The sequence below is a fragment of the Mycolicibacterium aichiense genome, assembly GCF_010726245.1.
GTDB lineage: Bacteria > Actinomycetota > Actinomycetes > Mycobacteriales > Mycobacteriaceae > Mycobacterium > Mycobacterium aichiense.
In genome coordinates this window covers 115056-172726 of record NZ_AP022561.1, presented here as the reverse complement: position 1 = coordinate 172726, position 57671 = coordinate 115056, and the positions used below count along the sequence as shown (strand labels likewise).

General features: G+C 67.1%; 54 protein-coding genes and 1 pseudogene (1 of these 55 only partly in view). 18 read left to right on the top strand and 37 right to left on the bottom strand.

The annotated features are described in order from the left end of the window. Nucleotides 1-131: the end of an LLM class F420-dependent oxidoreductase gene (locus tag G6N32_RS00770; RefSeq protein WP_115317789.1), read on the top strand. Its footprint begins 712 nt before the window's first position; only the last 131 of its 843 coding nucleotides appear in the window; its start codon lies beyond the left edge, outside the window; its stop codon occupies nt 129-131. A 367-nt stretch (nt 132-498) separates the two neighbouring features. Here the strand turns inward: G6N32_RS00770 and G6N32_RS00765 are convergent, their stop codons facing one another. Together G6N32_RS00765 and gltB are read right to left on the bottom strand one after the other, a co-directional pair. Then, complete coding sequence (locus G6N32_RS00765) at nt 499-1968, bottom strand: glutamate synthase subunit beta (protein ID WP_115317790.1); 1470 nt, start codon at nt 1966-1968, stop codon at nt 499-501. Continuing rightward, complete coding sequence (gene gltB / locus G6N32_RS00760; protein WP_163789056.1) at nt 1961-6541, bottom strand: glutamate synthase large subunit; 4581 nt, start codon at nt 6539-6541, stop codon at nt 1961-1963. Before gltB ends, G6N32_RS00765 begins: the two co-directional genes overlap by 8 nt. A gap of 533 nt (nt 6542-7074) precedes the next feature. Here gltB and G6N32_RS00755 point away from each other — a divergent pair. Then, a complete protein-coding gene (locus tag G6N32_RS00755) occupies nt 7075-8136 on the top strand; it encodes a MinD/ParA family ATP-binding protein (protein WP_115317791.1) in 1062 nt (353 codons plus the stop codon). Then, complete coding sequence (locus G6N32_RS00750; RefSeq protein ID WP_163789041.1) at nt 8123-8872, top strand: serine/threonine protein kinase; 750 nt, start codon at nt 8123-8125, stop codon at nt 8870-8872. Before G6N32_RS00755 ends, G6N32_RS00750 begins: the two co-directional genes overlap by 14 nt. Here the strand turns inward: G6N32_RS00750 and eccA are convergent. The 16 genes from eccA to G6N32_RS00670 form a co-directional block, all read right to left on the bottom strand. Then, complete coding sequence (eccA, locus tag G6N32_RS00745) at nt 8862-10712, bottom strand: type VII secretion AAA-ATPase EccA (protein WP_115317793.1); 1851 nt, start codon at nt 10710-10712, stop codon at nt 8862-8864. The genes G6N32_RS00750 and eccA overlap by 11 nt on opposite strands. A 2-nt stretch (nt 10713-10714) precedes the next feature. After that, entirely contained in the window at nt 10715-12250 is a 1536-nt protein-coding gene (eccE, locus tag G6N32_RS00740) for a type VII secretion protein EccE (RefSeq protein ID WP_115317794.1), read from the bottom strand. Then, nucleotides 12247-13887 carry a type VII secretion-associated serine protease mycosin gene (gene mycP / locus G6N32_RS00735; RefSeq protein WP_115317795.1) on the bottom strand — a complete coding sequence of 547 codons (1641 nt, stop codon included), beginning with the start codon at nt 13885-13887 and terminating at the stop codon, nt 12247-12249. The genes eccE and mycP overlap by 4 nt, the downstream gene beginning before the upstream one ends. Continuing rightward, entirely contained in the window at nt 13884-15365 is a 1482-nt protein-coding gene (eccD, locus tag G6N32_RS00730) for a type VII secretion integral membrane protein EccD (RefSeq protein WP_115317796.1), read from the bottom strand. Before eccD ends, mycP begins: the two co-directional genes overlap by 4 nt. Then, nucleotides 15365-16396 (bottom strand): MinD/ParA family ATP-binding protein, encoded by a 1032-nt coding sequence (locus G6N32_RS00725; RefSeq protein ID WP_308213164.1) that lies wholly within the window; start codon nt 16394-16396, stop codon nt 15365-15367. Before G6N32_RS00725 ends, eccD begins: the two co-directional genes overlap by 1 nt. Beyond that, entirely contained in the window at nt 16397-17230 is an 834-nt protein-coding gene (locus G6N32_RS00720; protein WP_115317797.1) for an ESX secretion-associated protein EspG, read from the bottom strand. A 67-nt stretch (nt 17231-17297) separates the two neighbouring features. Next, nucleotides 17298-17582 carry a WXG100 family type VII secretion target gene (locus G6N32_RS00715; protein ID WP_276048142.1) on the bottom strand — a complete coding sequence of 95 codons (285 nt, stop codon included), beginning with the start codon at nt 17580-17582 and terminating at the stop codon, nt 17298-17300. A gap of 32 nt (nt 17583-17614) precedes the next feature. Next, complete coding sequence (locus G6N32_RS00710) at nt 17615-17920, bottom strand: WXG100 family type VII secretion target (protein WP_102805990.1); 306 nt, start codon at nt 17918-17920, stop codon at nt 17615-17617. 128 nt (nt 17921-18048) lie between these two features. After that, entirely contained in the window at nt 18049-19281 is a 1233-nt protein-coding gene (locus tag G6N32_RS00705) for a PPE domain-containing protein (protein WP_115317798.1), read from the bottom strand. A gap of 4 nt (nt 19282-19285) precedes the next feature. Further along, nucleotides 19286-19585 (bottom strand): PE domain-containing protein, encoded by a 300-nt coding sequence (locus tag G6N32_RS00700; protein WP_102805988.1) that lies wholly within the window; start codon nt 19583-19585, stop codon nt 19286-19288. A gap of 115 nt (nt 19586-19700) precedes the next feature. Continuing rightward, nucleotides 19701-23771 carry a type VII secretion protein EccCa gene (gene eccCa, locus G6N32_RS00695; protein WP_115317799.1) on the bottom strand — a complete coding sequence of 1357 codons (4071 nt, stop codon included), beginning with the start codon at nt 23769-23771 and terminating at the stop codon, nt 19701-19703. 2 nt (nt 23772-23773) lie between these two features. Next, nucleotides 23774-25270, bottom strand: coding sequence for a type VII secretion protein EccB (gene eccB, locus G6N32_RS00690; RefSeq protein WP_115317800.1), 1497 nt, complete (start codon nt 25268-25270; stop codon nt 23774-23776). A 31-nt stretch (nt 25271-25301) separates the two neighbouring features. Continuing rightward, on the bottom strand, nt 25302-25619 hold the full coding sequence (locus G6N32_RS00685; RefSeq protein ID WP_115317801.1) for a DUF2710 family protein: 318 nt from the start codon (nt 25617-25619) through the stop codon (nt 25302-25304). Between the two features lie 104 nt (nt 25620-25723). Then, nucleotides 25724-26875, bottom strand: a complete 1152-nt coding sequence (locus G6N32_RS00680; protein ID WP_163789039.1) for a DUF5631 domain-containing protein — start codon at nt 26873-26875, stop codon at nt 25724-25726. Nucleotides 26876-26938: 63 nt separating this feature from the next. Next, on the bottom strand, nt 26939-28066 hold the full coding sequence (locus tag G6N32_RS00675; protein WP_115317803.1) for an FAD-dependent oxidoreductase: 1128 nt from the start codon (nt 28064-28066) through the stop codon (nt 26939-26941). Beyond that, nucleotides 28063-28968, bottom strand: a complete 906-nt coding sequence (locus tag G6N32_RS00670) for a DUF1295 domain-containing protein (protein WP_115317804.1) — start codon at nt 28966-28968, stop codon at nt 28063-28065. Before G6N32_RS00670 ends, G6N32_RS00675 begins: the two co-directional genes overlap by 4 nt. Before the next feature lie 128 nt (nt 28969-29096). Here G6N32_RS00670 and G6N32_RS00665 point away from each other — a divergent pair, with 128 nt between their 5' ends. Continuing rightward, nucleotides 29097-30293, top strand: coding sequence for an acyl-CoA dehydrogenase family protein (locus tag G6N32_RS00665; RefSeq protein WP_115317805.1), 1197 nt, complete (start codon nt 29097-29099; stop codon nt 30291-30293). Beyond that, nucleotides 30286-31467, top strand: a complete 1182-nt coding sequence (locus tag G6N32_RS00660) for an acyl-CoA dehydrogenase family protein (protein ID WP_163789037.1) — start codon at nt 30286-30288, stop codon at nt 31465-31467. The genes G6N32_RS00665 and G6N32_RS00660 overlap by 8 nt, the downstream gene beginning before the upstream one ends. Before the next feature lie 85 nt (nt 31468-31552). Here G6N32_RS00660 and G6N32_RS00655 read toward each other — a convergent pair whose 3' ends face one another. Next, nucleotides 31553-31795 carry a hypothetical protein gene (locus tag G6N32_RS00655; RefSeq protein ID WP_115318922.1) on the bottom strand — a complete coding sequence of 81 codons (243 nt, stop codon included), beginning with the start codon at nt 31793-31795 and terminating at the stop codon, nt 31553-31555. A 155-nt stretch (nt 31796-31950) separates the two neighbouring features. Between G6N32_RS00655 and G6N32_RS00650 the strand changes: the two genes are divergently transcribed. After that, nucleotides 31951-32979, top strand: coding sequence for a TIGR03617 family F420-dependent LLM class oxidoreductase (locus G6N32_RS00650; RefSeq protein WP_115317807.1), 1029 nt, complete (start codon nt 31951-31953; stop codon nt 32977-32979). On the opposite strand, the gene G6N32_RS00645 is transcribed toward G6N32_RS00650, so the two are convergent. Continuing rightward, nucleotides 32976-33986, bottom strand: coding sequence for a patatin-like phospholipase family protein (locus tag G6N32_RS00645; protein WP_115317808.1), 1011 nt, complete (start codon nt 33984-33986; stop codon nt 32976-32978). The two genes, G6N32_RS00650 and G6N32_RS00645, sit on opposite strands and share 4 nt — an antisense overlap. A gap of 23 nt (nt 33987-34009) precedes the next feature. Beyond that, on the bottom strand, nt 34010-34240 hold the full coding sequence (locus G6N32_RS00640; RefSeq protein WP_115317809.1) for a hypothetical protein: 231 nt from the start codon (nt 34238-34240) through the stop codon (nt 34010-34012). A 271-nt stretch (nt 34241-34511) separates the two neighbouring features. On the opposite strand from G6N32_RS00640, the gene G6N32_RS28405 reads away from it, so the two are divergent. Further along, nucleotides 34512-34679 carry a hypothetical protein gene (locus G6N32_RS28405; RefSeq protein WP_096312558.1) on the top strand — a complete coding sequence of 56 codons (168 nt, stop codon included), beginning with the start codon at nt 34512-34514 and terminating at the stop codon, nt 34677-34679. A gap of 54 nt (nt 34680-34733) precedes the next feature. Here the strand turns inward: G6N32_RS28405 and hrpA are convergent, their stop codons facing one another. Next, nucleotides 34734-38696, bottom strand: coding sequence for an ATP-dependent RNA helicase HrpA (gene hrpA, locus G6N32_RS00635; RefSeq protein ID WP_410432969.1), 3963 nt, complete (start codon nt 38694-38696; stop codon nt 34734-34736). A 52-nt stretch (nt 38697-38748) separates the two neighbouring features. On the opposite strand from hrpA, the gene G6N32_RS28400 reads away from it, so the two are divergent. Together G6N32_RS28400 and G6N32_RS00630 are read left to right on the top strand one after the other, a co-directional pair. Then, complete coding sequence (locus tag G6N32_RS28400; protein ID WP_170310572.1) at nt 38749-38892, top strand: hypothetical protein; 144 nt, start codon at nt 38749-38751, stop codon at nt 38890-38892. After that, nucleotides 38889-39779 (top strand): aminoglycoside phosphotransferase family protein, encoded by an 891-nt coding sequence (locus tag G6N32_RS00630; protein WP_115317811.1) that lies wholly within the window; start codon nt 38889-38891, stop codon nt 39777-39779. The genes G6N32_RS28400 and G6N32_RS00630 overlap by 4 nt, the downstream gene beginning before the upstream one ends. 18 nt (nt 39780-39797) lie before the next feature. On the opposite strand, the gene G6N32_RS00625 is transcribed toward G6N32_RS00630, so the two are convergent. Together G6N32_RS00625 and G6N32_RS00620 are read right to left on the bottom strand one after the other, a co-directional pair. After that, the gene (locus G6N32_RS00625) at nt 39798-40544 is read right to left on the bottom strand and encodes a hypothetical protein (protein ID WP_115317812.1); all 747 of its coding nucleotides are present in this window, start codon (nt 40542-40544) and stop codon (nt 39798-39800) included. Beyond that, the gene (locus G6N32_RS00620; protein WP_115318923.1) at nt 40541-42154 is read right to left on the bottom strand and encodes a S53 family peptidase; all 1614 of its coding nucleotides are present in this window, start codon (nt 42152-42154) and stop codon (nt 40541-40543) included. The genes G6N32_RS00625 and G6N32_RS00620 overlap by 4 nt, the downstream gene beginning before the upstream one ends. Nucleotides 42155-42308: 154 nt before the next feature. On the opposite strand from G6N32_RS00620, the gene G6N32_RS00615 reads away from it, so the two are divergent. Then, nucleotides 42309-42569 (top strand): CDGP domain-containing protein, encoded by a 261-nt coding sequence (locus tag G6N32_RS00615; RefSeq protein ID WP_115317813.1) that lies wholly within the window; start codon nt 42309-42311, stop codon nt 42567-42569. 3 nt (nt 42570-42572) lie between these two features. Here G6N32_RS00615 and G6N32_RS00610 read toward each other — a convergent pair whose 3' ends face one another. The 3 genes from G6N32_RS00610 to G6N32_RS00600 all read right to left on the bottom strand — a co-directional run bounded on the left by G6N32_RS00610 (nt 42573) and on the right by G6N32_RS00600 (nt 45636). Continuing rightward, nucleotides 42573-43262 carry an Rv0518 family GDSL lipase gene (locus G6N32_RS00610; protein ID WP_232077423.1) on the bottom strand — a complete coding sequence of 230 codons (690 nt, stop codon included), beginning with the start codon at nt 43260-43262 and terminating at the stop codon, nt 42573-42575. Between the two features lie 104 nt (nt 43263-43366). After that, a complete protein-coding gene (locus G6N32_RS00605) occupies nt 43367-44614 on the bottom strand; it encodes an acyltransferase family protein (protein ID WP_115317815.1) in 1248 nt (415 codons plus the stop codon). A 260-nt stretch (nt 44615-44874) separates the two neighbouring features. Continuing rightward, nucleotides 44875-45636, bottom strand: a complete 762-nt coding sequence (locus G6N32_RS00600; RefSeq protein ID WP_115317816.1) for an SDR family NAD(P)-dependent oxidoreductase — start codon at nt 45634-45636, stop codon at nt 44875-44877. Between the two features lie 25 nt (nt 45637-45661). Here G6N32_RS00600 and G6N32_RS00595 point away from each other — a divergent pair, with 25 nt between their 5' ends. Then, entirely contained in the window at nt 45662-46264 is a 603-nt protein-coding gene (locus G6N32_RS00595; protein WP_115317817.1) for a TetR/AcrR family transcriptional regulator, read from the top strand. Between the two features lie 10 nt (nt 46265-46274). Here the strand turns inward: G6N32_RS00595 and G6N32_RS00590 are convergent, their stop codons facing one another. The 3 genes from G6N32_RS00590 to G6N32_RS00580 form a co-directional block, all read right to left on the bottom strand. Further along, nucleotides 46275-46553, bottom strand: coding sequence for a hypothetical protein (locus G6N32_RS00590; protein WP_232077421.1), 279 nt, complete (start codon nt 46551-46553; stop codon nt 46275-46277). 97 nt (nt 46554-46650) lie between these two features. After that, nucleotides 46651-47121 (bottom strand): DUF732 domain-containing protein, encoded by a 471-nt coding sequence (locus G6N32_RS00585; protein ID WP_115317819.1) that lies wholly within the window; start codon nt 47119-47121, stop codon nt 46651-46653. 190 nt (nt 47122-47311) lie between these two features. After that, complete coding sequence (locus G6N32_RS00580) at nt 47312-48880, bottom strand: PTS transporter subunit EIIC (RefSeq protein ID WP_115317820.1); 1569 nt, start codon at nt 48878-48880, stop codon at nt 47312-47314. A 111-nt stretch (nt 48881-48991) separates the two neighbouring features. On the opposite strand from G6N32_RS00580, the gene G6N32_RS00575 reads away from it, so the two are divergent. The 5 genes and pseudogenes from G6N32_RS00575 to G6N32_RS00555 all read left to right on the top strand — a co-directional run bounded on the left by G6N32_RS00575 (nt 48992) and on the right by G6N32_RS00555 (nt 53053). Beyond that, nucleotides 48992-49462 (top strand): PTS sugar transporter subunit IIA, encoded by a 471-nt coding sequence (locus tag G6N32_RS00575; RefSeq protein WP_115317821.1) that lies wholly within the window; start codon nt 48992-48994, stop codon nt 49460-49462. A gap of 6 nt (nt 49463-49468) precedes the next feature. Continuing rightward, a complete protein-coding gene (gene nagB / locus G6N32_RS00570; protein WP_115317822.1) occupies nt 49469-50254 on the top strand; it encodes a glucosamine-6-phosphate deaminase in 786 nt (261 codons plus the stop codon). Beyond that, nucleotides 50255-51385 carry an N-acetylglucosamine-6-phosphate deacetylase gene (locus tag G6N32_RS00565; protein WP_115317823.1) on the top strand — a complete coding sequence of 377 codons (1131 nt, stop codon included), beginning with the start codon at nt 50255-50257 and terminating at the stop codon, nt 51383-51385. A gap of 86 nt (nt 51386-51471) precedes the next feature. Then, nucleotides 51472-51939, top strand: coding sequence for a DUF4262 domain-containing protein (locus G6N32_RS00560; RefSeq protein ID WP_115317824.1), 468 nt, complete (start codon nt 51472-51474; stop codon nt 51937-51939). Between the two features lie 159 nt (nt 51940-52098). Beyond that, nucleotides 52099-53053, top strand: a pseudogene (locus G6N32_RS00555) (esterase family protein). Here G6N32_RS00555 and G6N32_RS00550 read toward each other — a convergent pair. Genes G6N32_RS00550 through G6N32_RS00535 form a run of 4 tightly spaced genes read right to left on the bottom strand, consistent with a single transcriptional unit; the run spans nt 53028 to nt 55481 of the window. After that, complete coding sequence (locus G6N32_RS00550; protein WP_115317825.1) at nt 53028-53381, bottom strand: VOC family protein; 354 nt, start codon at nt 53379-53381, stop codon at nt 53028-53030. The pseudogene G6N32_RS00555 and the gene G6N32_RS00550 overlap by 26 nt on opposite strands. Before the next feature lie 27 nt (nt 53382-53408). Continuing rightward, on the bottom strand, nt 53409-54101 hold the full coding sequence (locus tag G6N32_RS00545) for a mycothiol-dependent nitroreductase Rv2466c family protein (RefSeq protein ID WP_115317826.1): 693 nt from the start codon (nt 54099-54101) through the stop codon (nt 53409-53411). Then, nucleotides 54098-54880 (bottom strand): maleylpyruvate isomerase family mycothiol-dependent enzyme, encoded by a 783-nt coding sequence (locus tag G6N32_RS00540; RefSeq protein WP_172507221.1) that lies wholly within the window; start codon nt 54878-54880, stop codon nt 54098-54100. Before G6N32_RS00540 ends, G6N32_RS00545 begins: the two co-directional genes overlap by 4 nt. Before the next feature lie 16 nt (nt 54881-54896). Then, on the bottom strand, nt 54897-55481 hold the full coding sequence (locus G6N32_RS00535; protein WP_115318925.1) for a M15 family metallopeptidase: 585 nt from the start codon (nt 55479-55481) through the stop codon (nt 54897-54899). Between the two features lie 177 nt (nt 55482-55658). Between G6N32_RS00535 and G6N32_RS00530 the strand changes: the two genes are divergently transcribed. Continuing rightward, nucleotides 55659-56480 (top strand): lytic transglycosylase domain-containing protein, encoded by an 822-nt coding sequence (locus G6N32_RS00530; RefSeq protein WP_410432967.1) that lies wholly within the window; start codon nt 55659-55661, stop codon nt 56478-56480. 1 nt (nt 56481) lies between these two features. On the opposite strand, the gene G6N32_RS00525 is transcribed toward G6N32_RS00530, so the two are convergent. Genes G6N32_RS00525 through G6N32_RS00515 form a run of 3 tightly spaced genes read right to left on the bottom strand, consistent with a single transcriptional unit; the run spans nt 56482 to nt 57127 of the window. After that, nucleotides 56482-56634, bottom strand: coding sequence for a hypothetical protein (locus G6N32_RS00525; protein WP_163789027.1), 153 nt, complete (start codon nt 56632-56634; stop codon nt 56482-56484). A 2-nt stretch (nt 56635-56636) separates the two neighbouring features. Then, a complete protein-coding gene (locus tag G6N32_RS00520; protein WP_115317828.1) occupies nt 56637-56810 on the bottom strand; it encodes a CsbD family protein in 174 nt (57 codons plus the stop codon). 41 nt (nt 56811-56851) lie between these two features. Further along, entirely contained in the window at nt 56852-57127 is a 276-nt protein-coding gene (locus G6N32_RS00515) for a S26 family signal peptidase (RefSeq protein WP_172507258.1), read from the bottom strand. An 85-nt stretch (nt 57128-57212) separates the two neighbouring features. On the opposite strand from G6N32_RS00515, the gene sodN reads away from it, so the two are divergent. Continuing rightward, a complete protein-coding gene (gene sodN, locus G6N32_RS00510) occupies nt 57213-57635 on the top strand; it encodes a superoxide dismutase, Ni (protein WP_036342074.1) in 423 nt (140 codons plus the stop codon). Nucleotides 57636-57671 lie beyond the last annotated feature (36 nt).

Genomic DNA, 57671 nt, shown 5'->3' with positions numbered 1-57671 from the left:
GCAAGGCGATCGACGAGGCCGCCGCACTGGCGGCCGAGGGTCTGGATCTGGCGATCATCTACCTGCCGCCTCCGCACGATCCGGCCGTGCTGGAGCCGCTCGCCGAAGCGATCCGAGACTCAGGGCTCTAGATAACAGCCTGGTAACGGCCGGCAAAGCTGCGCGAGCGTCAACAATCGCCGGAATCAGTTGCTAAAAACCGAAGCGGACGAGCTCGTCGGCCGTAACCAGGCGCTCGTGCTTGGCTGGCCACTCACGGCTTCTCACCGGGTGACGGAAGAAGGACCAGGCAATACGCCCGACCCGCGAACGAGATATCGGGTTGAGGTACACAAGGATCACTCCTGTGGTCGGATCTGCGCTCAGACGGAGCCCACGTTACCGCAACGCTCACTCCAGCAATTAGACACAGATCACACCGCAAACAGCAAGAGGCGCGCCGCCGATTAATCCGATGATTCTGGCGGGACTGGAGTTACTGGTGTGGCGCCAGGTTGATCAGCGCTGCGGCGCCGCGGTCGGAAGAATCGGTGCCGGCAGCGCCGACTGCCCCATCAGATAACGGTCGACGCCGGCGGCCGCGGCACGGCCTTCGGCGATCGCCCACACGATCAGCGACTGGCCACGGCCCATGTCACCGGCGACGAAGACACCCTTCACGGAGGTGGCGAAGTTCTTGTCGCGGCTGACGTTGCCACGCTCGTTGAGCTCAACACCGAGGTCGGTGAGCAGGCCCGGCTTCTCCGGCCCGACGAAGCCCATCGCCAACAGCACCAGATCGGCCTCGAGCTCGAAGTCGGTGCCTTCCACCTTCTCGAACTTGCCGTTCTTCATCGCCACTTCGTGCGCGCGCAGACCGGTGACCTTGCCGTCGTGGCCGATGAACTTCTCGGTGTTGACCGAGAACACCCGCTCGCCGCCCTCCTCATGAGCCGAGGCCACCCGGAACATCAACGGGTACGTCGGCCACGGGGTGGAGTCGGCACGGGTCTCCGGCGGGCGCGGCATGATCTCGAACTGGTGGATGCTGGTCGCACCCTGCCGGTGCGCCGTACCCAGGCAGTCGGCACCCGTGTCGCCACCACCGATGATGATGACCTTCTTGCCCTTTGCGGTGATCGGCGGCTCGCCGTCCTCGCCGAGCACCGGGTCGCCCTGCTGAACCTTGTTGGCCCACGGCAGATACTCCATGGCCTGATGGATGCCGTCGAGCTCGCGGCCCGGGACCGGCAGGTCGCGCCAATCGGTCGCGCCACCGCTGAGCACGACGGCGTCGTAGTTCAGCCGCAGCTGCGCGACAGTGAGGTCGACGCCTACGTTGACCCCGGCGCGGAACTGGGTGCCCTCGGCCTTCATCTGCTCGAGCCGCCGGTCGATGTGACGCTTTTCCATCTTGAACTCGGGGATGCCATAGCGCAGGAGACCGCCGATGCGATCGGCGCGCTCGAACACCGTCACCTGATGCCCGGCTCTGGTCAGCTGCTGTGCGGCTGCCAGACCCGCGGGACCCGACCCGACGACCGCGACCTTCTTGCCGGTCATCTTGTCCGGCATCATCGGGACGACCCAGCCCTCGTCGAATGCGTTGTCGATGATCTCGACCTCAACCTGTTTGATCGTCACCGGATCCTGGTTGATACCCAACACGCAGGACGCCTCACACGGCGCCGGACACAGCCGCCCGGTGAACTCCGGGAAGTTGTTGGTGGCGTGCAGCCGCTCGATCGCGTCGCGCCACCTGTCTCGGTAGACCAGGTCATTCCATTCCGGGATCAGATTGCCCAGCGGGCAACCGTTGTGACAGAACGGAATACCGCAATCCATGCAGCGCGAGGCCTGAGCTTCCAGGGTGTCGTGGGAGAAGTCCTCTTCGTAGACCTCTTTCCAGTCCTTCAGCCGCAGCTCGACCGGCCGGCGCACCGGCGTCTCACGGTGGGTGTACTTGAGAAAACCGCGCGGATCAGCCATTGGCCGCCGCCATGATCGCGTCGTCGACGTTCGCGCCGTTGCGCTCAGCCTCGGCGATAGCGGTCAGAACCGACCGATAGTCGCGTGGCATCACCTTCACGAAGTGCTTCAGTTGAGACTCCCAGTCCGACAAAATACGTTGCGCAGGCGCCGAATCGGTGGCGTCGACATGGGCGACGAGCATTGCCTGCAGCCACTCGACATCATCGGCGTCCAGTCGCTCCAGATCGACCATCTCGGTGTTGAGATTGTCGCCGAGACGCCCATGCTGGTCGTAGACGTAGGCGATGCCACCGGACATGCCCGCGGCGAAGTTGCGGCCGGTGGGTCCGAGGATCGCCACCTTGCCGCCGGTCATGTATTCGCAGCCGTGGTCGCCGACGCCCTCGACGACCGCATGAGCACCTGAGTTGCGCACCGCGAACCGCTCGCCGACCTGGCCGCGCAGGAACGCCTGCCCGCTGGTGGCGCCGAACAGGATCACGTTGCCCGCGATGATGTTGTCCTCGGCCACGAAGTCACTCGGGGCGCTCTCGGACGGCCGCACCACGATCCGGCCGCCGGACAGTCCCTTACCGACGTAGTCGTTGGCATCTCCGTAGACACGCAGTGTTATGCCCCTGGGGAGGAATGCGCCGAAGCTGTTGCCCGCCGATCCGTTGAACGTGATGTCGATGGTTCCGTCCGGAAGGCCTTGTCCCCCATGCGCCTTGGTCACCTCGTGGCCGAGCATGGTGCCGACGGTCCGGTTGACGTTGGCGATCGAGGTCGAGAACCTCACCGGCGTGCCGGAATCGATCGCCTCGCGACTCTGTGCGATCAGCTGCTGATCGAGTGCCTTGTCGAGACCGTGGTCCTGACGCGAGCTGCAGTAGAGGTCCTGGTTCATGAACGCCGACTCGGGCTCGTGCAGCACCGGGGACAGGTCCAGCTTGTGGGCCTTCCAGTGCTCGGCTGCCTGCGCGGTGTCCAGCGCATTGACCTGGCCCACCATCTCGTTGACGGTGCGGAAGCCCAACTGAGCCATCAGCTCACGGACCTCTTCGGCGATGAACATGAAGAAGTTCTCGACGAATTCCGGCTTGCCGGTGAATCGCTCCCGAAGCAGCGGGTTCTGGGTGGCGACGCCCACGGGGCAGGTGTCGAGGTGGCAGACCCGCATCATGACGCAGCCCGCCACCACCAGCGGTGCGGTGGCGAAGCCGAACTCCTCGCCGCCGAGCAGTGCGGCGATGACGACGTCGCGGCCGGTCTTGAGCTGACCGTCGACCTGCACGACGATGCGGTCGCGAAGTCCGTTGAGCAACAACGTCTGTTGAGTCTCGGCAAGGCCGAGCTCCCACGGTGCGCCCGCGTGCTTCTGCGAGGTGAGCGGCGTGGCTCCGGTACCACCGTCATGACCCGAGATGAGCACGACGTCGGCGTGGGCCTTCGACACACCGGCGGCCACGGTGCCGACACCGTTTTCACTGACCAGCTTCACGTGCACGCGAGCCTGGGGGTTGGCGTTCTTCAGGTCGTGGATCAGCTGGGCCAAATCCTCGATCGAGTAGATGTCGTGGTGCGGCGGCGGCGAGATCAGGCCGACACCAGGCGTCGAGTGCCGCACTTCAGCCACCCACGGGTACACCTTTTTACCCGGAAGTTGGCCGCCCTCACCGGGTTTCGCGCCTTGCGCCATCTTGATCTGGATGTCGGTGCAGTTGGTCAGGTAATGCGACGTCACACCGAAGCGGCCGGAGGCCACCTGCTTGATCGCGCTACGCCGCCAGTCACCGTTGGCGTCGTGCTCGAAGCGGTCGACGGACTCGCCGCCCTCACCCGAGTTCGACCGACCACCAAGGCGGTTCATCGCGATGGCCAGGGTTTCGTGCGCCTCGGCCGAGATCGAGCCGTAGCTCATGGCGCCGGTGGAGAACCGCTTCACGATCTCGCTGGCCGGTTCGACTTCCTCGATCGGAATCGACGGCCGCACACCATCTTTGAACTTGAGCAGACCACGTAGCGAGGCGAGTCGCTCACTCTGGTCGTCGACCAGCTTGGTGTACTCCTTGAAGATCGAGTATTGGCCGGTACGCGTGGCGTGCTGCAGCTTGAAGACGGTATCGGGGTTGAAGAGGTGGTATTCGCCTTCCCTGCGCCACTGGTACTCGCCGCCGACCTCGAGCTCGCGGTGCGCGCGCTCGTCGGGACGATCCAGGTAAGCCAGCGCATGACGGGCGGCGACGTCAGCGGCGATGTCGTCCAGGTCGATGCCGCCGACCGGACAGGACAGCCCGGTGAAGTAGTCGTCGAGAACCTGCTGGCTGATGCCGATCGCCTGGAACAACTGGGCACCGGTGTAGGACGCCAGCGTCGAGATGCCCATCTTGGACATCACCTTCAGAACGCCCTTGCCCGCGGCCTTGACGTAGTTGGCCTTGGCCTGGTCGCTGCTGATATCGGCGATCACGCCGCGGTCGCACATGTCCTCGATGGACTCGAACGCCATGTACGGATTGATCGCGGCGGCGCCGAAGCCGAGCAGGGCGGCCATGTGGTGCACCTCGCGAGCGTCGCCGGCCTCGACGACGAGTCCGACCTGGGTGCGGGTCCGGTCGCGCACCAGGTGGTGGTGCACCGCAGACACGCTCAGCAGCGACGGGATCGGCGCCAGCGATTCGTTGGATTCGCGGTCGGAGAGCACGATGATGCGCGCACCGTTGCGGATGGCCTGCGAGACCTTGGCGCGGACGTCGTCGAGCGCCTCCTTGAGCCCCTGACCGCCGCGCGCGACCGGGTAGAGGCAGCGGATGACCGCCGCCCGCAGGCCGTGCTTGTGCCCGCGGATCTCGTGGTCGGGGTCGACGCACATCAACTTCGACAGGTCCGCGTTGCGCAGGATCGGGTTCGGCAGGATGATCTGTCGGCACGAGTCCGCGGTGGGGTTGAGCAGGTCGCTCTCCGGGCCGACCGTGCCCTTCAGGCTGGTGACGACTTCCTCGCGGATGGCGTCCAGCGGCGGGTTCGTCACCTGGGCGAACAACTGCTGGAAGTAGTCGAACAGCATGCGGGGACGCGCCGACAAGACGGCGACGGGGGTGTCGGTACCCATCGAGCCGAGCGCTTCGGCTCCGGTGCGCGCCATCGGCGCGACAAGGAGGTTGAGCTCCTCGTAGGTGAAACCGAAGGCCTGCTGGCGCAGCACAACGCGGTGGTGCGGCATGCGGACGTAATCACCGGGCGGCAGGTCGTCGAGATGGAACTGGCCCGCGTCGAGCCACTCCTGGTACGGCTCGGCCGCGGCGAGCTCGGCCTTGATCTCCTCGTCGGAGACGATGCGACCCTGCGCGGTGTCGACCAGGAACATGCGGCCGGGCTGCAGGCGCATCTTGCGCACCACGGTCGACGGGTCGAGGTTCAACACACCGGCCTCGGACGCGAGGACGACCAGACCGTCATCGGTGACCCACACCCGGGACGGACGCAGGCCGTTGCGGTCGAGGACGGCGCCGATAACGGTGCCGTCGGTGAAGCACACCGCGGCGGGGCCGTCCCACGGCTCCATGAGCGACGAATGGTAGGCGTAGAACGCGCGCCGGGCCGGATCCATGGATTCGTGACGCTCCCAGGCCTCGGGAATCATCATCAGCATCGCGTGGGCGATGCTGCGCCCGCCGAGGTGGAGCAGTTCGAGGACCTCGTCGAAACGCGCGGTATCCGACGCGCCTGGCGTGCAGATCGGGAAGATCTTGTCCAGGTCCTGCGTCGAGCCGAACACGTCGCTGTTGATCAGCGCCTCGCGAGCCCGCATCCAGTTCTCGTTACCGGTGACGGTGTTGATCTCGCCGTTGTGGGCGACCCGGCGGAACGGGTGGGCCAGCGGCCACGAGGGGAAGGTGTTGGTGGAAAACCGCGAGTGCACGATGCCCAGCGCGCTTTCCAGCCGATCGTCCTGCAAGTCGAGATAGAAGGCTTTCAGCTGCGGGGTGGTCAGCATGCCCTTGTAGACAAAGGTCTGGCCGGAAAGGCTTGGGAAGTATACGGTTTCACGTCCCGGACCATCTTGACCCGGCCCCTTGGTGCCCAGTTCGTGCTCGGCGCGCTTGCGCACCACGTAGGCACGGCGTTCCAGGTCCATCCCGGAGGCGCCTCCGATGAACACCTGCCGGAAGGTCGGCATCGCATCGCGGGCCAACGCGCCGAGGGACGAATCGTCGGTCGGCACGTCACGCCAGCCGAGCAACGTCAGGCCTTCGGCTTCGACGATCTTGCCGACCGACTCGCACGCCGCCGCCGCGTCCCGCGAGGACTGCGGTAGGAAGGCGATGCCGGTGGCATAGCTGCCCTCCTCGGGCAGCTCGAAGTCGACCACGGCCCGCAGGAAGGCGTCGGGAACCTGCAGCAGGATGCCCGCACCGTCGCCGGTGTTCGGCTCCGCGCCCTGGGCACCGCGATGCTCCATGTTCAGCAGTGCGGTGATCGCCTTGTCGACGATGTCCCGGCTGCGACGGCCGTGCATGTCCGCGACCATGGCGACGCCACAGGCATCGTGCTCATATGCGGGGTTGTACAGCCCGACACTCCTGGGCATTCGCACCTGACCCTTCACAAGCTTTTGTGCGCGGTGGTTCATCGACGTCACCGCGCCCCGCCAGGGATTCCTCCGTGCGTCACTGAACGGGGCTCCACTGTGGTGTCAACAAGTTGTAAAACGATATGTCAAACCCCGCCTGACATGCCAACTTAGTCTAGGCTTACTTGGTTGCTCTGCCGCGAGAATCGAAGACGTGATCGCCGGGGGCAATTGGCTGCGGAATCCGTTGTCCAGGACCCCTTTTGAGGCGCTGATGCGCGGTTCCGGGACCAGGGCACAGATGGGGAGCACCGTTCGCCCCGGCGGCGGTTGTTTGCTGAGGGCGTAGGTAGCCTGCCCGACCGGTGCGGCGTACCTCACATCAGCCGTCGTCACCGGCACCACGGGGCCTACGGCGGTCCGGCCCGAGACTTTGCACAAACTCTGGTCGGATTCTTAGCTTTGCTTCGTCCAAACCGACAAATCGCAGCGAAAGTCCCGGTGAAGCCCAACAAAACGTCGATCTCGAGCGACCAGCGATACTGAATACGATGACCGACCGCGACGACTACCGATACCGGCAGGGTCCGCCCCCGCCTGGGTATGCCAGCGGCCCGCCCACCGAGCGGCTGCCCCGCATCGAGGTGCCTGCGGCCCCGATGCCACCGATGCCGCGGGTGCCGTATCCCCCGGTGCCGGCGCACCGACCGGCCCAGCCGGCCAAGCCCAAGCCGACCCGGGGTTGGCGCCGAGGGGTCCATGCCGCGACGTTCGGGCTGGTCAACCCCGGCCCGTCGCGCGAGGACAAGCGCCAGGCCGCGATGGAGGCCATGGTGGCCGCCCCGTTGCGCGGCCACTACAAGATCGGTGTGCTGGGCAAGGGCGGTGTCGGCAAGACGACGGTGTCGGCCAGCGTCGGATGTGTGCTGGCCGAGCTGCGCCGCGGTGACCGGGTGGTGGCGGTGGACGCCGACACCGCGTTCGGCCGGCTCGGCAGCCGGATCGACCCGCGCGCCGACGGCTCCTACTGGGAGCTGGCCAAGAACAAAAACCTGCGCTCGTTCGCCGAGGTGCTCACCCGGATGGGCAGCAATTCGTCGGGATTGTTCGTGCTGGCCGGGGAGAACGGCAGTCGCCGCGGGATTCTGGACCCGGCGATCTACCGCGAGGCCACAATGCGGCTCGACCGGCACTTCACGATTTCCATCGTCGACTGCGGTTCGACGATGGACGCCCCGGTCACCCAGGAAGCGATGCGCGACATGGACGCGCTGATCGTGGTGTCATCGCCGTGGCCGGACGGGGCCTCAGCGGCCGCACAGACGATGGAATGGCTTGCTGCCCACGGCAAGACCGGATTGATGCAGCGTTCGGTGATCGTGCTCAACGATTCCGACGGGCACTCCGACAAGAAGACGCGCGGGGTGCTCGCCGACCAGTTCCGCTCCCGGCGGCAGGCGGTGGTGGAGGTGCCGTTCGATCCGGGCCTGCGCCCCGGAGGGGTCATCAACAGCACCGCCGAGATGTCGATGCCGACCCGCCGTGCGTTCGTCGAAGTGGCAGCGGTCATTTCGCAGTTCTTCGCAACCATCCCGCCCCGTGGACCCCGTTAGTATCGGCGGCTACGTCGTCGAATCCGTGCTGGGCACGGGCGGTGTGGGCACCGTGTATCTGGCACACGATTCAGCGACGCCGGTCGCGCTCAAGGTCTCCACGTCCGGCGCACCCCCGGCCGTTGTCCATCCCAATATCGTGCCGGTCTACGAGCAGGGCACCACGCCGGACGGAAAGCACTGGCTGGCAATGCAGTACGTGGCCGGTGGGGATGCGGACAGCGAACTGCGGGCCGGGCGGATGTCACCTGAGCGGGCGGTGCACATCATCGCCGACATCGCTCGGGCGCTGGACTACGCGCATGCGCAGGGCGTGGTGCACGGTGACGTGAAGCCGTCGAATTTCCTTCTGGACCGCGACCGGGTTCTGCTCGCCGATTTCGGGTCGCGCCCTTTCGCCGCCGACGGAATGGTGCTGACGTCTGCCGCCTATGCGGCGCCGGAGATGTTGTGCGGCAACGAAGTGGACGGGCGGGCTGACGTATATTCATTGGGCTGCTCGCTGTTTCGGCTGCTGACCGGGAAGCCGCCGTTCTTCGACGCCGGCTCCAAGGACGAGGTGGTGCAGGCCCATCTGCATCGCGAACCCCCACGGCCCACCCGGTTCGCACCGTGGCTGCCTGCCGCCATGAACCACGTCATTGCCACGGCGATGGCGAAGGACACTCGGCTGCGCTACCCGAGCGCCGGTGGGCTTGCGCACGCCGCTGATGCGGCACTACACGTCAAAGACTGATGGGCACATGCTTTTCCGCGCATGCGTCCGCAACCGCTGCCATCAGGTCCTGGGTGCGCAGCGTCTCCAGATCCTCGACGGTCACCGAGCCACGACTGGTGCGGTTCTGCGCGGCTACCCGCGAATCACGCAGCCGCTCAGCGCGTTCCACGACGTTGCGGGCGAAGCGGCCGTTCTGCATGACGTCGATACCGTGAGTGCCGTCGGGGGCGAGGTAGGCCCGCAACTTGCGGCACGCCGCGTTCAGTGCGTCCTGCGCAGCCGGTTCGATCACCGTGGCGCGCGGCCCGCCGTAGCGGACGGCGATCTGCACCAGCTCATCGGGGCTGTACGACTCGAACCGCAGCTTACGGTTGAAACGTCCCGCCAAACCCGGGTTCACGGTGAGGAATTCGTCGACTTCCTTCTCGTAACCGGCACCGATGAAGCAGAAGTCGAAGCGGTGCACCTCCAAAGCGACCAGCAACTGGTTCACCGCCTCCATACCGATCATGTCCGGCCGGCCGTCGTGATGGCGCTCCACCAGGGAGTAGAACTCGTCCATGAACAAAATGCGTCCCAGCGAACGACTGATCAGCTCATTGGTTTTCGGCCCCGACGACCCGATGTGCTCGCCGCAGAAGTCGGCGCGCTTGACCTCGATGATCTCCGGATGCCGGACGATGCCCAGTCCGGCGTAGATCTTGCCGAGCGCCTCGGCCGTCGTCGTCTTACCGGTGCCGGGTGGACCGACGAGGAGCATGTGATTCGTCTGGTTGGTCACCGGTAGGCCGTGGGCAAGCCGCAGCTCGCGGACCTCGATCTGGTCTTCGAGCTCGGCGACCGCCCGCTTGACGTCGGCCAGGCCCACCTGATTGTTCAGCAGCGCACGGCCTTCGGCCAGCAGCTCGGTCCGCCGCTCGGCGTTCTCCTCTTCGGCCCGCTCGTTCTCCGACTGCTCGGTGCTGGCGTCCCACTTGTTGGAGCGGCTGTTGATCGTGTCCTCGTCGGTGACGACCAGCTGCAGCCGCTGATCGGCCAGCGCCTGCTTGGCCGGATCGATGAGCACGCCGTTGATCGTGGCCTTCGACAACCAGATCTGCGCCTTGTCCTCCTCGCCGAGCTGGCGGTGCGCCATCCCTCGCACATACGCGAGATCAGCTGCGATGAGCGGAAATTCGAGCGGATCGATCGCGGTGACCGCCGTATCCAACAAGCTGTGCCTGCGGGTCTCGGCGGCGCCACGCTCGGTGCGCAGCTCCACCCGGTCAGCCCAATCGAGAGCCACCCGGCCCTGCCCCAGATGCGCGGCGGCGTGCGCGGCCAGCGCGTTGGTGGCCGCCGTGACCGCCGACATGATGATCGCCTGCGGGGGCAGCACCCGAGCCGCCTCGGCGATGACGTCCGGCCAGCGCTGAGTGGCGAACATCAGATATGCCCGCACGTACTGCTGCCACTGATGGTTTTCCCAGGTATCCAGCAGTGCCGAATCCTCCAGCACCGCTTCGGCTTTCTCGAACTGCTTGTCGTCGACCAGCGCACTCGCCAGCGCCAGGCCGGCGTGCGACGACTCGGTGACGGTGATCGACAGGTATGGGCCGGCCTTGATCGGCGCACCCAGTCGCACACCGAGTCGGTTGGACTCGCGATGCAACCGCGACCCGTAGGCGAACAGCTGCTGCAGCGAATCCAGTGCATCGTCGCCGGCCGAGATCCTGCCCAGCCACGCATCGGCCATGGACGGGTCGATCCCGGTGGCGTCGCGGAAATGCCGCAGGGCGGTCGCAGGATCGGACTCCAGCACAGCCATCGCCTGGTCGAACTGGCGACGGGCGGCCGCGGTATCTGCACTACTGGTCATGACTAGTCTGCCAGCTCCAGTTCATCCGACCGCAAGCTGGTCGGTTCACTTGACACGTAACGGTTTTCGGCGCGGAACAGCTCCACCTCCACCATATACACCTGGCCGGCGGCGTTGACCTCGACGGTGGCCGGACCGATCTGGGTGATCACCACGTCGGCCGTGCCTCGTCGCGTCTCGCCGGGACGGCCCACCGAGATCACCGTGTTCGGCCGGGGAGCCGGCGCGACTGTTCCGTCGACCACGCTGACCGTGGTCCCCGACGCCGGTCGCGGCTGATCGGAGACGGCGATGTGCGGCATCCGCACACTCTCCCAGCGCTGCAGATCGCTGGTGTGCACCGTGATCCGGTCGCCCGCGCCTGCGGTCCGGACGACGATGCGCTTGGCGATCGGGTCCTCGGCCGCAATGTGGATGCGGCTGAACTCACCGGGATCGCCCAGCGGTAGCAGCAGCCGGTCACCGGCATTGACCTTGCCAAGCAGCACGCCGGACGGGCCGATCGGCAGAACCAGAGTTGCAGGCGCGCGCCCGCGGCTGAGACCGTGCAGTTCCGGCCTGGGCCCGCACAGATTGGCGGCGACGGCGCTCGCCTGTTCACCCGGCAGCGTCTTGAGCATCACGCTCGGCGGAGCTGTCGGCGGCTGGGCGCTGCGGATGGTGATGGTCGCACTCGCCGTTCCGTCTGGGAACAGGGTGATGTTCTGGATGATTCCGTCGGCACGCAACGCCCACGCCTGCGAGAGCATCTCGGCATTGATGTCGCGCGGCTGGTAGGCGTACGTGGTCAGCCAGCCGGCGTCGCTGCGTGCGGTCTTCCAGCGCTGGTTGTGTGATTCCAGCGCGGTACGGCCCAGTCGGCGCTCAAACTCGACCATATCCGTCGCGGTGGCCACTTTCGCGCGAATTCCGTTGCACCGCAGGCTTGCCGCGATACGTTGAGCTGCGGCCAGCGCTGCGGTTCCGACCGTGGCGCGGCGCCGCAACGCGTCGGCGTTCTCCAGGGCCCGCAGTCGGATCACCAACCAGGTCTCCCGCGCTCCGGCATACGGCGGCGTTCCGATGAGCGTGTCGTACACCCGCGGATAGTCGCCCGTGCTGCGGCGGCGCGAGCCCGCCGTCACCACCGACAGCGACTCGATCGTCAGCCCCAGACTCTGGTGCATGGCAGGCAACAGCTCGCTCACATCGAGGTTGTTGCGAGTCTGCGCCGCGGTAGAACCGGTGAAAATCGTTGGTGTGTGGGCCTTCCCGAGTAGTTGAACAGCGACGATGGCCACTCCGTCCTGGTACCGGACGCCGCCGCCGGAACGGTCGTTGGCCACCGTCACCGGCTCGCTGAGCAGAATGGGGCGATTGCGTCGCAGATACAGACCCGCCCACGACCACAGTGGTTGGCGGCGCCACGGAATCGCGAACAGGATCAGACCGAGGGCCAGTCCCACACCGGCACCGATGAGCCCGTAGACGACCCACCCGATCAGCCCCAGCGCCAGCACGGCGAGGATCACCGCGAGCTGGATGCTGTGACGTCTCATCGCGCCCGCCTGGCGCGGCCGATGATGCTCGCCAGCAAGACGGCCCCGACAACGGCGCCTGCGAAGATCAGCGCCACGTTGCGCGCGCGATGGTCGGGGGCGGCCGGTGGTGGCGGCGGGGCCATCACCCGGGTCATCGATCCGGGAGCCAGCCGGTCACCGGGCGGCACGTTGAATGTCAGTGCGGCAACGGGATCCACCACGCCGTAACCGACCTGGTTGTCCACCCCGCGAGGCGGGTTGTGCGCGGTCTGCAAGATGCGGTGGATGATCTGGTTCGCGGTCAGGTTCGGATACTTGGCTCGGACCAGCGCCGCGACACCGGAGACGTACGCCGCCGAGAAGCTGGTGCCCCAGAACGGCATGTTCCGCTCCCCGGGGCGCACCGGCGGATAGGCGTTGACCGGGCCTCCGGTCTGCGGCGACAGTCCCATGACACCGACGCCGGGCGCGGCGGCGGCCACCCAGGGTCCGGCCAGGCTCTTGTTGATCGGCGCGCCGGTATTGTCGACGGCTCCGACCGACAGCACGTAGTCGGAGAACCACGACGGCGACGACACGGTCTTGACCTGATGCCAGTCCCGGGGATCCGAGGTGTCCAGCGGGTCGAACGACGGGTTCTGCGCGCAGCCGTCCTCACCCTCGTTTCCGGCGGCGGCGACGATCACCGCGTCCTTGATTGTCGCGGCGTACCAGACGGCCGCACCGAGTGCGCGCTGATCCAGCGGGTCGGCGGCCGAGACGCACGACGTCACGCTGATGTTGATCACCTTGGCGCCCATGTTGGCGGCATGGACGATCGCACTGGCCAGCGTGGCCACGGTTCCGGCCTTCTTGCGGGCCTCGTTGTCACCGGGTCCCGGGTTCTCCGGTTCGTATGCGCGCGACGACTGACGGATCGAGATCACCACTGCGTGCGGGGCCACTCCTGCGACACCGTCCGGCGCTCCCGGCGGGGGCGGCGGCACCTCGGGATCCTCGGGCCCGTTGGGGTCCGGATCGCCCGGGCCCGCCGACGGCTGGTCCGGCGGAGGCGGTGGCGGTGGCGGTGGTGGCGCCGGTTTCGTCTCGGTGACCGTCACCGGGACAGGCGGGGGCGGCGGGGCCGGAGGCGCGGGCGGCGATCCCGGAGGCGGCGGCGCGGAGGTGACCGCAGGCGGGCCTGCCGGCGGCGGGAAGGCGGGAGTGGGCGGCATCGGAGCCGGCGGCGGACCGCCCTGCAAGCTGGCTGCGATCAGCGAGGCGACGATCGTGCCGTGCGCATCGCAGTCCATCAGGCCGTCGCCGCCCATGATGTAGTCCCCGCCGGGCACCACGGGTAGCCGCGGGCTGGGGTTGACCCCGGTGTCGATGACGGCCACCGGTACGCCGTTACCCGTCGAGTACTGCCATGCCTTGACGACGTTGAGCATCGCCAGATTCGGTGCGGGCAGTGCCACGTTGGGGTCGGCCACGGTGATGGTCCGGGCGCAGATGTTGCTCTGCCGCATCGGCTGATCCGGGCGCGGCGGACCGTCCGGCGGAACCATTGAGGGGTCCACACTCGGTGGCGGAATCGCCTGCGCTGCAGGGATGTTGGCGATCAATCCCGTCAGCAGGATGACCATCGCCGTCGCGGCAAACCGCTGTCCGATCATCGCATCCTGACCCAGGTGAACAACCCGCCGATCCAGGCAGCCAGCGGAAACGCTGCCACGATCGCGGCGAGTTCCAGCCATTCGGCCACCATGCGAACCAGGGGTGTGAACCGGGTGACCGGAACCAACAGTGCCGCAGCCAATCCAGCGCCTGCAAAAGCGGCCAGTGCCAGCGCGCCCCACAGCAGCGCCATGCCCGAGTCCGCCGGTGCGGCCAGCACGTACCGGATGACACCGACGCACAGTGCTGCGGCGGCGCCGCACACCAGCGCGACCGCCTGTCGCTTGTCGGCGAAAGCCCTGCCCCGGCTGATGAAGATGAGCACGAACAGTCCGGCCAGCACGGCCGCGGCAATGCTCTTGCCCTGGCCCGGCATCAGGGTCGCCCACACCGCCGCGGGCAGCGTGATCGCGGCCGCGATACAGATCCCGGTCAGTACGCTGTTCGCCCGTCGGGCGGCTTCGGTGATGATCGCGCCCGTCGGCGTGGTGTCCGGGTTCGGCTCGTCCTCGGTCTCGTCGTCGACCGGCGTGACGGTGTCGACGGGCAGCCCGTCGCTTCGGCGGAACAGATCGCGTCCGGTGATGGAACCGAAGTGCGGCGGGCGAATCCGGGCCGTCCACAGGGCGAAGGTCGGTGCCAGCGTCAGCAGCAGAAGCAAACCGATCAGCGCGCACATGCCCAGCCACTGCGCCGGGATCGGATTCCACATCCGGGCGACGCCGACCAGGGCGCCGATGCCGCACAGTGTCACCACCGTCGACGCGACGGTGACATGCCGCCCGGTCATCGTGACCACTCCGACGGTGAGCATTGCGGCGGCCAGGGCCGCGATGAAAACGTGGGCAGCCCCGACACCACCGGGCGCTCCGGCGGCAAAGCCGACCGCCAACAGCGGAACCGCCAGCCAGCCGAATCCGCTCAGCAGGTCGGCGCGTTGCGGCCACCACCGCCAGACCGAACCCGCGCCAACTGCGAGAAGCAATCCGGTCACGCCGGTGACGATGGCCGGGATGACGGAGTCGGTGTGCAGCCTGGTATGTACGCCCAGCCCGAGGACGGACAGCACCACCATCGCCAGCACCGCCAGCGCGGTGTGCGCGGCGGTCTCGGCGGTCACCGGGGCGAACAGCCGCTTGCCAACTCGGGCCAGGCCGGTGGACAGCGATTCGTACTGCGGCTCGAAGGACTCGCCCTCCTGGGCCGGCACCAGAACCAGGGTCGCACCGTCCTCGACGCCGAGCTCGTCCAACGTCTTGGTCACGTCGAGCCGAGTCCCGTTGGCGCGGTTCAGTTCATACGCGACGCCCGGGTCTAGGCCTGGGACGCCGCGCCGCTTGAGCTCCTCGTTGAGCAACTCGACGACGTTGTCGATGAATACCTCAACCGGCACGGATGCCGGATAGACCTGTGAGACAAGGTGTTCGCCGCAGATCACCGCGACCGCGCAGCGAGCCGGAAACGAGACCTTCGCCATCAACGCGGCCTATCGGCGTCCGGGATGTACTTGTCGGCCAATGCGGCAGTGATCTCGAACAGCCGCAGCCGGGTCTTCTTCTGCAACTCGTGCTGGGCGTCGATGATGCCGCCCTTGGCCAGATGCGGGTCGTAGGGCATGAATTCGACCGACGCACCGGACTGGCTGAACCGCTCGGTCAGATACTTGCGCGCGTCGGAGTCGTAGTTGTTGCGGCTGTCATTGAGGATCACCATGCTGCGGGACACCAACTCGTGATATCCCAGCGAGCGGAGCAGATCGATGGACCGGGTCACCGGCAGCGAGGTGTCGGCGGTCAGCCCCGAGACGAACACCAGGGTGTCGCACGCGTCGAACACCGCCTTCATGACCGGGTGCTCGAGATCGTCGGCAGTGTCCACCAGAATCACGTTGTGGGTACGGCGCAGCCGCGACAGCACACCGGTGAACATCGCCGGTACCAGTGGGCGGGGCTGGTCGGATGCCCGGTTGCCCGCCAGCACGTCGAGACCGATCTGGTTCTGCCCCAAGTGCTCTCGGATGTCGGCATAGCCCTGGACATCGGTGTCGTTGAGGACCGCGGAGTAGTCGCCCGGCGGTGCTTCGTCGATACGGCCCGCCAACGTACCGAAGCCCGGCGCGGCGTCGATCGCCACCACGTTCTCCGGACGGCATTCCCGGAAGACCGCGCCGACGCTCGCGGTCATCGTCGTCTTGCCGACACCGCCCTTACCCGACACGAATCCGATGACGTACTGCTTGCGAATGTGCCTGCGGATCCGTTCGCGCAGTTCGCGATAGTGCCGCTCGGCGGGTGACTCACCGAGGTTGATGGTCTTGAACGAGGCGTTGTAGATGAACTTGCGCCATCCCGAACCGGGCGGGATCTTGCGTGGCGCCACCATGTCCGAGATGCGCAGGGTGCCGGACACGGAGTCCTGGTGGCTGCGGTGGTGTGCACCGAAGCTTTCGCGGCCGACGGGATCGCGGGGATCTGCCGACCGCGGTGGTTCATTCCAGGGATTCGTCACCTAGACAACCTTTCTGTGCGAGTACCACTCGTCTTCGGCGGGCAGTCGGCGAACCATCTTCAGCACCGCGGACGCGATGTTGGCGGCTGACCCAGGCGAAATGATCATCCACGATTTTCCGGCGCGCGTGACGTGTTCGGACACCAGCCTGCCCTGCGGGGTGTCCAGGATGGTCACCGCCCCCTTCTCGATGTGCGAACGCGCAGGCCCGCTGGGCATACCGGACTGAATCGCAACCACCGAGGCCTGCGCCGACCGGTCGGTGTCGGCAGCCATCGTCAGCATGGTGACCTGATCGCTGTCGAACCTGCGGTCGAGCAGGAATGATCGCAGGCTCGCCTGATCATGAACCGCCGCAAGCAATTCGGGGACGTTAATGGTCACCGGGCGCAGAGACGCCGGCTTCATCTCGCCGCAGAGCCGCTCGATCTGCGAGTTGATCAGCATTCCGGCCGACTCTTCGGAACTCGCGGTACCGACACCGGACAGCCGCACCAGGATCCCGTTGCGTTCCAGGGCAACCCACCACTGTGCGAAGCGGGCCAGCAGAACCCGTTCCGGTTCGATGTCCTGCGCGGGCGTCTGCGCGTAGATCACCAGCGCGATGTCGCGGCGGGACAACACGGTCAGCCATTCCAGGACCGCCTCGTCGACGCCGCCCGCATCGTTGATGACACCCGCGGCGCGAAGCTCGTCGGCGATGGGGTGGGCCAGAGCCATCTGCGCGGTCTCGACACTGGGCAGATGCGGCCGCAGGCCGAGCTCTGGTGCCACTACTTCGATACCGGACAACACCTGCAGGACCCACAGGCCGTCCACTGTCGTCGTCAACATGGTTCTCCCCGAGACAGACAGCAGGGGCGCACCGACCGTGCGCCCCCACCGGCTGAGAACGTCGGCTTTAGAAGAGGTTGCCCATCTGGAGGTCGGTCTGATGTGCGCTGTCGTTCACGTTGCTGATCGTGGTGCCGTGCTGGTTCATCGTCTCGACGAGACCCTGCAGACCCTGCAGCATCTGCATCTGCGCCTCATGGAACGAGCCCGCCGCAGCGCCCTGGAAGAAATCGGCAATCGCGTTGGTGCGCTGCAGAATATCGTCGTGGATCTCCATCAGCTGAGCTGATCGCTGGCCGACGTCGGAGGCGAAATCGGCGACACCGCCGTGGTTGTAGGTGATGTTGTCCATGATCAAGTCCTTTTCGGTAGGTGGTCTGAGGGTCAGGCGTTCGCGGCGAAGCTGGTGAGGCTGTGCGCGGCGTCGGCCTCGTGCTGCTCCATCATCGAAGCCGCCTGGCTCAGGCCGTGGGCCAACCGAGTGCCGCCGGTGATCGTCTGCTGCAGGTCGTGGTTGATCTGGGCCGCGGTGTTCACCGACGCCAGCTGCGCCTGGCCGCCCCAGACCGCCGAGCCGAGGCCTTCGTGGTGGCTCAGGTAGCCGTTGGCGATGGCGGTGGCGTGCTCGAGCGCGGACTCGATGGCCTGCTGGGTGCTCCGCAGCACCTCCGGTGTGACGACGAGTGTCATGTGCTTCTCCCTTTTGCTGAGTGTGATCCCGGTGAGGGGATGTGTTGTCGAGTATCGGGTGGGGGCGGACCAGCTGTCACTTCACCCTCTGGCAAACGTTGACGGACGCACCCCCTAAGTACGAGCTATTAGCTGAGTCGCGGATCGCGTTGCGGATCATGCCCCACTACGACCTGCGCACGCGCAACATCGTCTTTGCTGTTCTCTCCCTTGCCTTGGCCGAGCATGCCGGCGTGCGCCGGCGACATCGGCATGGCGCCGCCACCCATCGGCGACGAGGTCGGGCCGCGTACTTCGGCCGCGCTGAGCAGACCCGTCTTCAGCGACGTCGGCCTGCCCGAGTTCTCCGGAGCAAAGCTGCTCGTCGGCCGGGTATAGCTGGTCAACCCCGCGCCCGGTACACCGCCACCGCCGCCACCGCCGCCGATACCGCCACCGGCCCCGCCGCCCCCGATACCGCCGACCGGAGCACCGGCTTTGACCAGGTCGGCGGCCGGCACGGCGGCGTCGGCGCCCTTCATCCCGTTCATTAGGCCACCGAGCTGACCCATCATCGACTGCGGCAGGCTCGACAGACCCTGGAAGGCCTGCATAGGCGCCTGGAACATGCCCATCAGCGGCTGCATGGCGCCCATCGCGGCCTGCATGGGCTGCATCATCATCGAACTCATCTCGCCACCGGCCGACGCCGGTGCGGCGGCGGTCTGGCCGGCCATCTGGGTGACCTGACCGGTGCCCTGGGTGGCAGCCTGCATGCCGGTGGTGCCGGCTGCCTGCGCGACAGCCGCAGCGGCGGAGGCACCCGCCGCGGGCGAAGCACCCAACGGCGCCAGCGGTGGCGGAATGGCCAGCGCGGCGACAAGCGCAGCCAGGGCCGCGCCATAGGCGGCACCCGCACCGGCGTTGTGCGGCCAGTGCTCGCCGTAGTACTCGGTATCCAGCGCGACGATCGCCGGCGTGAGCGCACCCAGGACGGCTGGGTTGATGCCCACGTCAGCGGCCTGCTCGGTGCGATTCGCGATAGAGACTTCCGCCGGAATCATCGACGACACCGCGGTCTCGTAGGCCGAGACGGCACTGGCGGCGATCGGCGGCTTCTCCTGCACCCAGCCGGCGAGCAGCTGCAGAGCTGTGTTGAGTCCGGTGACCGCGGTCATCGAACTCAGGCCGCCGACGCCCTCGAAATTCAGCGAAGTGACGGCGGTGTTCAGCTGCGACATCGAGAAGGCCAGCTCATTGCTGCCCATCAGCGCCTGCCAGGCCGCGCCGTTGGCCAACGTCGTCGCCGTCCCGCCTGCCCCCGGCCCGATGAGCCGGAGGTAGTTGGTTTCAGGCGAGAATGTCGGCCAGGCGTCTGCCATCGGTCTAGATGACCAGCGCCGCGTTGTTCAGGATGTCGGTGGCGGTGTAGGTCGCCGCGGCCAACTCCTGCGAGCCCGCGAACATGCCGCGATTGGCCAGGTGCTCTGAGGCAGTTGCGACGTATGAGGCGCCTGCGGCGTTGAGCGCCGCAGCGAACTGTGCAGAGTCCAGGTCCGCGCCCATCGGCAGCACACCCATCAGCGCCTCGGAGGCAGCCGACGTGGCCGCGCCCATTTCCGCACTCAGGCTGGTCTCGGTTGTTGCCGACGTCGACACCGTCGCTGCATTTACATTCAAAACCATGTTGCTCTCCTCCCGGTAATCACAGGCGTACCTGCAATCTTGCCTGATACTAGAGTGTGCTGGCGACCTAAGGCTACTTATGTGTTTGCGTTTGCAGCTAACTTGCAGATCGCCATTACTCTGGTGTTCCCACTAATACGCCTTCCATAACCCCGTCGGTAGTCACCATCAATCCGCGACCCGGTGGCAGTTGCTGAGCGCTGGTACGGCCGTACACCTTCACGGTCTGCGGGTCGTTGTCCATGAACAGCGTGGGGGCCCGTGAACCGGTGAGTTTCTGCAGGAACGGGCTCATCGCCGAGACACCGGCCCAGTTGCCTGGCAGACGGGCAGCGATGACGTGCAACCCGATCTCACGACTTCGCTCGATCAACGGCCACAGCGGCGCCGTCGCCGCGGCCTTGCCGATGGCTCCGCTGGGCCGCAATTCCTGCTCGTCGTCGATCAGCACATAGTGGTGCGGTCCGGTCCACGTCGTGCGGGTCAGCAGCTCCTCCTGGCTCAGCCCTGACGGTGGTAGCCGGTCCCGCATGATCTCGGCCAGATCGGCCAGCACCTGGTCGATATCGTCCGGGGTGTAGGCGTAGGCCCGCACGTGCGGGCCCTGGATCTTGCCGATCAGGCTGGTCTTCGGATCGATGATCGTGATCTGCGCCTCGTCGGGGGACAGCCGCGCGGCGATCGACTGCCCGAAAGCGGCCAGGCTGCTGGTCTTGCCGCAGCCCTGTCGGCCGACCACCAAAAGGTTGGGCACCTGCCGGCTCGGCAGGGCCACCGCCTGCAGCGCGCTCTCCCCCATCGCGAACGGAATGTCCAGGCTGTCGGCGGTGGCCGGGTAGGCGGCGATGATCTCGCGCAGTCCGATGCGTTCGGGCAGGCGGGCCAGCGTTTCCACCTTGCTCGCGCCGGTCTGGGCCGCGATCACCTGACCGACCTGGCGAGTGGGGATCCGCTCGCCGTTGGGGCCGACGATCTCAGGCAACCCGATCAGCAGTTCCTGACCGAGCCTGGTGACACCGAACCCGGGACGGTCCAAGGTGTTTCGTGCCGCCCGGCGATGCTCCATGCCGGTGCCCATCTGCGTCTCGTCAGGATTGCTCAGCCGCAACTGAATTCGCGCATTGGACACACTCAGCAGGGCCTGCTTCTGGCCGACCAACCAGCCGCTGGCACTGGTGGCGACGTGGATTCCGTACGACAGGCCTTGGCGCGCAATCGAGATCGCGCGGTCACCCATGCCGTTGTCCTTGTCATACAAGTCGCCGAAGTTGTCGATGACAAGGAAGATGTCGCCGAACTTGTCGTCGGGATCGGTACCGCCGCCGCCCGCCGCCCCGAATCGGCGCTCACGGAACTCGCCGATGTCCATCTGGTAGCGCTTGAACGACGCTTCCCGCGCCCGGATCAGGCCCTCGATGGTGGCCAGCGTGCGGGACACACCTTCGGTGTCGGTGAGGCTGACGACGCCCGCCACATGCGGAAGGTCTTCGACCGGATACAGCGACGCGCCGAGACAGAAGAACGTCACCCGCTCGGGCCGGTACATCAAAGCCGCGGAGGTGACCAGCGTCATCAGCGTGGTGGATTTTCCGCGCTGGGCCGTGGCGACCACCATGATGTTGTCCATCTCGGCATCGATGACATGCACCCGCTGGGCGTGGTCCTCGGGAAAGTCCTCGATTCCGACCGGGATGAGCAGGCCCGGGTTCTGGCCATAATCCACCCACCACGGCTTGCCGCGCCAGCGCTCCACCAGAGCGTCGGCGGTCTCGCCGACTTCCAGTGGCGGCAGCCAGATCTGGTGCGGTGCGCGGGCCGGGTGCGAGATCAACGATTCCCGGATGACGTCGAGCAGCTTCTTCTTCTTGAAACCGTCTGCGTGGTAGAGGTATTCGTCGGGCTCCTCGGGAGCGTCGGCCTCGGCGAGTGCGGCGTTGTCCTCGGCGGACAGCGGCTGGTACTCCCATGTCAGCGGGCGCGGCTGGGTGAAGCTGACGTCCACGGTGGTGTCGGTGGTCACCACCTTCTTCGGCACCACGAACGGTGCCGACACATAGAAGCAGCGGAACTGCTCGAGTTCACGCGGCCCGACCTTGAGCAGACCGTAGCCGGCTTCTTTGGACGGCAGGTGCAGCGCGGCGTCGCTGCCGATCACATCGCGGGAATCCTCTGCGGTCTCCGCACGCAGTGCAACCCGGAAAGCGATGTTGCTCTTGGCTTTACTCAACGACGACAGATCCAGCCGCTGACCGCCGAGGGTGAAGAAGACGTTACAGCCGCGGCCTTCCTGACCGATGTGAATGACCAGGTCGATCCACTCGGGGTGATGGTGGAACAGCTCGAGATACTCATCGATGATGACCAGCAAGATCGGCACCGGTTCCAGATCGCGGCCCGCCAGCCGCATCTCCTCGTACTCGTTGGCATCGCGGGCGCCGGCGTCCTTGAACAGCCGGTAACGGCGGGCGATTTCGCCGTCGATGGCTTTACGCATCCGCTCGGCGAGGTGGCGGTCGTCCTTGCCCAGGTTGGACAGTGAACCCGCCACGTGCGGCAAGCCCGCGAGATCCTGGGCAGCCGACTCGAACTTCATGTCGACGAAGATCACGATGAACGTCTCCGGCGAGTGGGTCAGCGCGATCCCGTTACACAGCGACAGGAAGTACTCGGACTTGCCGGAACCAGAGGTTCCGATCACCACGGAGTGGAAGCCGAAACCACCGAAGTCCTTGGCTCGCAGCACGATGTACTGCAGTTCGCCACCGGGCTTGACGCCGACCGGGACCACCGCCCACTTCGGGTCCCCGCGGCCTCGGCTCTCGGCCCACAGCCGATCGACGTCGAGACGGCGCGGATCGGTGATACCCAACGCGCGCAACAACTCTCCGCCCTGGCTGTCGGTCTCGGACAGCTCACCCGCGGTCATCGGCGACCACCGGGCCAATGAGCGTGCGTAGCGGTCGGCGGTGCTCTCGGCGAGCATGTCGGCGACGGCGTAGAAGGCATTGCGATGCCGCAGCCGGCCCTCGCGCAGGCTGAAGCGCTCCTCCTCGGCGGAGAATCCGACTCCGATTCCGGGCCGGGACGCCAAGCGCAACACCGTTATTCCGGCCATGCCCTTCTGACCGGTGATGCCTTCCCACTGCTCAGGCGTGCCGACGTTGTCGTCGACGATCACCCAGTGCGGGCCCAGTGCGTTGCCGGACGCCGCCTCCATCGGGGAGAGCATGGTCGTCGGGCTGGAGCCGCTGGGCGGCGTCCACGGCCCGCGGCCCTTGCGATGCAACTCGGCGTCGAGCGCATCCTCGAGCTCGGTGGGCGAGGTGAAGACCAGCCGCCGCAGCCCGCAGGCATCGAACATCTCGTCGTGTTGATTGTGCGGCAACCACACCAGCCACGACCACAGTTCAGGGTGCCGGGTGACGACCATCAGCTTGACGTCGTTGGGGCTGTGATAAACCGCCAACTCACACAGCACCGCTCGCATGAAAGCGTGCAGTTCCTCGGGATCGTCCCCGACAAAGCTGAATCCCGGGCGGGAGCGCAGGCTCAGCACCTTGCCGATGCCGCGGATCTTGCTCTGCTCCAGGATGAAGTCGCGCAGCGCGCGGCCCGTCACCGGCTCGAGCTCCTCGCCGACGGGTACCTCGGGCCACTGCAGCGACACCGCCGAGTCGGCGGTCGACTGCACCCCGATGCCCAGCCGCACGTCCAGATAGTCAGCGTCGGAGGGGCGGCGTTCCCACATGCGGGGGCCGCCGATCACCGTGTCGAGCTCCTGCGGGTCGCCGTGCACGAACAGCTGGCTACGGCGTTGGTCCTGCGCGGCGCGCTGCACTTCGTCGCGATCGTCGTCGAGCTGGCGCAGATACATCCGCCGCTGCTTTTCCTGCTCGCCCCAACTGATGCGGCGGCCGCGGCCGAGCCGGCCGCTGAACATCAGCGCACCGAACCCGACCAGACCCACCATCGGAAAGAAGCCGGACTGCAGGGAGCGAACGCCGGACGTGTACATCACGACCAGCGTGCCGATGATGCCGACCAGCAGCGCAGGCAGTGCAATCATCAGCAGGATGTTGCGCGGCTCCCGCTCGGGCAGCGCCAGCGGCGGCGCGACCGCCACCCGAACCGGTGGAACGGCCGGCGTCGACTTACGCGGGCCTCGGACGAATCCCCTCTTCGACACCGCTATCCTCCCGCGTTCTGTTGGCCGGGTGCGGCCACCGGGGCCACCGCACCGCCGGGGTCGATGGTGTCGCGCGCCAGCAGCGCGGTCGCGCGGTTGATGGCCGGGCCCGCGGCGAACGTGCGCAGGATCGGCCACGGCGCCTGTACCGCAAGGCGCGGGTCCACTCCCAGCGCCTGCAGCGTGCTCTGATCCCATTCGATGCCGTATCGAACCCCTTGCGGGGAAACCCAATACAGACTCTCGCGGGTGTCCGACGAGGTTGCCGCACTGGTGGATGCGGCGAAGTTCGCCGCACCCGGCAGCATCAGGGTCTGGTTGGCCTCGACGGAGTCGGGGTCACGGCTGTCGCGGACCAGTCGCACGATGTGCGAATCCATGCCCTCCGGGCTCGGCAATCCACGCCCGCTGAAGAACGTCACCGCGGCCTGCCGGTCGGTGGTCTGCTTCTGCCAGCCCACGCATGTGACCGGATTGGCATCGGTGTCGACGAAATCGAGCTTGCCGGTCGGATAGAAGTCGACGTTGAGCACCGTGACCTGCGGGATATCGACAAGCTTGTCGGGCGAGATCAGTTGCGGGGTGGTCGAACCCTGGCTGTTCGCGGTGCGCAGCAGGTCTGCGACGAAGCCGGTGATCTTCTGGACGCCGTCGGGAAGCAGCGCATAGAACCCGCTGACGTTGCCGTTCGAGTCCTTGGTTTCCAGAACGCTGCCCACGACGGAACCGGCGAGTAGGCGCGACGGTGTGCCGGCCTCCGGAATAGCAGGCACGACAAGGGGTTCCGTTGCCGGCATGGCGTCGAACAGCGCGTTCGAGATGTCGATCGGGCGCGTCACGCCGGGGTCGAGGCCGAGGTTGAAGGTGACCGAGCGGTCGGCCGGGTCGATCTGGGTGCGCTGCCCGTTCCACACCAGATACGTCGCGGTGCCGTGGGTGGCCAGCACCGCCTGCGTCGAGCGCATGGGCTGTGCACGGCCGCCACCGTAGATCTCGCCGGCGATGGCCGTGACGACCGGAGTCTGGCCGCTGCCCCGTGCCGCGGCGGTGTCACACAACGACCATGCCGACACCGGGTTCGCCGACACGGTCAGATCGTCGGGGATACCGGGGATTCCGATCATCGGCCCGGTCGGATATTTCGCGATCTCTTTGGCATTGACCCAGGTCGGTGATGACGAGCTGCCGGTCGCGAGGCGGGCCGAGGTCAGGTTCAGCGCCGGGTACAGCCGGTTGTCGATCTTGGCGTAGAGCGCACCGGTGTCGCGGTTGCCGATGATGTTCGACTGGCCCACCAGACCGGCGGGCTTCATGAAATGCAGCAGCGCCATCCACCCGCAGCCGATCAGCACGAAGACGATCGACAGTGCGACGGCTGCCTGCTGCTTGCGGTCGTCGTGCTTCATCCGCACCGAGAAGCGGGTGATCGCTGCCCGCAGCCTGCGGTTGTAGAACAGGTGCCCGGAGTTTTGGTCCCGGTTCGACAGATTCAGCGGCACGGGTGGTGTCCCTCCGCCAGGTCTGCAGGGGTCACCGCAGTCCACCTCCGTACCGTGCTTGATTGTCGGATTCGGCTTCCTCGCGCAATGCGGCGAATGCCAGGTTCAGCCGCTCACTGAGCTCACCGTGGGTGTAATCGGTCACGACAGCCGGATGCAAAGTCAGTTCAACGAGTTTGCCGTCGGAGTTGGCCACCGCGTGTATGTCCCCCAGGTCGACGCTGTAGGTGATGGTCTCGGCCTGCGCGACGAGCGCCTCCCAACGCTCGGCAGCCTCACTCAGCTCCCTCAAGACCGCGTCGACGAGATCCCTGTCGCTAAGCTCGCGACCGCTGCCCGATCCCGCCACGTCACAAGTATGTCGACCGTCGCTACCTGCGTCAATTCACTTCTACAGCATCGGCGGGCGCCACCGGGACAAAACGTCCCAGCAACCTCGCACCATAGGTTCAGTTATGGAGCGGTGCCCCACTGGCTGATCGGCGGGGCGCTGAGCGCCTCGAACCAGGCGAAGTGATAGTTGGCGGACAGCTCATCACCCAGGGCGATCGCTTCGGTCGCAGCCAACAACAGGCAGTTGCTCAACAGGGCCGCATCGACGTCGGGATACTGGGCCATCAGCTGATAGCGCGCAGTGTCGGAATGCACTCGCAGGACGTCAACCTCGGCGTCGAGCACACCGGTACGGGCCGCACCGGCCTTGGCCAGCGTGTGCACCATCCGGGGCAACCCGTCCCGCCAGTGGGTGGCCTCCACCAGCTTCCAGCCCAGGTCGTCGACGCGGGGCAAGTCGCGGGCAGCGAGCGAGGTCGGCGTATCAGTGCGCCCGCCGGGGAATGGGTCACCGGGGTGATACACCGCGGACCGGACGACCTCACCGAGCAGTTCGCCGACCCGTCCGCCGCGCCTGGCCGGCGGCAACAGATCGACACCGGCGGGCACTGCGATGCCGGACGGGATCCAGCCGTGCGCGAGATCGGTGGCCAGCACAGTGGTGCCGTCCGCGCGCTCCCCGACCGCCCACCGCAACCCGGGCTCCTGGCGGGCGACGAACTCCAGCATGGACTCCAGCTGCCGATCGACGGGCTCCGGTGTGGGCGGCGGTTCGGGTTCCGGTAACGGTTCGGGTTCGGGTAATGGTTCAGGTTCGGGATTGATTTCGACGGGTTCAACCACCGGCGTCGGGATCGGGTCTACCTCGCGCACCTGCTCCGGTGTAATCTTCGGCATCGCCGGATCGGTATCGAAATCATCTTCCGCAGAACGTAATTGGCGAATCGTCGACTCGACGCGCTGCACCGCATAGGCTCTGGCCGTCTCGATGATCCGGACTTCCTCGGCCCGTCGCGCGAAGTCGGGGACGTCGGAGTGGTGCAGCGCGCGCAACCGTTCGTTGGCAGAGTCCGCAATGCGCTGCAGGTCGTTCTTGAGGTGCGCGGCGACGGCGGCGGTCGCCGGCTTGACTGTCTCCAGCTCCGCGGGCCACAGCCCACCGATCACCCACGGCGTGGCGTCCGGCGGCGTGTCAAAGGTCGGCGCGGAGAGCGCCTGCCGCGTCGCCCGCTTCAGGCGCTGGCGCGCCGTGTTCCGACCGAAGATCGCCACTTTGAGGAGCCTACCGTCGATCCCTGCGGTGTCAGTTCGGCCGTGAACCGTTTACCAGGCCGTTCAGGTCAGCGGCTGATTCCGTCGGACCCCTTTGTAGATGCCGCGGCGCACGATCCACGGCATCAACACCCGGTCGATCGACCAGGCCGGGAACCGGTAGGCGGTGCCGTTGGGAGCGAAAACTTCGAGCCCGTCCGCCTGAATCCCCACGATCGAACCCCACCGGCGCCGCGGTGCGCGGTACTTCTTCAACGGACGGTCGGCCAGCGTCGCGCGAATGTTGTGCGCCAGCAGCGAGTCGGCCCGCGCCCGCGCCGAGGCGCGCAGCGGGTCGGTGGCGGCCACGTCCCCGATCGCGAAGACGTGGTGGTGACCGCACAGCTGCAACTCCGGGGTGACCTTGACGAAGCCCTGCTCGTCGAGCAGCTCCGGCGGCAGCCAGCCGGTGTTGGGCTTGACCCGTCCGATCGCCCACAGCACCGCGTCGGCCTTCGACTCCGGCTGCCCGGTGCTCCACTGCACCGCGCCGTCGGTGATCTCGTCACCGTCGAACCCGTCGGGCAGCACCGCGCGGTGCCCGGGATGCACGCCAACGCCCAAGCCGATCAGCTTGTCGCGCAACCGTTCCCAGGCCCGGTGGTGATGCTCGGTGAGGGCACGTTCACCCGGGAAGTACAGGTCTACCTTCTTGCCCGGCCATGCGGTTGCGATGTTGGCGGCCGCGCTGACCGCTGCGGCGCCGCCGCCGATGATCATCACCGAGCCGGCGGCGGCCAGCCGCTCGTGCGTGGCGGTCAGATCCGCGGCGATCTGCTCGGGGGTCTGCAGCGTCGGCTGGCGCCAGAAGCCGTTGCGCACCCCGGTCGAAATCACCAGCACGTCATAGGTTTCGGTGACCGGCGAGCCGTCCGGGGCGGTGCCCAGCACAGTGCGGTTCTCCAGATCCAGACCGGTGAGCGTGGCCTGCACGGTGCGCACCCGGTCCAGACCGCGATACTTCTCGAACGGGATCCAGTTGTCGCGAGCCCAGTCCTTTGGCCTGGCCAGCCGCAGCCCGAGCTCCTGGCCGCTGACCAGGGCCGGCTTGACCGAAATGCCGACGACGTCGGCGTGACGGGCCAGCTTGATCGCGGTGAGCAGCCCACTGTCGCCCAAGCCGGCGATCACGACGCGGGGCTTGCGGCTCATACATCTCCTCCTACGCTGGCCTTTCGGGGCGGGCGGGGTATCAGCATCGGCACTCGGTCGATGACGTCCTGGTACTGCGGACGGCGCGCCAGGCTGCGCTTCTCCATCATCGGGATGCTGGCGCCGAGGAACATCGCGACCATGGCGATCACCCCGACGAACAGCCACCAGACGTCGGCAGGCGCGGCAGCGACGCCGAAAAGCGCCACGGAGAACCAGAAACCGATCTCACCGAGATAGTTTGGGTGCCGCGACCAGGCCCACAGCCCGCGGTCCATCACTGCGCCCGGCTTCTTGTCGCGGACGGAGCGATGCATCTGGGTGTCGGCCACCAGTTCGAGAGTCACCGCACCGATGCCCACCGCGAATGCGACCCAGGCCAGCCAGACCACACCGTCGCCGGGTCGGGTCACCGCGACGTAGACCGGCAGCATGCCCAGAAATACCTGAACGGTCGGAACCAGGTGGATGCCGAACAGGTCGGCCAGGAATTCCCAGCGGCCCGCGCCGGCGCGCAACTGCGGGTATCGCCAGTCCTCGTGGTGCAGGCCGGGGAAGCTGTACACCCAGTTGCCGGTCAGGCGGATCGCCCAGTACATGACGACGATGAAGACCAGCCAGCACCGCACCGAATCCAGGCCGAGCGGCCCGGCGGCCCACCAGTAGATCAGCAGCAGCGGCGGGATCACGCTCCAGAACGCGTCGTAGAAGCTGGAGTTCCGATACGCCCGGCTGAAGACGAACACCACCAGGGTGGCGATGACGTCGGCGATGAACGCGTCTAGCCACAACCGCCCGGTCGCCGACGGGCCATACAACAGCCAGCCCGCGCCGGCCGCGACCGCGACGACGTAGGCCGCAGTGACCAACCACAGCGATTTTGCTTTGCTTCGGTCCACCATTTCCAGCCTCCTACCGCGGCCGAACTGTAACACGTTCTAGTTGCCTGGCGGCTTCGCGATCTCACTGCCGGAACGAAAACTTGACACCTGCCAACAACAGCCCGCACCGGGTTCCCTATCGTGTCGGAATGAGCACCGTCGCTGATGCCGAGCGGGTCGAAGACCTGGCCCGGCGGGTCGTGGCAGACCACGACCCGAAGAAAGTCCCGATTCCGGAATTCCTCGGCGCCTGTTACGACGCCGGGCTGTCCTGGGTGCACTTCCCTGAAGGTCTCGGCGGGCTCGGCCTGTCGCGCGGCCTGCAGGCTGTCGCCGACCGGGTCCTGCAGGGCGCCGGCGGCCCGGTACCGCTGGGCCTCAACCCGATGGGCTACGGAATGGCCGCGCCGACCGTGCGCGAACATGCCCAGTCCGACGACCTCAAAAAGGCCCTGTTGCGGCCGCTGGCCACCACCGAAGACATCTGGTGCCAGCTGTTCTCCGAGCCGGGCGCCGGCTCGGACCTGGCCGGCCTGGCCACCACCGCTGTTCCCGACGGCGACGAGTGGGTGATCAACGGCCAGAAGGTGTGGACCAGCCTGGCGCACCGCGCCCGGTGGGGTCTGTTGCTGGCCCGGACCAATCCCGACATCGCCAAGCACAAGGGCCTGACCTACTTCGTGCTCGACATGCACGCCCCTGGCGTGGAGACCCGTCCGCTGCGCCAGATGACCGGGCAGGCGGAGTTCAACGAGGTCTACATGACCGACGCCCGCATCCCCGACAGCCACCGCCTCGGCGCGGTCGGCAACGGCTGGAACGTCGCGATGACCACCCTGATGAACGAGCGCAGCGCCCTGGGTGCCAGCGGCAGCCGCCGCGGAAGCGGCACCATCAAGGAGGCCACCTCGCTGTGGGCCTCCCGTCCCGACCTGCAAACTCCGGTGCTCCGAGACCGTTTGGCGCAGTTGTGGTTACGGTCCGAAGCTCAGCGACTGACCGCCGAGCGCTCCCGCGCCTCGGCAACCGCGGGCGGCCCGGGCCCGGAGGCGTCGGTGGGCAAGCTGGTGGGCGCCTTGCTCAACCAGCACATCTACGAATGGTGCATGGATCTGCTTGGGCCCGAAGGCATTCTGTACGACCGCTACGCGCTGGCCGATGACGCCGGTGACGCGGGCGACTGGCGCGGGCCGATCCAGCAGCGCTTTTTGCGCAGCCGCGCCAACACCATCGAGGGCGGCACCACCGAGGTGATGAAGAACATTCTCGGCGAGCGAGTGTTGGGTCTACCTGGCGATCTGCGTGCCGACGCCGGCATGCCGTGGAAGGAGATTCCCCGTGGATGAGAAGCTCGCGGATCAGACCGTACGAGGCGCTGAGTTCGTATTCACCGAGGAGCAGCAGCAGCTGCGCGCCGCGGTGCGCAAGTTCTGCGCCGACAACTTCGACGAGTCGACCGTGCGCCGGTTGATGGAGTCCGAAGTGCCCTTCGACGCCAAGGTCTGGAACCGTCTTGGCGCCGAGCTGGGCGTGCTCGGGCTCTCGGTTCCCGAGGACGACGGCGGTGTCGGCGGCTCGCTGGTCGATCAGGCCGTCGCGGTCGAGGAATTCGGTGCAACGCTGGCCTGCGGGCCCCTGTTCGGCACGGTCTACCTCGCCGTCCCCGCCCTGGTCGCCAGCTCGCCTGGTCCGGCGCGTGACGAGCTGCTGGCACAGTTGGTGGAGGGCACCGCCACCGCGGCCTTCGCGGTCGCCGACAAGGCAGGCGCGTTCGATCCCGCCGCGGTGACCGTGACAGCCGCCGGTGACACTGTCTCCGGCACCGTCAAACGCGTTGTCGACGGTGCCGCCGCCGATGTAATCCTGCTCGCGGCAACGGGTTCCGACGGGGTCGGGCTGTATGCGGTGGACGCACAAGACGCTGTGCGCACCCCGTTGTCGACCCTGGATTTGACCCGGCCGCAGGCCAACATCAGCTTCTCCGACTCCCCCGCCCGGCTGCTGGCCGGTCCGGAGGATGCCGAGCGGGTGATCACGCACGCCCTGCAGGTGGGTTCGGCGCTGCTGGCTGTCGAGCAGGTCGGCGCCGCACAGCACTTGCTGGATCTGTCGGTCGAGTACGCCAAGTCCCGCCTACAGTTCGGCCGCCAGATCGGCTCGTTCCAGGCGATCAAGCACAAGCTGGCCGACATGCTCGTCGACGTCGAGCATGCCCGCTCGGCCGCCTACCACGCGGTGTGGGCATTGAGCGACGGCTCCGACGATCCGGCGCTGGCGACCAGCATCGCTGCGGCCGCGGCGTCGGCCGCGCTCAGCCGTGTCGCCGCCGACACCATCCAGGTGCACGGCGGGATCGGGTTCACCTGGGAACACCAGGCGCACTTGTACTTCAAGCGCGCAGCCACCGCTGCCGCGCTGCTCGGCACTGCCGAACAGCACCGGGCCAGGATCGCCGACATCGTGCTGGACGAGGCCAGTGCCGAGGACGCCACCCGGGTGGCCGACGGGCTGCCGGTCTGAGGCGTAGCCACGAAAAAAAGTTCGGGTGCGAGAAGTGCTGAGGACTTCTCGCACCCGAACTATTTTCCGTGGTGCGCCCGGCTCGTCAGCCGCGATGGCGATTCCACTGGTGGTGGTGATGGATCGAGGTCCCCGGCTGGGGCTGATTGGTCTGGTGCGGGAACGCCGGGTGCGGCGCCGGGTGGCTCATGTTGGGCCCGCCTGAGTCCGCGACGCTTTCGGGCGCAGCGCCCAGGGCGACCAGCGCAGAGCTGGTGGCCAGCAGCGCTCCTGCGGCGATTCGCTTGAACCAGAGCGTGGTCGAGGTGGTGGTTGTCGTGACGGTCATGGTGTCGTGCTCGTTCTGTTCGTGCCTCACCCGGTTTGCCGGGTAAGACAAGAATCGCGCAAGACAACCCCGGTGTCTGTCGGCTGACCAGTCCACAGCAGGGGTGAAACCGGTGTCCGCCGATCAGGGGACGAACACGTCAGTACGCTGACGCGGTGCAATTGGTCACCTCCGCCCCCGCGGCGACGGGTCCCGGGGAGATCGGTCCCTGGGCGGCCCGTGCGGAACGGCTCGGGTTCGACGTCGTACACATCTCGGAGACCATCCACGACCCATTCACCGTCGCCGCGCTGGCTCTGCAGCACACCGAGCGGGTGACAGTGCGGACCAGCATGGCGCTCGCCTTTCCGCGCAGCCCGATGATCACCGCCTACGCGGCCTGGGATCTGTCGAAGTTCTCCGGTGGCCGATTTCAGCTGGGCATCGCCTCGCAGGTGCGCGGCAACATCGTCGGCCGGTTCTCGGCGCAGTGGTCCGAGCCGGTCGCCCGACTCGCCGACTACATCCGCTCGCTCCGAGCCATCTTCACCTCGTTCCAAACCGGCGCCAAGCTGGATTACGTTGGGCCGCACTACCGATTCGAACGTCTGCAGCCCTACTTCAACCCGGGACCGCTCGAACACGCCGCGCCGCAGATCTGGACCGGCGCGGTGAACGCCAAAATGTGTGCGATGGCAGGGGAATTGGCGGACGGATTCGTGTGCCACCCGACGAACTCGCACCCCGCGGTACTGCGTTCGCGCACCCTACCTGCGCTTGCCGAGGGAGCGTCGCGGGCCGATCGAACGCTGGCAGACCTTGCCGTCGTCGCGAACCCACACGTCATGGCCGCAGCCACCCGCGACGGCGTCGACGCGCTGCGCGACCAACGGCGTTCGGAACTCGCCTTCCTGTACAGCACGCCGGCCTACCGCAGGCAGCTGGAGGACTTCGGCCTGGCCGATGTCGGCGCGGCCCTCTCCGCAATGGCGCAACGCAACGAATGGGAGGCTCTGCCAAGCGTTCTCACCGATGAGGTGATGAAGCGGCTGGTACCGCAGGGCACCTACGAGGAGATTCCCGACGTCCTCGCCCAGTGGTATTCGGGCCTGTGCGGCGGTATCAACCTGCCGGTGCCTGCCGATGAAGCCGACGACGACCTGTTCGCCGGTCTGCTCCAGGCGTGCAGACAAATCCCCGGCTAAGTGCGGAACCGTTCCAGGTAAGCGCGCTCGTCCCAGGTCGACAGGAACGTCGTGGCCGCGTCGTAGCCCTCGGTGTAGAGGGCGTCGATCTGCGGCTGCTTGATCTCGAAATCGAGCACACCGACCCCGGTCGCATCCACCCGAATGGTCCTGGCACTGACCCAGGGCAGGTTGAGGTAGGCCTGGTCGCGGCCGACGAGGATCGTGGTGATCACATCCTCGAGCAAGCTCGGACCACCGAACAATCGCAGCGGAGCCAACGCCGGGATCACCTTGTGGTTGTTCTCGGGCAGGTCGGGCAGCAACGTCACCCCGAGCGTGGGCCACCGGGGCTTCTTTCCGTCGCAGCGGTCCAGCGAGTCGATCGGGTAGTTCGACAGCAGCCCGCCGTCGACGAGGGTCGATTCCCGGCCCGTCGCGCTGGTGAGAGTGACCGGCCGGAAGACGAACGGAATCGACATCGACGCGCGCACCGCGTCGGCGACCGGTTGGTCGTCGGGGTCCAGGCCGTAGAGCCGCTGGTAGTCCCACGGCAGTCGGACCAACTGGCCCGTGGTCACGTCGGCCGCGGTCACCACCAGTCGATAGCGCTGTTCCGGGGGCAGCTCGTCGTCGTCGAGCCGCAGATCACCGAAGGTGCTGACGCCGAGGTCGCGAAGTTGGTGGGCGATGAAATCGTGGGCGTAGTCACCCCGGTAGATGCCGGTGCCCTGCAGGATCGCCCATCCTGCACCGAGCAGCGGCACGCGCTCGACCGGGCCGGGGTCCAGGAACTTGCGGTAGTCGATGCTCAGGGCGAGATCCCGGACGTCGTCGGGGGTCAGCTGGTCGTTGGTGGCGGCCGCGGCGACGATCGACCCGACGATCGACCCGGCAGAGGAGCCTGCGACGCGGTGGGCCCGGTAACCGGCCTCCATCAGCCGGACGACCGCACCGGCCAGGCCGATACCTTTCACGCCGCCGCCGGCCAGGACCAGGTCGACGGGTTTCGTCACAGAGCGGGCCATCGCCCCATGCTAGGAGCGGCCCGTTACCCGGCGTGGTTCCACTGGTGACGGTGGTGCTCGGCGGAGCCGGGCACCGGCTGGTTGTGCTGGCCGGGGAACGTCTGGTGGTGGCCGGGCTGGTTCATGTGCGGGCCGCCATTGACCGAACCGCTCTCTGCGAGGGCGTCGGTGGCAGAGCCGAAGGCGAACAGCGCCGAGCCCGCGGCCAGGGCGCTGCCGGCGGCGAATCGCTTCATCCAGGTCATGGTGGTCATCGCATATTTCCTCGTCGTCATCGTCGGTGTTGGTTTCGGCCGTTGCGTTTCGCCAGTGCCTAAACGATCTCGCATCACAGGTGCCGATGTCTGTCGGGCAGCCGGCGGACTCCCGGGGGGAATAAGTTGTCCCCCGATCAGCGGACGCCGCTCAATTTCTGCCAACCGGCGATCATCTGCTGCCAGTGGAATTACCGGGCCCTAACACGGCGTTAACACAGTCAGCGCACCGGAAACCCCCACTGACGGGCGCAGAGGAAGAGGGAAAGACATGAAGAAGTACGCAATCACCACAGCGATCGCAGGCGCGATGACCGCAGCCGTTCTCGGCCTTGCCGGACCCGCCCAAGCCGACCTCGGTCACAACGACTGGGTCAACAACATGGGCCCGACCGCGACCGCGCCCCATGTAGACACAACTGTGCATGGAAGCCGTTGATCGGCAACGAACTCCATGGGAGGGGCACCCGGATCGGGTGCCCCTCTTTCGTTGTCATGCCAGGATCGCATCGATCGCGCGGTAGATCCGTTGCTCACTGACCGGCCGGGGAGTGCCCAACTGCTGGGCCCACAGGCTGACTCGCAATTCCTCGATCTGCCACCCGATGTCGCGAACGTCGGAGGCAGCCGCGCGCGCGGGCGAGAGCGCCTGGAGCAGTTCGGCATAGGCATCTTCGACGGCGTGCACCCGTTGCATGCGCTCGCGGTCGGCCTGCGGCGCCTGGGCCAGCCGGTCGAGGCGGCGAACGATCGCCGTCAGATAGCGGGTCAGATCGGCTAGGCGCGCGGCCCCGGTACTGCTGACGAAGGGCGTGGTGACCAATCCGGCGAGCTGCGCGCGGATGTCGGCGACGGCATCAGCTTGTGCGGCGGGCGGATTGTCCGGAAGGGCCAGATGCACCTCCTGCAGCGCGGCCAGCACTTTCTGCACCCTGGTCACGACTTCCTTCGTGGTCGACGGCAGTGCCTCGGCCACTTGGTTGCGCAGCGCAGCGAAATCCGCTCTGGTCCATACCGGTTTGGCGGCCAAGACGTCGGCGGCGGCGTCGGCACAGTCATCCAGGAGTGCGGTCAGAGACCCATCGGGGTTGGCACCCAACACCAGTCGGGTACGCGGGTCCAGTCCTTTCTCCACCGCCTTCACCGGAGACGGCACCGCCAACCGCAGCAGCCGCCTGGTGCCCGCCCGCATCGCGGCGTCACGTTCGGCCTCGGTCGCGAAAACCTTTACATCGACGCCTTTACCGGCGTCGACCAGCGCTGGATAACCACGAACAAGGTGGCCTCCCACTGTGCGTTCCACAGTGCGCGGCAACTCCTCGAGGTCATCCGGCCACGCTCGCAGACCGTGTCGTTCCAGGTCACTGGCCACCGCATCGGCCACCGCCTTGCGAGCCGAACCTGCGAGCTTACGCTGGAGCGCGTCGAGGTCCTTGCCGCGAGCCACCTCGGTGCCGTCCGGCCCCTCGACGGCGAAGGTCACCCGGAGATGGGCCGGGAGCTTCTCCAGGTCGAACGCGGTGATCGGCACGAGAATTCCGGTGCGCCGGTGCAATTCACGCTGCAGCGCCTCCAGCAGAGGTTCGCCACCCACCTGGCCGATTCCCGGGTCGCTCCGATCCTGCCCGCCGATGATATCGGCCAACACCGCCCGCGCAGTGTCGGGAGCGGGAACAAAGTTGCGCCGCAGTTCTTTCGGGAGCGACTTGATCAGCGCGGTCACCAGCTCCTCGCGCAGTGCCGGTACCTGCCAACCGAATTCGTCACCGCCGAGTCGGGCCAGCACTTCGACCGGGATGTGCACAGTCACCCCGTCGTCGGCGGCGCCGGGCTCGAACCGGTAGGTCAGGGGTAGGGACAAGTCACCGGCCTGCCAGTTGTCCGGACGTTCGGCGTCCTCGTCGTCGACCCGCAACAGGTCGTCGCGCGTGAACGTCAGTAGATCGGGGGTGCGGTGCCGTTGCTTCTTCCACCAGCCGTCGAAATGGCGTGCCGAGACGACCTGCGGCGGGATCCTGCTGTCGAACCAGGCGTAGATGTCGTCATCACCGACGAGCATGTCGCGGCGGCGGGCGCGCTCCTCCAGCTCGGCCAGTTCGGTCCGCAGCCGCGCATTGTCGGCGACGAAATGGTGGCGGCTCTGCCACTCCCCCTGGACCAGCGCATGCTGGATGAACAGCTCGCGGGACACGACCGGATCGACGGTGGCGTATCCCACCCGTCGGCGCGCAACAAGCGGAAGCCCGTAGAGCGTGACTCGTTCGAAGGCCATCACCGCACCGCGTTTGGCGTCCCAGTGCGGTTCGCTGTAGCTGCGCTGCACCAGGTGTCCGGCCACCCGCTCGACCATCTCGGGTTCGACGCGGGCCGCGATACGCCCGTACAACCGGCTGGTCTCCACCAGGTCGGCCACCACGAGCCAGCGCGGCGGGCGCTTGGTCAACACCGATCCCGGGGCCAGTACGAACCGGGTGTTGCGCGCACCGGTGTATTCCCGCGAATCCCCTTCCCGCAGACCGATATGCGAGAGCAATCCGGCGACAAGGGCAGCGTGGACACGCGCCGGGTCGGCCGGCTCGGGATCGTCGGATTCCCGGATGCCGATGTCGCGGGCGATGGTGCGCAATTGCCCGGTCAGGTCCTGCCACTCCCGGATCCGTAGGTAGTGCAGGAACTCCTCGCGGCACATCCGCCTGAAAGCACTGCCGGACCGGGCCTTCCGCTCGTCGCGCAGATACTTCCAAAGATTCAGGAAGGACACGAAGTCCGAGTGTTCGTCAGCGAATCGGGCGTGTTTCTGCCTGGCCGCCTCTTCGCGCTCGGCCGGCCGCTCGCGCGGGTCGGGAATCGACAACGCCGCGGCCAGCACCAGGACCTCGCGCACGCATCCTTCGGTGTCGGCCTGCACGATCATCCGCGCCAGCCGCGGATCGACCGGCAACTGCGCAAGCCGGCGACCCACATCGGTGATGGCGCCGCTGGAATCGAACGCGCCGAGCTCCTGGAGCAGCTGCACGCCGTCGCGGATGCTGCGTTGCTCGGGCGGATCCAGGAACGGAAAGCTCTCGATGTCACCGAGTTGCAGCGCCGCCATCTGCAAGATCACCGCAGCGAGGTTGGTACGCAGGATCTCCGGGTCGGTGTAACGCGGCCGGCCCTCGAAGTCCTCTTCGGAGTACAGCCGGATGCACACTCCTGGCGCAGTGCGACCGGACCGTCCCGCCCGTTGCGCGGCAGAGGCCTGGGAGATCGGTTCGATCGGCAACCGCTGCACCTTGGTTCGCCTGCTGTAGCGGGAGATCCGCGCGGTGCCGGGGTCGACGACATACCGGACACCCGGCACGGTCAGCGACGTCTCGGCGACGTTGGTGGCCAGCACGATCCGCCTGCGGGTCCGGGCCGGCTGAAACACCCGCTGCTGCTCGGCGGTGGGCAGCCGCGCGTACAGGGGCAGCACCTCGGTGTTCGAATCGACAATGCGGCTCAACGCATCACTGGTGTCCCGGATTTCCCGCTCCCCGGACAGGAACACCAACACGTCGCCGGGCGGCTCCGCCTCCAGCTCGCGAACGGCGTCGACGATCGCCTCGGTCTGATCGCGAATCTCGGTGCGCACGATCTCGTGGTCGGGATCATCGGGATCATCCGAATCATCAACCGGGACCGGCACTTCCAGGGGTCGATAGCGGATCTCCACCGGATAGGTGCGGCCGGACACCTCGACGATCGGAGCTCCATTGAAGTGTGCCGAAAATCGTTCCGGCTCGATCGTCGCCGAGGTCACGATCACCTTGAGATCAGGCCTGCGCGGCAAGAGTTCGCGAAGGTAGCCCAGCAGGAAGTCGATGTTGAGGCTGCGCTCGTGCGCTTCATCGAGGATGAGCGTGTCGTAGCGCAGCAGACGCCGGTCGCGCTGGATCTCGGCGAGCAGGATTCCGTCGGTCATCAGTTTGACCAGAGTGCGGTCGCTGGCCTGGTCGGTGAAACGGACGGTGTAGCCGATCGTCTCCCCCAGCGGGGTGCCGACCTCGTCGGCGATGCGCTGAGCCACCGTGCGCGCGGCCAGCCGGCGCGGCTGGGTGTGGCCGATGGTTCCACGGATCCCGCGGCCGAGCTCCAGGCAGATCTTGGGCAGCTGGGTGGTCTTGCCCGACCCTGTCTCACCCGCGACCACGACCACCTGGTGGTCGGTGATGGCTCGGGCGATCTCGTCGCGACGGTCGCTGACCGGAAGATCCGGGTAGGTGATCACCGGAACCGCCGCCTGACGGGTGGCGACCAACGCCTCGGCGGCCCCGATCTGGTCGGAGATCTTTCTCAGGGTCTCCGCCGACACCTCGCCGCGCAGCGATTTCAGCCGCCGACCCAAGCGGGCCGCATCACGAAATGTCACGCCGTCGAGGCGTGCGCGCAGCTGACGCACCTGCTCAACGGAGACCTCGGACACTGGCGCCACAATAGCGCCGAGCACCGCCGGGGGCGTCCTGGTGTGCGTAGGCTCGGCAGCGATGACCATTTGGATCGTCTTGGGTCTGCTGTTGGTGGGCCTGGGAATCGTGGCCAGCCAGTTGTTCCGGCTGAAGGACTGGCTGAACAAGCCTGCCCCGCCGAGCGAGCCACCCGGCGAGCACCCGGATCACCCTTCGCCGTGAGCGATCTGCCCGCCGGGGTGCGGGCGATGGCCGATCGCGGCCCGCAGTGGGCGACATGGGTCGACGCACTGCCCCGGCTCACCCGCGACGTCGTCGCGCAGTGGCGGCTTCGGCCCGACGGCCTGCCCATCCACGGACACTGCTCACTGGTGCTGCCGGTCCGCACCGCCGATGGCACGGCCGCGATCCTGAAGCTCGGCTTCCCCGACGACGAATCCGAACACGAGCACCTGGCGCTGCGCCGGTGGGGCGGCGAGGGCGCCGTCCGGTTGCTCAGCGCCGACCCGCACCGCCGGGCGATTCTCGCCGAACGGCTCGGCGACGACCTGACGGGAGTCGATGACGTCGAGGCCTGCCGGATCGTCGCCGGCCTGTATCGCCACGTACACGTCCCGGCGTTGCCCCAACTGCGGCCCCTGACGTTCTACCTCGACCGGTGGACCGCCGACCTGGCCGAGCTGCCGCGGGGCGCACCGATCCCGCACCGGCTGGTGGAACAGGCGCTGAGCCAGTGCGCGGACTTGACGGTCGACGCCGAGACAACGGCACGGGTCCTGCACTGCGATCTGCATTACGCGAACGTGCTCGCCGGGCCGCGTCAGCCGTGGCTGGTCATCGACCCCAAACCGGTCAACGGCGATCCGCACTACGAGATCGCCCCGATGTTGTGGAACCGCTTCGACGAGTTGGCCGGCGATGTCCGAGGCGGAGTCCGCCGGCGGTTCTACACACTGGTCGACGCGGCGGGGTTCGACGAGGATCGGGCGCGGGCCTGGGTGGTGGTGCGCGCGGTGCTCACCGCCATGTGGGCGGTGCAGGACTCCGCAGCGCAGCAGCCGGGATGGCTGACGACCTGCATCGCCGTCGCCAAAGCCGTGCAGGACTGAAACACCAAGCACGAGAAGCTACCTCGGCGGGTCTCCGCGCCACATGAAGCTGTTGACGTACTTGCCCATGTCCTTGGCGATATCGAGGTTCGCCGGTGACGGGGGCCCCGGCCCGTCGTCGGGCCCGAACTGATGGAACGGCCCCACCGCGCCGGCGACCAGAGCGAGATCGTTCTTGACCGCGACGATGACGATGACGCGCTGGTGCAGGGAGTCGGTCGCAGTGCCCTTCGGCCAGTCGTCGGCGACCTCGCCGTAGCCCGGCTCGTACCCGAGGATCGCGTTGGGCAGCTCATAGGACGTCACCGCGTCCGGAAAGAGCTGATTGAGCAGATCGTCGGCCACCTGGCGAGCGTTGCGGCCCTTCGCCGGCTCGCTGAACAACCGCAACGTGCCCCCCTCACCGACGGTCAGCTCGGCGCGCACCCCGTTGGGTTCGATGGTCACGTCGTAGGCGGTTCCGGGCGATGGATAGGACACCGAGAACGACCCGTCGGGGGCGAAGAAGCGCGGATTGATGGCCACCGGCAGGCCCGTCGGCGGCCGGCCGCAGTCGGGTGGGCAGTGGTAGGTGATCGCGGTGGGCGTTATTCGGGTGGCCAGGATGCTCAGCGCCATCATCGCGGCGACCAGGACGATCACCCACAGCCCGATGGTCACGAAATAGCCGGGGCCACGCTGCCTGCGGGCTCGGTAGTTGCCTGCGGGTACCGCGTAGCCCGCGAACGAGTCGGCGGCGTCGGCGTCTGTTGTCAGATCGGTCATCGGCGCAACGACTTCAGCACGAGAAGGGCCTTGATCAGGTTGTCGACGTTGGGCGTTCCCAGCCCGGTGATCATGTCGTAGCCGGCCACGACGGGCGTCACCGCGTTGGCTCCGAGATAGATGTCGCGGAAGGCGGGTACCTCGGCGCCGCCGGCGATGTCGTAGAGCAGCGGGTTGAAGTCACCGAGCTGCTCCAAGCCGCGCGCGGTCAGGAATTGGTTCATCACCGCGGCGATTCCGGCCCAGATCGGCGCCGCCTGCGAGGTGCCCCCTCCGACCAGGATCTGGCCGTTGAACACGAATTTCACCCCGGTGAACGGGTCGGCCACCGCGGCGATGTCGGGTACCAGCCGCTTGTCGTGCGGGCCGGCGCGGGTTCCGGTGTCCTGCCACGACGGGCGCGCGAACAACACCGACGCGCCGCCGCCGCTGCCCTGGGTCAACGGGACGTCGTACCACCCTTGTTCGGCCAGCCACTGACCCTGGGAATCGGTGGACAGCGTCGTTCCTCCGACACCGGTCACCTCCGGCAGCGAGGCCATCACGTCGACTCCGTAGTCGTCCGGGCTCGGCGGATCCGACCAGGTCTTGCCGCCTTTGCACTCCAGGCCGGCCAGATCTCCACTGGCGACGAAGGCCGTCGTCCCGTTGCGCTGGGCGCGGGCCAGCGCCGAGCGCACCGGCGCCAGGTCGGCGCGGGAGAGGAGTCGATCACAGCCCCAGCCGATCGAGAAGCTCCACACCGCTCCCGGGTAGGTGCGGTCGACATCTTCCATCAGCTTGCCGAGCTTGACGTAGGTCGCGTCGCCTTCGGCGGTGGACCGGGCGTTGACCAGAACGATCCGCGCCGAAGGCGCGATCGCGTGCACGAACTGGACGTCCATGCTCGCCTCGCCGCGTCGCTCGGGCGGCATCCCGCCCATCACCTCGAGGTTGAACTTGGGCAGCGAGAACCAGTCGGAGAACTTGTCCAGGTCGCGTTGGTCGACGCCGTCGAAGGTGAAGACGACGACAGTCTGACCCTTTCCGGTGTAACCCGCGGAGGTCAGCGGGTTGACGTTGTAGGCGGTGAGCAACTCGGTGGGCGCGAGCCCCGCATTGGGGACGTCCAGCGGCGGGGTCGGCGGAACGCCTTCGTGTGAGGGCGTGTAGCCGAGGATGCGGCCCAACTCGCTCACTTCACCGCTCAGCTGCTGCGGGACGGCCGGTTGCTGAGGCGAGGCGTAGAACACCACCCCGTTGCTGCGGCGGTAGTCGTGCACGGCCACGTCGAAGGCACCCGCAATCGCTCGCGGGGTGCCCTCCACGACGGCCCACGCATCACCGTCGCGCCAGCCCACCGACAATCCGTGAGAGTCGGCCCAGGCGGTCAGCGCCGCAGGCCGGGAGGCCTCCCGCAGTTCGACGGTCAGCTGGACCCGCTGTGCGCGCGCAGGGCCGAGATCGGCGGCCTGGGCCAGCAGTCGCGCGAAGGGCCCGGCGATCAGGTTGTAGGGCAGCGACGGCGTCGGACGGTCGCCGGCGAAGACCACCATGACCACCGCCAGCGTCGCCAGAAACGGTGTCAGCGGTCGCCTCCGCCGACGCCGTTCCCACACGCGTCTCAGCATCACCAGAACCATCCCATACCGACGCGGGGATCACAGAGCAGGACGCGGGGGTGCGGCGCTGCTGGAGCCGCATGTGCGATAACGATCTCGTCGGCCACCGCGATGAATTGGGTATCCGAACTTCACTTGAGGTTTGTCGTCGAGGAGGTGGACGGTGAAGAAACTCGGTTCAGTGGTGATCTGCGCGATCACCGCCATCGGTATCGGCATCATCGGCGCGCCCGCAGCGAGCGCGGGATGCCAGGGACTCTGGACACCGTGGGGCGGCGGCGAACGCTGCGACGGCCCGATCGATGCGAACGGCTTCTTTCAGCGCTGCGAGACCGGGGGCGCGTTCGGGTTCAACACCCCGCAGCAGTGCTACCAGGTCGACGCGAACAATCTGGGCAACACTCAGCCCTGGATCGGGCCGTGATCCTCACAGCGGAATGGCGAGCTGGCTCCTGATGAGCGGGGCGATCTTCTCGGCCATGTAGGCGTGGCCCGCGTCGGTGGGGTGCACGCCGTCGGGGCCGATCAGTTCGGGGTGGCCGACGAACCAGCCCTCGGCGAGCGGATCGATGAAGACCGCGCCGACGGCTTTGGCCTGGGCGCGCAGGATGTCGCGCTGGGCCAGCACCTCGCCCGGCGGGTCTGCCGTCGGCCACGGCGGGCCGATCACCAGGACCTTGGCTTTGGGCGCCGCCCGGCGGGCGATCTGCAGGGTCTCCCCGACCAGCACCGGGTACTTCTGCATATCGGCGGGCTGGTCGTTGCGGGATCCGAAGAACACCACCAGGGAGTCGTCGCGGTCGACGGCCCGCACGGTGAGGTCCTCGAACAGGCTGCCGTGGTTGCCCCGGATCCCGTAGCCGGCGCCGCCCTCGGCGGCCACGTCGGCGTCGATTCTGGCGCCCTGTCCGGCCAGCAGCAGCCAGGCGCGGGACGTCCACGACTGCGGCCCCTGACCGCCCTCGTCGGTACCGGTCGTGTACGAGTCGCCAATCACCGCTATCCGGCTGAAACCCGAACCGCGATTGGCCAATTCATAGGTGACGGCCGGGCGGGTGTAGCCGACGATGGCGGCGAGCACCGCGACGGCCGACAGGCCGGTCGTGATGACGCGCACAAGCCCTTCCTTGCGGATCAATGACACCCCACTGAATCTCATGCCCGACGCAGGCAGCCTACTGCCTCCGAAGGTGTTGTCGCACACCGACGCTGGCTTCGTTACTACCCGGCCCGCGCCGAGGACTGCGGAGGACGGGTATCGCGGGCATGGTCGATCGAGGCCAGCCGGCCGCCCTCGGCCCCCGGCGGGCCGGTGTGCTTGTCGTGTTTGACGTCGCGGAAGTCGACCATCCTGCGCATCCAGCGCCGGGCCGGTTCCTCGACGCCGTGGTAGAGCGCCATCGCGCCGGCCACCGCCGCGAGGATCAATCCGACGACGACGATCTTCTGCACCGATTTCGGCAGGTCGATCTGGTACTCCTGGACCGCCCAGTTCCACGAGGTGTGCACGATTTCGTGCACCATGTACAGGCTGAACGAGATCTGCCCCCCGTACACCAGCAGCCGCGTGGACAGCAGCGCCGGCAGGGTTCCGACGCCGATCGCCAGCGTGACGACCAGCGGCATGAACAGCACGTCGACCAGGCCGCCGGGGTCGATCATCCCGGCCACCGGGTTGGCGTCGTAGTAGTAGAGGATGCCGACCATCGCGGCGGTCAGCAGTACCGCAGCAATACCTGAGATGTGCTGCCCACGCCGGCCGATCTGCAAGCGTCGGACCGCCGCGCAGGCCAGCGCGCCGGCCAGGAACTGGGCCACGATGCGCGGCAGCCAGCTCCACGGCGTGTAGAAGTGGCCGCTGGCCAGCAGCAGCAGCGTGGGCGGCAGCGCCGCGACGAAGGCCAGGAAGAGCAGCGTGCGCGCCCGGGTCACCCGCGCCATCCGGAAGATCACCAGGATGATCCCGCCGAAGAGCAGGTAGGCCAGCCATTCCGCGCTGATCGACCAGGCCGGGCCGTCCCAGCTGGTGCCGTCGAAGAACGGTTCGAACCAGAGTTGGACCATGAACAGCTGGCGCACGTAACTGATTGCGGTGAGCTTTTCGACATCCGCCGACGGTGTGGCGCCGAAGTGCAGCGTGAAGATGATCCACGCGGCGGCGATGTGCATGGTCACCAGGTACACCGGCCACACCCGGGACAGCCGCAGCCACAGGAAGTGCAGGGTGGCCCGCCCGGAGAAATGCGATCCCATCCGGTCGAGGTAATTCCACGTCAGCACGAATCCGCTGAGGATGAAGAACAGGTCGACGCCTTGGGCACCGGCGTTGAGAAGCGGCGCGAGGTCGTCCTTGAGTCGCGGTGACGCTTCCCAGATCAGCGGCCGGAAGTGGAACAGCACCACCCATAGGGCGGCGACGATGCGAAGACCGGTCAGCGCCTTTATTTCTCCGGTCCGCACAACACCCATTCCGAACCCATTCCGACTCTTGCTTTACGTTTCGACGCCACCTCGTCAGACGGGCCGGACCCCGCCGCCCCCGCGATTTCACCTGGGAGCCTATCAGCGCGGCAGTCGCCGGCCCGGCCTTGCAACGCTGTGGGGTTGCTGGACACCGTCCTGTCCGGCCGTTTGCTGGGGTGTGATGGCGGCAACACCGCGCGGGTCGACACCCGGTTGACGACGGCGTGCTCGACGCAGTTCGGGAGCCATTGCCGGCCACCCTCGAATCAGGTTGCCGCCCAGCCACCGTCGACGCTGAGGACTGTTCCGTGGATGTTGGCGGCGTCGTCACTGGCCAGGAACACCACCGCGGCCGCGACCTCCTCCGGGGTGCTGACCCGCCGCGACGGCAGGCGGCTCAGCGTCGGCGCGATGTGGTCGGCGAATTCGGCCTGCCGTTCGGTGCCGATCGGGCCGGGGGCCACGGCGTTGACCCGCACACCGTGCGGGCCGTACTCGTCGGCCCAGGACTGGGTGAACGAATGGATCGCGGCTTTGTTGGCGCTGTAGACCGCCGACCCGCTGGATCCGCGCAGCCCGGTGATCGAGCCGATGTTCACGATCGCGCCGCCACCCTGGGCAACCATGCTCGGTGCCAGCACACCGGTCAGCAGGAATGGCGTGAACACGTTGACGCCGAACACATCTCGCAGCTCCTGCTCGGTGACGTCGGCGGTCGGGGTGGGCATCAGTAAGGTGGCCGCGTTGTTCACCAGGATGTCGATGCCGCCGGCCGCCTCGGTGGCCGCGTCGGCCAGCCGGCGGGCGGCGGCACCCCCGGCTCCCAGATCGGCGGCGACGAAAGCGGCGTCCCCGCCTGCCGACCGGATCTCGGTGACGACGGCGTCGCCGCGGGTTGTGTCCCGTCCGCTCACCACGACGAAGGCGCCATCATTCGCCAGGGCCTTCGCGATGGCGACCCCGAGACCGCTTGTGGAACCTGTGACAAGTGCTCTGCGCCCGGCCAACCGGGTATCTTTTGGACTCATGAGTCCATATGCTTCGCCTCTAAAAATGGACCTGCAAGTCCAAAAACTGACGGCGAAGGGTCGCGCCACCCGGCAGCGGATCATCGAGGGGGCCGCCGCCGAGATCCGCGCCCGCGGCGTCGCGCTGACCACACTCGAGGACGTCATGGCGCGTACTCGCACCTCCAAAAGTCAGCTCTTCCACTATTTCCCCGGGGGTAAGGAGCAGCTGCTGCTGGCGGTCGCGGCGCTCGAGTCCCAGATGGTGCTCGACGACCAGCAGCCTCATCTCGGCGCGCTCACATCCTGGGCGGCGTGGCAACGGTGGCGGGATTCCGTGGTCGACCGCTACCGCAAGCAGGGCCAGAACTGCCCGATCGCGGTGCTGATGTCGGAGATCGGGCGCACCACTCCGGGGGCCGAGGCTGTCACAGCCGAGCTCATCGTCGCGTGGAGCGGCGCGATAGCGGCCGGCATCCGGTCGATGCAGGGGCAGGGCAAGGTGGCCGGCTCGGTGAACGCCGAGCGAGCCGCGGCGGCGTTGCTGGCCGGCATCCAGGGCGGGGTCGGCATCATGCTCGCGACCGGCGACCTGAGTTATCTGGAAGCCGCCCTGGACCAGGGCATCGACGCGCTGCGCGCGGCGTGACCGCGCGGATCTAGCCGCCGTTCTGGGCCATCGCCCAGCACGTGACCGAATGCCACAGGTTGCAGGGGATCCCGTTCATCGTGGGGATCTGGTTGGGCTGAATGTTCGTCGTGACATTGTCCGGGCCGATCGCCTGCGGGACCTGGCCGCCGGACGGGCCGGACGTACACACCCCGGGGAATCGGCTCTGGACCGTCCCATTCGGGCAGTCGGCGGACGCCGGTGCGGCAAGCACCAGCGATCCCGACGTGAGCGCCACCGCACACGCGCCGATGAGAAGTCGTTTCACAGTCACCTGATTCCGCCTCGAGCAGGCCTCGGGTTCAACTACTTAACCACGATATCGACGGCGCAGCCAGATTCGTTAGCGTTTGCCAGGGACGCCGCTACGGGCTGAGCACACCCGCAGCCGGCAACGGCACCGACGGCACGCTCACGCCGTTGAGCTGGTTGAGTGCGCCCGACGCCTGGTTGGCGGTGCTGAGCATCTGCATCAGCGGCGCGAAGTTCCCATTGGCGAGCTCGGTCATCACCGCCGGACACTGAGACCGGATGGCCTGCTCGGCAACGAACCCGGTCACCTGGGAGGCAAGACCGCCGTGCCCGCTGGCTGTGGTGGCATTGGAGACCAGGCTGCTGCCCGGCTTGACCAGCATCGGGCAGATCTGTTGGCCGATCTGCTCGATCAGCTGGCTGATACCGGTGGAGTTGAGCAGATTGCTGACGCCGGCGGTATCCGCATGGGCGGGCGCCGGCCACGCTCCGGCGGCGAGAAATGCACCTGTCATCGCGATCAGCGATCGCAGTGCAAAGGAGGTGCCGCCGGTCGATTCACGATCGAAAATGTGCACGGTCATGTGGGTCCCCAACTCTGGCTCGATCGGCTCACAGCAAGAGCCACTGATGTCACTTCGGTAACAGTGGTCTACTCAGGTCACACTTTGAGCACGGAACCGTAAAGGTTCGAAGCCTATGCGTTTCCTTTACGCGATCTATGCGCTGCGGGTGCGACACTTCCCCGTTTCAGCGATACTGCTCGGCCGCCCGTCACAGCGCGTCGTTGATCTCGTTCTTCAGCACCTCGGCCTGGGTCCCGAACACGGCCTGAACGTTGTTGCCCACCTCGATCACGCCGGCGGCGCCAAGGCTTTTCAGCCGGTTCTGGTCGACTTTGCCGGGGTCCACGACCTCCATCCGCAGTCGGGTGATGCAGGCGTCCACGCTGCGCAGGTTCTCTCGCCCGCCGAATGCCGCGATCAGTTTTTCGGCCCTGCTGTCCGCGATCGCGGGCGCCGTCTTCACCGCGCCCCCGGCCTCGACGGCGGTGGCCGACTCGGCGCCCTCGCCCAGGTTCGCCCGCTCCTCGGCGTCGAACTCGGCGTCGGGTTCGCGGCCGGGGGTGCGCATGTTCCACCGGGTGATCGCGAACCGGAACAGCAGGTAGTACACCGCGAAGAAGACCAGGCCCATGACGATCAGCAGCGGAATGTTCTTGGCCGCCGGTGCGGTGCCATAGAGCAGCAGATCGATCAGTCCGGCCGAGAACGAGAAGCCCAGGTGGATGTCGAGAAGGTAGGCGACGGCAAGCGACAGACCGGTCAGCACCGCGTGCACGATGTAGAGCGGGAACGCCACGAACATGAAGGCGAACTCCAGCGGTTCGGTGACACCGGTGAGGAACGCGGTCAGCGCGGCGGCAGACAGGATGCCGAAGGCGACCTTGCGCTGTTTCTTGTTCGCCACATGGATCATCGCCAACGCCGCGCCGGGCAGGCCGAACATCAGGATCGGGTAGAAGCCTGAGGTCAGCAGCCCCGCGCTGGGGTCACCTGCGGCGAACCGGCTGAGTTCACCGGTGACCACATGCCCGTCGCCGCTCGGATAGCTGCCATAGATGAACCACACATACGAGTTCAGGATGTGGTGCAGCCCCAGCGGAATCAGCATGCGGTTGGCGAAGCCGTAGACGAACGCGCCGAGCGCACCGGCACCGCCGATGAAATGGCCCAGGCCGGTGAGCCCCGCGTCAAAGATCGGATAGAAGTAGCTCATCGCGAACGACACCACAAGGCTCACCAGCGATACGACGATCGGGACGAAGCGCCTGCCACCGAAGAAGCCGAGGTACGGCGGCAACGTGATGGTGTGGTACTTGTCGAACAGCCACGCGGTGAGCAGGCCGATCACGATCCCGCCAAACACGCTGTAGTTGATCTGCGCTTGTTCGCCGGCCTTGTCGAGTTGCCCCGCAAGGACGAACGGCGACATCGTCTTGAAGACGGCCTGCATCACCAGGTAGCCGACGACCGCCGACAACGCGGTCGACCCGTCTGCCTTGCGGGCGAAACCGATCGCGACGCCGACGGCGAACAACAACGCGAGATTGTTGAACAGCGCGCCCCCTGCCGCGCTCATCGCCTGGAAGAACGGACCGATCACCGGCGCCTTGATCCGGCCCAGCAGGTCGTCCTGGCCGAGCCGCAGCAGGATGCCCGCCGCCGGAAGCACGGCGATCGGCAGCATCAGGCTCTTACCGAGCCGTTGCAGCTGTGCGAAGCCTGGTATGCGCAGCCCCGACTTTTGCTGTGCGCCTGAGTCTTTGGTGGTTTCACTCATGACCGGCCGGCCTCCCGTTGTCGCAGCACAGCCGAAGCTTAGACAAATCGCCGGAGGTGAGGCGCTGTTTCCGCCGCGGCTACGTGGGTCGACTCTCTATTGTCTTCGACAATGAGCACAACGTCCGTCCACGCGCCGGTCCCCGGGCGTGCCGTCACGCTCGGCGACGTACCCGATCCCGTTTTCGCCCAAGGCATGGTGGGATACGGCGCCGCGGTCGATCCGCCACACGACATCATCGATGCGGTGGCACCGGTCAGCGGTCGCGTCATCAAGCTGATGCCGCACGCCTACATCATCGTGACGAGCGAGAACGTCGGCGTGCTGGTTCATCTCGGGCTCGACACAGTCGCATTGCAGGGGGCGGGTTTCAGCGCCCACGTCAGCGAGGGCGACACCGTGACCGCCGGTCAGACGATGATCACCTATGACGTCCCATCGGTGGTGGCGGCGGGGTTGAACCCGATCGTTCCGGTTGTGGTGATGGACGAACGGGAGCCGGGCAACATCGTGGTAGGTGACGACGTCGCGACGGGTGCCGAAATCGCCGCGGGATCACTACTTTTCACTGCCGATAAGTAGGGTCTGATGGAAGTCGTCATCCTCCCCGACGCCGCGCAGATCGGCACCGTCGCCGCCGATGCCGTCGAGGCGCTGCTCGCCCGCAAGCCGGCCGCGGTGCTGGGACTGGCCACCGGCTCGTCCCCGCTGGCGATCTACGACGAGCTCGTCGCCCGGTGCGACGCGGGGCGCATCTCGTTTCGGCACGCTCGCGGCTTCACCCTCGACGAGTACGTCGGGTTGCCTGCCGAACATCCCGAGCGCTACCGCACCGTCATTGACACCGTGTTCGTCTCACGCGTCGATTTCGCGCCGGGCACGGTGGCCGGCCCCGACGGGCTGGCCGAGGACATTCCGGCGGCGTGCGCCGAGTACGAGGCGGCCATCGCCGCAACCGGCGGCATCGACCTGCAGATCCTGGGCATCGGCACCGACGGCCACATCGGCTTCAACGAGCCCGGGTCGTCGCTGGCGTCGCGCACCCGGATCAAAACGCTGACGCGCCAGACCCGAATCGACAACGCCCGCTTCTTCGGCGACGACGTCGACCTGGTCCCGACGCACTGCCTCACCCAGGGGTTGGGCACGATCATGGCGGCGCGTCACGTCGTCCTGGTGGCCCTCGGCCGAAGCAAGGCCGAGGCGGTGCATCAGCTGGTGGAAGGACCCGTGAGCGCGATGTGGCCGGCCACCATCCTGCAGCACCACCCGCACGTGACGGTCCTGCTCGACGGCGGCGCGGCTCGGCGGCTGCAGCTGGCGGATTACTACCGGGAGACCTACCTGTCCAAGCCGTCATGGCAGGGCATCTGAGTGCTGATCGCCGCTGCGACCTTGCTGACTGGCCGAGAGTTGTTGCGGCCAGGCTGGATTGAGGTGTCCGGCGCATCAGTGCGGGCTCTCGGTGCCGGTCCGCCGCCGCGAGCCGCCGACTGTGAGCGCGAGACCGTGGTGCCCGGTTTCGTCGACACCCACGTCCACGGTGGCGGCGGGTCCGATTTCTCGGCGGCAACGACGGATGGCACGGCGGCCGCTGTGGAGCTTCACCGCCGGCACGGCACCACGACCCTGATCGCGTCGCTGGTGTCGGCCGCCCCGGCCGAACTGCTGCATCAGGTCGAGGTGCTGGCTGGCCTTGTGCGCGATGGCCTGCTTGCCGGGGTTCACCTGGAAGGCCCGTGGCTGTCCGTTCAGCGCTGCGGGGCGCACGATCCCGTCCTGCTGCGTGATCCGGACCCCATCGAGGTGGACACGCTGCTGCACGCCGGCGCCGGAGCCATCCGGATGGTCACTCTCGCACCAGAGCGTCCGGGTGCGCTGGCTGCGATCGAGCGGATCGTTGCGGCGGGCGCGGTGGCAGCGGTCGGACACACGGAGGCGACCTACGAGCAGACCCGCGCGGCGATCAGTGCCGGTGCCACGGTGGGCACGCACCTGTTCAACGCGATGCGCCCGATCCACCACCGGGAGCCGGGCCCGGTGATCGCGCTGCTCGAAGACCCCCGGGTGACGGTCGAGTTGATCGCCGACGGCGTACACGTCGACGCCGCGCTGTACCGGCACGTGGTCCGGGCCGCCGGTCCCGAGCGGCTGACGCTCGTCACCGACGCGATGGCGGCAGCCGGGGTGAGCGACGGTCGGTACCAGATCGGTCGAATGGACGTCGAGGTCGCCGATGGGGTGGCCCGGCTGGCCGGGACGGCGACGATCGCGGGCAGCACCGCGACGATGGACCGGGTGTTCGGATTCGCCGTCGCCAGCAGCGGACTGCCCCGCGACGAGGCGCTGCTACTCGCGGTGCGCCAGTCGTCGCTGAATCCAGCCCGCGCACTGGGACTTCCGTTCCCGGAACTGGTCGCCGACGCACGCGCCGACCTGGTCGCGCTGGACGACGAACTCGCCGTCACCGACGTGCTCTGCGGCGGTGCGTGGGTCCCGCGCTGAGCACGGCGAACGTCTGTTCGAGTTTTTGTCGTACCCAGGGTGCATCGTGTCTCCTACGCCGTCGACCTGACGAAAGGGGCCCAGCAATGTGCTGGTTGTGCGACCACCCGAACAACACCGTCGCCGACTATCTCGACGAGGTCCGCGCCAAGATCCTGCGGCGTGGGTGGGCGGTTCAATACGTCGAATCGCCCCGCATGCCGTTCGCGTACACGGTCGGTTTGAGCGACTACGACGTCCCCGAACTGCTGATGACGAATGTGTCACCACAGCGGGCCGCGCGCCTGCTGAGCAAGTCGGCCGAGCTCGTGGTCCGGGGAGCCGAGCTGACCGCCGGCCAGCAGTTCACCCTCTGCGGCGGTCCGATGCTCGAGGTCGTCGAGGTCGAACATCCCGATGCCCACATGGGTTTCGCGACCGCCCTCTACGGCAGGGAGATTCGTGCATTGCAGCTGGTCTGGTCGGATGGTCGTGGCCGGTGGCCGTGGGCCGCGGACTTCTGCGATCTCCGAAGCCGGCAACCGGTGCTTGGGGTGCGAACCCGGGCCGCATGAATTGCCGCCGATCACAAAGCAATTACGGCAGGCGTGCCAGTCCGTCTCGGCGGCAGCCGCATTGTTACCTTGCTGCTCGTGAGGAACCTCGTGCACCGCGCGGCCCGCTGGGTGCAGCGCCTCGGCGTCCTCACCTCGACGGTGCTGCTGGTCCCCGGCATGGTCGGCCTGACAGGCCAGACCGCACCCGCCGCGGCCTACTCCCGCTCCGGCTTGCCGGTGGAAGCCCTCGATGTGCCGTCGCCGGCGATGGGCCGCACCATCCGGGTCCAGTTCCAGGGCGGTGGCGCACACGCGGTCTATCTGCTCGACGGCCTTCGCGCCCGAGATGACGAGAATGGCTGGGACATCAACACCGCCGCGTTCGAGTGGTACTACCAGTCCGGTCTGTCTCTGGTGATGCCGGTGGGTGGCCAGTCGAGCTTCTACAGCGACTGGTACCAGCCGGCGGCCGGGTCCAACGGGACGCTGACATACAAGTGGGAGACATTTCTGACCCAGGAGTTGCCGGCGTGGCTGGCGCTCAACAAAGCGATCACTCCGATCAACAATGCGGTCATCGGGCTTTCGATGTCGGGCAGTGCGGCTCTGACGCTGGCGATCTGGCATCCCCAGCAGTTCATCTTCGCGGGCTCGCTGTCCGGTTTCCTCAACCCGTCGCTGGGTCTGTGGCCCACCCTGATCGGGCTGGCGATGAAAGACGGCGGCGGGTACCGCTCCACCGACATGTGGGGGCCCTCCAGCGATCCGGCCTGGCAACGCAACGATCCGATGGTCAACGTAGCCCGGCTGGTCGCCAACGGCACCGCGGTGTGGATCTATTGCGGTACTGGCGCACCGTCAGAACTCGACAACACCGACGATCCGACGTTCGGTGGCCTGTTCACCGCCGGGTATCTGGAGAACATCACGTTGAACACCAACAAGGAGTTTCAGCGCAAGTACCAGGCCGCCGGCGGCCGCAACGCGGTCTTCAACTTCCCGCCCAGCGGCACCCACAGCTGGGGGTACTGGGGCGCGCAACTGCAAGCGATGAAGGGTGACCTGCAACGGGTGTTGGGCGCGACGCCCACCGGCTAGTCCGCGCGTTAATCCCGGTGTGCCACAACGTTGATCACGTTGCCGTCCGGATCGCGAACGAAGAACCGCCGCACCCCCCACGACTCGGTCGTCAGCGGATGCACGATCTGGTAGCCACGGGTGCGGGCCTGCTCGTAGGCAGCGTCGACGTCATCGGTGGCCACCGAGATGACGGGCGACTCGGGTGCCGTCGCATCGGCGGTGACCAGTTGCAGGTTCGCACCGGTGTCGGGCGAGGTGTATCGGGCCACCCAGCCGAGGTTGAACTCCTCGGTGCTCAGCCCCAGGTAGTCGGTGTAGAAGCCTTTGGCCGCCTCGATATCGGAGACCGGCAGGTCGGCAATGATCCGGTTGACACGCATACCTCGATCTAACCGCGACGACGACCGCTAGTCTCCGAAGCCGACGACCTCACCCCGGTTGATCGATACCCAGTCGCGGGCCTCGAGGTACGGGCGGAACGTCTCGGCGATCAGCTGCGCGTCGGCCGGCGTCTTGGGCCGCTGAAGTTCATAAAGGTGCGGGAATTCCGTCCACGCGACGACGGCGTCCCACAATCGCACCGCCGCCTCCCCGGTCGGCGGATCGACCAACACGGGTCCGAACAGACACTGACCGTCGGGAAAGAACAGCGTCGGCACGCCGTAACCATCGGCGGCCACGACGCGGTTGTGGTCGGCCAGCACCTCGTCACCGGTGCTGGGATCGGCAATGGCCTGGTCGACCAGCGCCGGGTCGAAACCGAGCTCAGCCAACAGGTGCCGGGCCACCGCCGGGTCGTGCGGTTTGTGACCCTCGACGTGCAGGGCCCGGCCGGCACGCTGATACCAGGCCTCCACGTCCGCCATCGAGCGCCGACGCAGGAGTGCCCCGATGCGCATCATCGACCAGCCGTAGGACCAATCCCGTTCCCACGGATGCTTCTTGCCCTCTTTGCGGTTGATCTCCTCGAGACTGAAGAAGCGCCAGTTCACCACCAGCCCGGTCTGATCCCGGACCTCGCGGATCCACCGCGACGTCTGGTAGGCGTACGGGCACATCACGTCGAAGTGGAAGTCGACGGACTCGGGCCGCCCGGTCACATCGTGAACCTGAGGTTGCGGGCGGCGCGCTCACCCAACTCGGCGTCGCCACTCCAGGTCACAGCGCCGGCGTCGATCTGGGCCTGGGGATCGATCCGGCCGGAAGCGAGCATGATGAACGTCGTCGAGTCGGTGGTCAGCACCGCATCCGGATCCTCAAGGTGCGCAACCTGTTTGGCACGACCGTCGACCGAGACATCGATCTCCCGGACCACCGGACCGGTCAACCGGAAGGAGATGCCGCTGCCGTCGGGCACTCCCACCTTCTTGCCCGCGATGTAGCCGATCGAGCTTTCGACCTGTCCCAGCGCGATCTCCGCCGCGATCCCACCGTCGTCGGTGGGTCGTCCGAGCGGAATCGTGATGTCGCGCACGTGAACCCAGAAGTCGAACACCCGGATCTCCAGAAAACGGCCGTAGGTCCCCCGGCCGGTGGGCATCCACGACGGCCGGTCGAGGTCGGCGGCCGTCAGCGAACTCAGGTCGCGCCTGCGCTCGGCGAAGACTGCGGTGACCTTCTCGGCCAGCGTCGCCGGGTCGTCGGTGCCGGCCAGGAACTCCGCAGCCCGTTCGAACGGCGGCGGGGTGGCGTCGTCTTGCGGCAGCCAGCCGGCCATCACGGCTTCGATGCTGACGACGTGCTGGATGACATCGCGCACCACCCAGTCCGGACACAGCGACTGTGCTTTCCAGTCGGCGTCGCTCAAGTCGGCGCACAGGCCTTCGATCGCCGAGTAGCAGGCCTCGAGTGCGGTGCGGATTTCATCCAGACTTCTCATCCGGATCAAATTACGCTCAACCAGCCGCGTTGGGCAGAAGCGGCGGGCAATTTCCGACTGCGTCGGTGGCCAGCTCGAAATGCCACACCTCATTGGCATAAATGCGGCACAGACCGAACCGCGCGCCGTTGGCCATCAACCACTGATCGGCGCCCACACCCCCCACGTCGACGGCCTCACCCACCACATGCTTGGACGCCTCGGGGGTCTGCACGTACTCGCGGGCAGCCGCCAGGCTGCCGTACTGCGCGACCGCGCTGTCCAACAGGCGCTGCTGGAATTCCGGTGAGCGCCACCCGGACGTGATCGTCATGGTGATGCCGTCGGCCGACGCCGCGGAGGCGGCCTGCTGGATGGCGGTCAGCAGCTGCGGATCCAGGCGGCCGACGGCGGGGTTCTGCACGTCGAACGGTGTCAGAATCTGGCCGTCGGCCAGCGAGCCGTCCCCGGCTCCGACGGCCGGCGGATCGCCGCTGACGGTGTTGTCGGCCAAGGCAATTCGGGGTGAGGGGTCCGCTACCCCGACGGCGCCGACCAAGAGCGCCGCTATCGTGGCCGCACCCTGCACGACGGCTGAGACGGAGGTGGCAGCTACCCGCATGATCCACACATCCTTCCAGACCGAATCCTGGTGCTGACCGTCGTCGTACGACAGACTTGCGCGGTGCGCATCCGATTCGCTCTCGTGCCCGCGACAGTCCTGCTGAGCGTTGCCGCCTGCGCGTCGGGCACTGTGCACCCGGTGGGCACGCCAGTCAGCGGGCCGCACGCCTCATCGGTGCCGGCGGCCGCGCTGGATTCCACCACTCCACCGGACGCGGCACGCGCCGGCGCCCAGCCCAGGCTGGCGCCGGAGCCCGCTCAGCTCGCCGACGACCTGGTCGCCGACGAATTGGCCATTCGTGATCCGTCGACACCGCCGCCCGCTCTTGTCGCGGCTGCGCGCCGTCAGCAGGTTGCCTACCGCAGCATCGGTCGCCACCCCGAGTGGGATTCGATCATCCGGCCGCGCATCCCGTCGGAGTTGCTCGACGCCTACGACCGCAACGTCGACGCGCGGCGGCAACTCGCGGCGATGGCTCACCCTCGGGACACTGTGCCCGCATGGCAGATCCAGCCGCCGGCGCCCGCAGATGAATTGCTCGGTTACTACCGCGAGGCCGAGGCCGCCACCGGCGTCGGCTGGAACTATCTGGCGGCCATCAACCTGGTCGAGACCCGGTTCGGCAGCATCGTGGGACTCAGCAGCGCCGGAGCGGACGGCCCGATGCAGTTCTTGCCCTCCACGTTCGCCGCCCACGGCGACGGCGGCGACATTCGCTCAGCGCACGACAGCATCATGGCCGCCGGGCGTTACCTGGCTGCCAACGGTTTCGACGCGGACCCCGATCACGCCATTTACCGCTACAACCATGCAGACGAATACGTCTCTGCGGTAAAGGATTACGCCGCGGTACTGGCCGACCCCGCGACTTTCGCGGGCTACTACCAGTGGGATGTCTACTACGTCACCACCGAAGGTGACGTCGTTCTACCGATCGGATATTCCGCCGATGAGCCCATGCCGGTAGCCGAATACCTGGCCACCCACCCGCAGTAGCTCAGGTCTCGTCGGCGACCTGGTGCCTATCGACCTTGCCGGGGCCAGCTGGATCGTCGTTCTGACGATCCAGCTGGTCCTGCAGGATGCGCTGCTCTTCACTCGCTTTCCTGGCATCCGCCGGCGTGGCCGGTGGCTGCTGGCTGAGCTCCACACTCAGCTCTTGAAAGCGTCTTTGATCTTCTCGCCGGCGTCCTTCAGGCTCGACTTGGCCTGATCGACCTTGCCTTCGTTTTCGGTGCTCTTGTCGCCGGTGGCCTTGCCTACTCCCTCTTTGGCCTTGCCCGCGGCGTCGTCGACTTTATTGCTGATCTTGTCTGAGATACCCATGCGCCCCGGTTACCTCAATAACCCGGAAACGAAACTCAGACTCAGCTGTGTGTACCGCGGACGGTCCACACCACCCGGTAGGAGCCCGCGGCCGGAACCCAGCCGAATCGACGCGAGTCGACGACACCCGGCGCGTGCGGATTGTCCGAGCACGCCTCGAAGGTCGCGGCCCGGCCACGCCCCCGCACTGTCCCGACCCGCTTGATCAGCCACCTGGTCGGCAGAGTGGGATCGGGGAACACCCGCAATTGTCCGGTACGCGGGGTCCCGGCCCGAACCGCCAACAGCCCGTCACCAGGGCGAAGGGTCGGCAACATCGACTCCTCCACCACCCGAAACCGGCGCAGCGGCCAGGAACCGAGCCCATGGTTCTCCCGCACAGTGAAAGGGTAAGTTAGGGCCATGCTGCAACGACTTTTCGCCAACGCCACCCCTGCCCACGCTCATTGCGACCTGTACTGCGGCGTCTACGACCCCGCGCAGGCCAAGATCGAGGCGCTGTCGTGCCTCAAGACCATCCAGAAGTACAACGACTCGGATGATGAGCACTTCCGGACCCGCGCGATCCTCATCAAGGAGCAGCGCGCCGAGGAGGTCAAGCATCACCTGATGGTGTTGTGGGCCGACTTCTTCACCAAGGAGCACTTCGAGCAGTTCCCGAACCTGCACCAGCTGTTCTGGGACGGCGTGCACGGTGCCGGTGATGTCAAGAAGTCGACCGACGCCGCCACCGCTGAGAAGCTGCTCGCGACCATCGATCAGATCTCGGACATCTTCTGGCAGACCGAGAAGGCCAAGGGCATGGGCGTCTATCCGCCTGCCTGACAATCGTCGTCCACATACCGCGCGGTCCTCACGGCC

Coding starts and splice junctions, on each gene's coding strand:
- G6N32_RS00765 (WP_115317790.1), bottom strand. CDS start 1,968: ATGGCTGATCCGCGCGGTTTTCTCAAGTACACCCACCGTGAGACGCCG.
- gltB (WP_163789056.1), bottom strand. CDS start 6,541: ATGCCCAGGAGTGTCGGGCTGTACAACCCCGCATATGAGCACGATGCC.
- G6N32_RS00755 (WP_115317791.1), top strand. CDS start 7,075: ATGACCGACCGCGACGACTACCGATACCGGCAGGGTCCGCCCCCGCCT.
- eccA (WP_115317793.1), bottom strand. CDS start 10,712: ATGACCAGTAGTGCAGATACCGCGGCCGCCCGTCGCCAGTTCGACCAG.
- eccE (WP_115317794.1), bottom strand. CDS start 12,250: ATGAGACGTCACAGCATCCAGCTCGCGGTGATCCTCGCCGTGCTGGCG.
- mycP (WP_115317795.1), bottom strand. CDS start 13,887: ATGATCGGACAGCGGTTTGCCGCGACGGCGATGGTCATCCTGCTGACG.
- eccD (WP_115317796.1), bottom strand. CDS start 15,365: ATGGCGAAGGTCTCGTTTCCGGCTCGCTGCGCGGTCGCGGTGATCTGC.
- G6N32_RS00720 (WP_115317797.1), bottom strand. CDS start 17,230: ATGTTGACGACGACAGTGGACGGCCTGTGGGTCCTGCAGGTGTTGTCC.
- G6N32_RS00715 (WP_276048142.1), bottom strand. CDS start 17,582: ATGGACAACATCACCTACAACCACGGCGGTGTCGCCGATTTCGCCTCC.
- G6N32_RS00710 (WP_102805990.1), bottom strand. CDS start 17,920: ATGACACTCGTCGTCACACCGGAGGTGCTGCGGAGCACCCAGCAGGCC.
- G6N32_RS00705 (WP_115317798.1), bottom strand. CDS start 19,281: ATGGCAGACGCCTGGCCGACATTCTCGCCTGAAACCAACTACCTCCGG.
- G6N32_RS00700 (WP_102805988.1), bottom strand. CDS start 19,585: ATGGTTTTGAATGTAAATGCAGCGACGGTGTCGACGTCGGCAACAACC.
- G6N32_RS00675 (WP_115317803.1), bottom strand. CDS start 28,066: ATGAGCCGCAAGCCCCGCGTCGTGATCGCCGGCTTGGGCGACAGTGGG.
- G6N32_RS00670 (WP_115317804.1), bottom strand. CDS start 28,968: ATGGTGGACCGAAGCAAAGCAAAATCGCTGTGGTTGGTCACTGCGGCC.
- G6N32_RS00665 (WP_115317805.1), top strand. CDS start 29,097: ATGAGCACCGTCGCTGATGCCGAGCGGGTCGAAGACCTGGCCCGGCGG.
- G6N32_RS00655 (WP_115318922.1), bottom strand. CDS start 31,795: ATGACCGTCACGACAACCACCACCTCGACCACGCTCTGGTTCAAGCGA.
- G6N32_RS00645 (WP_115317808.1), bottom strand. CDS start 33,986: ATGGCCCGCTCTGTGACGAAACCCGTCGACCTGGTCCTGGCCGGCGGC.
- G6N32_RS00640 (WP_115317809.1), bottom strand. CDS start 34,240: ATGACCACCATGACCTGGATGAAGCGATTCGCCGCCGGCAGCGCCCTG.
- G6N32_RS28405 (WP_096312558.1), top strand. CDS start 34,512: ATGAAGAAGTACGCAATCACCACAGCGATCGCAGGCGCGATGACCGCA.
- G6N32_RS28400 (WP_170310572.1), top strand. CDS start 38,749: ATGACCATTTGGATCGTCTTGGGTCTGCTGTTGGTGGGCCTGGGAATC.
- G6N32_RS00625 (WP_115317812.1), bottom strand. CDS start 40,544: ATGACCGATCTGACAACAGACGCCGACGCCGCCGACTCGTTCGCGGGC.
- G6N32_RS00620 (WP_115318923.1), bottom strand. CDS start 42,154: ATGCTGAGACGCGTGTGGGAACGGCGTCGGCGGAGGCGACCGCTGACA.
- G6N32_RS00605 (WP_115317815.1), bottom strand. CDS start 44,614: ATGGGTGTTGTGCGGACCGGAGAAATAAAGGCGCTGACCGGTCTTCGC.
- G6N32_RS00600 (WP_115317816.1), bottom strand. CDS start 45,636: ATGAGTCCAAAAGATACCCGGTTGGCCGGGCGCAGAGCACTTGTCACA.
- G6N32_RS00595 (WP_115317817.1), top strand. CDS start 45,662: ATGGACCTGCAAGTCCAAAAACTGACGGCGAAGGGTCGCGCCACCCGG.
- G6N32_RS00585 (WP_115317819.1), bottom strand. CDS start 47,121: ATGACCGTGCACATTTTCGATCGTGAATCGACCGGCGGCACCTCCTTT.
- G6N32_RS00580 (WP_115317820.1), bottom strand. CDS start 48,880: ATGAGTGAAACCACCAAAGACTCAGGCGCACAGCAAAAGTCGGGGCTG.
- G6N32_RS00575 (WP_115317821.1), top strand. CDS start 48,992: ATGAGCACAACGTCCGTCCACGCGCCGGTCCCCGGGCGTGCCGTCACG.
- nagB (WP_115317822.1), top strand. CDS start 49,469: ATGGAAGTCGTCATCCTCCCCGACGCCGCGCAGATCGGCACCGTCGCC.
- G6N32_RS00560 (WP_115317824.1), top strand. CDS start 51,472: ATGTGCTGGTTGTGCGACCACCCGAACAACACCGTCGCCGACTATCTC.
- G6N32_RS00550 (WP_115317825.1), bottom strand. CDS start 53,381: ATGCGTGTCAACCGGATCATTGCCGACCTGCCGGTCTCCGATATCGAG.
- G6N32_RS00540 (WP_172507221.1), bottom strand. CDS start 54,880: ATGAGAAGTCTGGATGAAATCCGCACCGCACTCGAGGCCTGCTACTCG.
- G6N32_RS00535 (WP_115318925.1), bottom strand. CDS start 55,481: ATGCGGGTAGCTGCCACCTCCGTCTCAGCCGTCGTGCAGGGTGCGGCC.
- G6N32_RS00520 (WP_115317828.1), bottom strand. CDS start 56,810: ATGGGTATCTCAGACAAGATCAGCAATAAAGTCGACGACGCCGCGGGC.
- G6N32_RS00515 (WP_172507258.1), bottom strand. CDS start 57,127: ATGTTGCCGACCCTTCGCCCTGGTGACGGGCTGTTGGCGGTTCGGGCC.
- sodN (WP_036342074.1), top strand. CDS start 57,213: ATGCTGCAACGACTTTTCGCCAACGCCACCCCTGCCCACGCTCATTGC.